Annotated in this window: 62 protein-coding genes and 1 pseudogene (2 of these 63 cut by a window edge); 24 read left to right on the forward strand and 39 right to left on the reverse strand. The window is 66.2% G+C overall.

Annotated elements, in window-relative coordinates; translation table 11 throughout:
- The 4 genes in view from sdhD to ABUE31_RS07550 are tightly spaced (at most 15 nt apart) and all read left to right on the forward strand, a layout consistent with a single transcriptional unit that may run on beyond the window.
- Positions 1 to 116, forward strand: the final stretch of a protein-coding gene (gene sdhD / locus ABUE31_RS07535; RefSeq protein ID WP_367722913.1) for a succinate dehydrogenase, hydrophobic membrane anchor protein. 268 nt of this gene lie to the left of the window's left edge; 116 of the gene's 384 nt are visible here — the last part of the coding sequence; its start codon lies off the left edge, out of view; it ends in the stop codon at positions 114 to 116.
- A gap of 1 nt (position 117) precedes the next feature.
- The gene (sdhA, locus tag ABUE31_RS07540) at positions 118 to 1,950 is read left to right on the forward strand and encodes a succinate dehydrogenase flavoprotein subunit (RefSeq protein WP_367722914.1); all 1,833 of its coding nucleotides are present in this window, start codon (positions 118 to 120) and stop codon (positions 1,948 to 1,950) included.
- A gap of 15 nt (positions 1,951 to 1,965) precedes the next feature.
- A complete protein-coding gene (locus ABUE31_RS07545; protein WP_367722915.1) occupies positions 1,966 to 2,745 on the forward strand; it encodes a succinate dehydrogenase iron-sulfur subunit in 780 nt (259 codons plus the stop codon).
- Positions 2,746 to 2,747: 2 nt separating this feature from the next.
- Positions 2,748 to 3,386, forward strand: a complete 639-nt coding sequence (locus ABUE31_RS07550; RefSeq protein ID WP_367722916.1) for a YceH family protein — start codon at positions 2,748 to 2,750, stop codon at positions 3,384 to 3,386.
- On the opposite strand, the gene ABUE31_RS07555 is transcribed toward ABUE31_RS07550, so the two are convergent.
- The 9 genes and pseudogenes from ABUE31_RS07555 to rimM (ABUE31_RS07595) form a co-directional block, all read right to left on the reverse strand.
- Positions 3,383 to 4,149 (reverse strand): IS5 family transposase gene (locus ABUE31_RS07555; protein ID WP_367722482.1). Its coding sequence is split into 2 segments (ribosomal slippage): positions 3,383 to 3,825 and positions 3,825 to 4,149, totalling 768 coding nucleotides; the frame shifts between segments, so codons are not numbered across the junction. The genes ABUE31_RS07550 and ABUE31_RS07555 overlap by 4 nt on opposite strands.
- Before the next feature lie 70 nt (positions 4,150 to 4,219).
- Positions 4,220 to 5,044: an amino acid ABC transporter permease gene (locus tag ABUE31_RS07560; RefSeq protein WP_367722917.1), complete on the reverse strand. Its 825-nt coding sequence runs from the start codon at positions 5,042 to 5,044 to the stop codon at positions 4,220 to 4,222.
- A 2-nt stretch (positions 5,045 to 5,046) separates the two neighbouring features.
- A complete protein-coding gene (locus ABUE31_RS07565) occupies positions 5,047 to 5,550 on the reverse strand; it encodes a GNAT family N-acetyltransferase (RefSeq protein WP_367722919.1) in 504 nt (167 codons plus the stop codon).
- A gap of 7 nt (positions 5,551 to 5,557) precedes the next feature.
- Positions 5,558 to 6,352, reverse strand: coding sequence for a transporter substrate-binding domain-containing protein (locus ABUE31_RS07570; RefSeq protein WP_367722920.1), 795 nt, complete (start codon positions 6,350 to 6,352; stop codon positions 5,558 to 5,560).
- A gap of 214 nt (positions 6,353 to 6,566) precedes the next feature.
- Entirely contained in the window at positions 6,567 to 7,088 is a 522-nt protein-coding gene (gene rplS, locus ABUE31_RS07575; RefSeq protein WP_367722921.1) for a 50S ribosomal protein L19, read from the reverse strand.
- Between the two features lie 180 nt (positions 7,089 to 7,268).
- Positions 7,269 to 7,643, reverse strand: coding sequence for a DUF4260 family protein (locus ABUE31_RS07580; protein WP_367722922.1), 375 nt, complete (start codon positions 7,641 to 7,643; stop codon positions 7,269 to 7,271).
- Complete coding sequence (gene trmD / locus ABUE31_RS07585; protein WP_367722923.1) at positions 7,640 to 8,347, reverse strand: tRNA (guanosine(37)-N1)-methyltransferase TrmD; 708 nt, start codon at positions 8,345 to 8,347, stop codon at positions 7,640 to 7,642. Before trmD ends, ABUE31_RS07580 begins: the two co-directional genes overlap by 4 nt.
- Complete coding sequence (rimM, locus tag ABUE31_RS07590) at positions 8,344 to 8,919, reverse strand: ribosome maturation factor RimM (RefSeq protein WP_367723582.1); 576 nt, start codon at positions 8,917 to 8,919, stop codon at positions 8,344 to 8,346. The genes trmD and rimM (ABUE31_RS07590) overlap by 4 nt, the downstream gene beginning before the upstream one ends.
- Positions 8,902 to 9,234: pseudogene (gene rimM, locus ABUE31_RS07595) on the reverse strand (ribosome maturation factor RimM); the annotation flags it as partial. The pseudogene rimM (ABUE31_RS07595) and the gene rimM (ABUE31_RS07590), both read right to left, overlap by 18 nt.
- A gap of 68 nt (positions 9,235 to 9,302) precedes the next feature.
- Here rimM (ABUE31_RS07595) and ABUE31_RS07600 point away from each other — a divergent pair.
- The 3 genes from ABUE31_RS07600 to ABUE31_RS07610 all read left to right on the forward strand — a co-directional run bounded on the left by ABUE31_RS07600 (position 9,303) and on the right by ABUE31_RS07610 (position 11,001).
- On the forward strand, positions 9,303 to 10,235 hold the full coding sequence (locus ABUE31_RS07600; RefSeq protein WP_367722924.1) for a tyrosine recombinase XerC: 933 nt from the start codon (positions 9,303 to 9,305) through the stop codon (positions 10,233 to 10,235).
- Positions 10,236 to 10,298: 63 nt separating this feature from the next.
- Positions 10,299 to 10,436, forward strand: a complete 138-nt coding sequence (locus tag ABUE31_RS07605) for a hypothetical protein (RefSeq protein WP_367722925.1) — start codon at positions 10,299 to 10,301, stop codon at positions 10,434 to 10,436.
- An 85-nt stretch (positions 10,437 to 10,521) separates the two neighbouring features.
- Complete coding sequence (locus ABUE31_RS07610) at positions 10,522 to 11,001, forward strand: class I SAM-dependent methyltransferase (protein ID WP_367722926.1); 480 nt, start codon at positions 10,522 to 10,524, stop codon at positions 10,999 to 11,001.
- 6 nt (positions 11,002 to 11,007) lie between these two features.
- Here ABUE31_RS07610 and ABUE31_RS07615 read toward each other — a convergent pair whose 3' ends face one another.
- The 4 genes from ABUE31_RS07615 to ABUE31_RS07630 all read right to left on the reverse strand — a co-directional run bounded on the left by ABUE31_RS07615 (position 11,008) and on the right by ABUE31_RS07630 (position 14,476).
- Positions 11,008 to 12,840 carry a mechanosensitive ion channel domain-containing protein gene (locus tag ABUE31_RS07615; protein ID WP_367722927.1) on the reverse strand — a complete coding sequence of 611 codons (1,833 nt, stop codon included), beginning with the start codon at positions 12,838 to 12,840 and terminating at the stop codon, positions 11,008 to 11,010.
- Between the two features lie 122 nt (positions 12,841 to 12,962).
- The gene (locus ABUE31_RS07620; RefSeq protein ID WP_367722928.1) at positions 12,963 to 13,223 is read right to left on the reverse strand and encodes a DUF2312 domain-containing protein; all 261 of its coding nucleotides are present in this window, start codon (positions 13,221 to 13,223) and stop codon (positions 12,963 to 12,965) included.
- Between the two features lie 128 nt (positions 13,224 to 13,351).
- Positions 13,352 to 13,660: a DUF1244 domain-containing protein gene (locus tag ABUE31_RS07625; RefSeq protein WP_367722929.1), complete on the reverse strand. Its 309-nt coding sequence runs from the start codon at positions 13,658 to 13,660 to the stop codon at positions 13,352 to 13,354.
- 18 nt (positions 13,661 to 13,678) lie between these two features.
- Positions 13,679 to 14,476: an N-formylglutamate amidohydrolase gene (locus ABUE31_RS07630; protein WP_367722930.1), complete on the reverse strand. Its 798-nt coding sequence runs from the start codon at positions 14,474 to 14,476 to the stop codon at positions 13,679 to 13,681.
- Positions 14,477 to 14,738: 262 nt separating this feature from the next.
- Here ABUE31_RS07630 and ABUE31_RS07635 point away from each other — a divergent pair, with 262 nt between their 5' ends.
- Together ABUE31_RS07635 and pyk are read left to right on the forward strand one after the other, a co-directional pair.
- Positions 14,739 to 15,227: a DUF1036 domain-containing protein gene (locus tag ABUE31_RS07635; protein ID WP_367722931.1), complete on the forward strand. Its 489-nt coding sequence runs from the start codon at positions 14,739 to 14,741 to the stop codon at positions 15,225 to 15,227.
- Positions 15,224 to 16,699 (forward strand): pyruvate kinase, encoded by a 1,476-nt coding sequence (gene pyk / locus ABUE31_RS07640; protein WP_367722932.1) that lies wholly within the window; start codon positions 15,224 to 15,226, stop codon positions 16,697 to 16,699. The genes ABUE31_RS07635 and pyk overlap by 4 nt, the downstream gene beginning before the upstream one ends.
- On the opposite strand, the gene ABUE31_RS07645 is transcribed toward pyk, so the two are convergent.
- The 6 genes from ABUE31_RS07645 to ABUE31_RS07670 all read right to left on the reverse strand — a co-directional run bounded on the left by ABUE31_RS07645 (position 16,674) and on the right by ABUE31_RS07670 (position 20,588).
- The gene (locus ABUE31_RS07645; protein WP_367722933.1) at positions 16,674 to 17,702 is read right to left on the reverse strand and encodes an alpha/beta fold hydrolase; all 1,029 of its coding nucleotides are present in this window, start codon (positions 17,700 to 17,702) and stop codon (positions 16,674 to 16,676) included. The genes pyk and ABUE31_RS07645 overlap by 26 nt on opposite strands.
- An 84-nt stretch (positions 17,703 to 17,786) precedes the next feature.
- A complete protein-coding gene (locus tag ABUE31_RS07650; RefSeq protein ID WP_367722934.1) occupies positions 17,787 to 18,392 on the reverse strand; it encodes a tetratricopeptide repeat protein in 606 nt (201 codons plus the stop codon).
- Positions 18,393 to 18,480: 88 nt separating this feature from the next.
- The gene (ykgO, locus tag ABUE31_RS07655; protein ID WP_367722935.1) at positions 18,481 to 18,606 is read right to left on the reverse strand and encodes a type B 50S ribosomal protein L36; all 126 of its coding nucleotides are present in this window, start codon (positions 18,604 to 18,606) and stop codon (positions 18,481 to 18,483) included.
- A 79-nt stretch (positions 18,607 to 18,685) separates the two neighbouring features.
- Entirely contained in the window at positions 18,686 to 19,801 is a 1,116-nt protein-coding gene (locus ABUE31_RS07660) for a 5-(carboxyamino)imidazole ribonucleotide synthase (protein WP_367722936.1), read from the reverse strand.
- Positions 19,798 to 20,295 carry a 5-(carboxyamino)imidazole ribonucleotide mutase gene (gene purE / locus ABUE31_RS07665; RefSeq protein WP_367722937.1) on the reverse strand — a complete coding sequence of 166 codons (498 nt, stop codon included), beginning with the start codon at positions 20,293 to 20,295 and terminating at the stop codon, positions 19,798 to 19,800. Before purE ends, ABUE31_RS07660 begins: the two co-directional genes overlap by 4 nt.
- Positions 20,296 to 20,384: 89 nt before the next feature.
- Positions 20,385 to 20,588, reverse strand: coding sequence for a YdcH family protein (locus ABUE31_RS07670; protein WP_367723584.1), 204 nt, complete (start codon positions 20,586 to 20,588; stop codon positions 20,385 to 20,387).
- Positions 20,589 to 20,827: 239 nt separating this feature from the next.
- Between ABUE31_RS07670 and ABUE31_RS07675 the strand changes: the two genes are divergently transcribed.
- Positions 20,828 to 21,007 carry a YdcH family protein gene (locus ABUE31_RS07675; protein ID WP_367722938.1) on the forward strand — a complete coding sequence of 60 codons (180 nt, stop codon included), beginning with the start codon at positions 20,828 to 20,830 and terminating at the stop codon, positions 21,005 to 21,007.
- 153 nt (positions 21,008 to 21,160) lie between these two features.
- On the opposite strand, the gene ABUE31_RS07680 is transcribed toward ABUE31_RS07675, so the two are convergent.
- From ABUE31_RS07680 to ABUE31_RS07695, 4 genes are all read right to left on the reverse strand, one after another.
- A complete protein-coding gene (locus ABUE31_RS07680; RefSeq protein WP_437344089.1) occupies positions 21,161 to 21,880 on the reverse strand; it encodes a pentapeptide repeat-containing protein in 720 nt (239 codons plus the stop codon).
- Positions 21,881 to 21,976: 96 nt separating this feature from the next.
- On the reverse strand, positions 21,977 to 22,240 hold the full coding sequence (locus ABUE31_RS07685; protein ID WP_367722939.1) for an ArsR/SmtB family transcription factor: 264 nt from the start codon (positions 22,238 to 22,240) through the stop codon (positions 21,977 to 21,979).
- Between the two features lie 65 nt (positions 22,241 to 22,305).
- On the reverse strand, positions 22,306 to 23,562 hold the full coding sequence (locus ABUE31_RS07690; RefSeq protein WP_367722940.1) for an MFS transporter: 1,257 nt from the start codon (positions 23,560 to 23,562) through the stop codon (positions 22,306 to 22,308).
- Between the two features lie 90 nt (positions 23,563 to 23,652).
- A complete protein-coding gene (locus tag ABUE31_RS07695; protein ID WP_367722941.1) occupies positions 23,653 to 23,847 on the reverse strand; it encodes a DUF1192 domain-containing protein in 195 nt (64 codons plus the stop codon).
- Positions 23,848 to 23,980: 133 nt separating this feature from the next.
- Here ABUE31_RS07695 and ABUE31_RS07700 point away from each other — a divergent pair, with 133 nt between their 5' ends.
- Positions 23,981 to 24,961, forward strand: a complete 981-nt coding sequence (locus ABUE31_RS07700) for an NAD(P)H-quinone oxidoreductase (RefSeq protein WP_367723587.1) — start codon at positions 23,981 to 23,983, stop codon at positions 24,959 to 24,961.
- Positions 24,962 to 24,981: 20 nt separating this feature from the next.
- On the opposite strand, the gene ABUE31_RS07705 is transcribed toward ABUE31_RS07700, so the two are convergent.
- The 5 genes from ABUE31_RS07705 to tsaD are packed head-to-tail and all read right to left on the reverse strand — an operon-like array spanning position 24,982 to position 28,505.
- Positions 24,982 to 25,635 carry a class I SAM-dependent methyltransferase gene (locus ABUE31_RS07705; protein ID WP_367723589.1) on the reverse strand — a complete coding sequence of 218 codons (654 nt, stop codon included), beginning with the start codon at positions 25,633 to 25,635 and terminating at the stop codon, positions 24,982 to 24,984.
- A gap of 18 nt (positions 25,636 to 25,653) precedes the next feature.
- Complete coding sequence (locus ABUE31_RS07710) at positions 25,654 to 26,079, reverse strand: EVE domain-containing protein (RefSeq protein ID WP_367722942.1); 426 nt, start codon at positions 26,077 to 26,079, stop codon at positions 25,654 to 25,656.
- A 30-nt stretch (positions 26,080 to 26,109) separates the two neighbouring features.
- A complete protein-coding gene (locus ABUE31_RS07715) occupies positions 26,110 to 26,415 on the reverse strand; it encodes a YciI-like protein (RefSeq protein ID WP_367722943.1) in 306 nt (101 codons plus the stop codon).
- 24 nt (positions 26,416 to 26,439) lie between these two features.
- Positions 26,440 to 27,420: an NAD(P)H-dependent glycerol-3-phosphate dehydrogenase gene (locus tag ABUE31_RS07720; protein ID WP_367722944.1), complete on the reverse strand. Its 981-nt coding sequence runs from the start codon at positions 27,418 to 27,420 to the stop codon at positions 26,440 to 26,442.
- Positions 27,417 to 28,505 carry a tRNA (adenosine(37)-N6)-threonylcarbamoyltransferase complex transferase subunit TsaD gene (gene tsaD / locus ABUE31_RS07725; RefSeq protein ID WP_367723590.1) on the reverse strand — a complete coding sequence of 363 codons (1,089 nt, stop codon included), beginning with the start codon at positions 28,503 to 28,505 and terminating at the stop codon, positions 27,417 to 27,419. The genes ABUE31_RS07720 and tsaD overlap by 4 nt, the downstream gene beginning before the upstream one ends.
- 96 nt (positions 28,506 to 28,601) lie before the next feature.
- Between tsaD and hemC the strand changes: the two genes are divergently transcribed.
- From hemC to ABUE31_RS07760, 7 genes are all read left to right on the forward strand, one after another.
- Positions 28,602 to 29,531 carry a hydroxymethylbilane synthase gene (gene hemC, locus ABUE31_RS07730; RefSeq protein ID WP_367722945.1) on the forward strand — a complete coding sequence of 310 codons (930 nt, stop codon included), beginning with the start codon at positions 28,602 to 28,604 and terminating at the stop codon, positions 29,529 to 29,531.
- Between the two features lie 5 nt (positions 29,532 to 29,536).
- Positions 29,537 to 30,265, forward strand: a complete 729-nt coding sequence (locus ABUE31_RS07735; RefSeq protein ID WP_367722946.1) for a uroporphyrinogen-III synthase — start codon at positions 29,537 to 29,539, stop codon at positions 30,263 to 30,265.
- Positions 30,266 to 30,354: 89 nt separating this feature from the next.
- Complete coding sequence (locus ABUE31_RS07740) at positions 30,355 to 31,725, forward strand: COG4223 family protein (protein ID WP_367722947.1); 1,371 nt, start codon at positions 30,355 to 30,357, stop codon at positions 31,723 to 31,725.
- A gap of 9 nt (positions 31,726 to 31,734) precedes the next feature.
- Entirely contained in the window at positions 31,735 to 33,303 is a 1,569-nt protein-coding gene (locus ABUE31_RS07745) for a heme biosynthesis protein HemY (protein WP_367722948.1), read from the forward strand.
- Positions 33,304 to 33,327: 24 nt separating this feature from the next.
- Positions 33,328 to 33,804: a tellurite resistance TerB family protein gene (locus tag ABUE31_RS07750; protein ID WP_367722949.1), complete on the forward strand. Its 477-nt coding sequence runs from the start codon at positions 33,328 to 33,330 to the stop codon at positions 33,802 to 33,804.
- Positions 33,804 to 34,541: a glutamine amidotransferase gene (locus ABUE31_RS07755; protein ID WP_367722950.1), complete on the forward strand. Its 738-nt coding sequence runs from the start codon at positions 33,804 to 33,806 to the stop codon at positions 34,539 to 34,541. Before ABUE31_RS07750 ends, ABUE31_RS07755 begins: the two co-directional genes overlap by 1 nt.
- Positions 34,542 to 35,234: a fumarylacetoacetate hydrolase family protein gene (locus ABUE31_RS07760; protein ID WP_367722951.1), complete on the forward strand. Its 693-nt coding sequence runs from the start codon at positions 34,542 to 34,544 to the stop codon at positions 35,232 to 35,234.
- Positions 35,235 to 35,345: 111 nt separating this feature from the next.
- On the opposite strand, the gene ABUE31_RS07765 is transcribed toward ABUE31_RS07760, so the two are convergent.
- The 6 genes from ABUE31_RS07765 to ABUE31_RS07790 form a co-directional block, all read right to left on the reverse strand.
- Positions 35,346 to 35,744 (reverse strand): F0F1 ATP synthase subunit epsilon, encoded by a 399-nt coding sequence (locus tag ABUE31_RS07765; protein WP_367722952.1) that lies wholly within the window; start codon positions 35,742 to 35,744, stop codon positions 35,346 to 35,348.
- Positions 35,745 to 35,848: 104 nt separating this feature from the next.
- Positions 35,849 to 37,321: a F0F1 ATP synthase subunit beta gene (atpD, locus tag ABUE31_RS07770; RefSeq protein ID WP_367722953.1), complete on the reverse strand. Its 1,473-nt coding sequence runs from the start codon at positions 37,319 to 37,321 to the stop codon at positions 35,849 to 35,851.
- Positions 37,322 to 37,378: 57 nt separating this feature from the next.
- Positions 37,379 to 38,263 (reverse strand): F0F1 ATP synthase subunit gamma, encoded by an 885-nt coding sequence (locus ABUE31_RS07775; RefSeq protein WP_367722954.1) that lies wholly within the window; start codon positions 38,261 to 38,263, stop codon positions 37,379 to 37,381.
- 15 nt (positions 38,264 to 38,278) lie between these two features.
- A complete protein-coding gene (gene atpA / locus ABUE31_RS07780) occupies positions 38,279 to 39,808 on the reverse strand; it encodes a F0F1 ATP synthase subunit alpha (protein ID WP_367722955.1) in 1,530 nt (509 codons plus the stop codon).
- Entirely contained in the window at positions 39,808 to 40,368 is a 561-nt protein-coding gene (locus tag ABUE31_RS07785; protein WP_367722956.1) for a F0F1 ATP synthase subunit delta, read from the reverse strand. Before ABUE31_RS07785 ends, atpA begins: the two co-directional genes overlap by 1 nt.
- 236 nt (positions 40,369 to 40,604) lie before the next feature.
- Complete coding sequence (locus ABUE31_RS07790; protein ID WP_367722957.1) at positions 40,605 to 41,000, reverse strand: AGROH133_08824 family phage infection protein; 396 nt, start codon at positions 40,998 to 41,000, stop codon at positions 40,605 to 40,607.
- A gap of 136 nt (positions 41,001 to 41,136) precedes the next feature.
- Here ABUE31_RS07790 and ABUE31_RS07795 point away from each other — a divergent pair, with 136 nt between their 5' ends.
- Positions 41,137 to 41,655, forward strand: a complete 519-nt coding sequence (locus ABUE31_RS07795; protein ID WP_367722958.1) for an SAM-dependent methyltransferase — start codon at positions 41,137 to 41,139, stop codon at positions 41,653 to 41,655.
- Positions 41,656 to 41,679: 24 nt separating this feature from the next.
- Here the strand turns inward: ABUE31_RS07795 and ABUE31_RS07800 are convergent, their stop codons facing one another.
- Positions 41,680 to 43,878 carry a primosomal protein N' gene (locus tag ABUE31_RS07800; RefSeq protein WP_367722959.1) on the reverse strand — a complete coding sequence of 733 codons (2,199 nt, stop codon included), beginning with the start codon at positions 43,876 to 43,878 and terminating at the stop codon, positions 41,680 to 41,682.
- Between the two features lie 105 nt (positions 43,879 to 43,983).
- On the opposite strand from ABUE31_RS07800, the gene fsa reads away from it, so the two are divergent.
- Positions 43,984 to 44,640: a fructose-6-phosphate aldolase gene (gene fsa, locus ABUE31_RS07805; RefSeq protein WP_367722960.1), complete on the forward strand. Its 657-nt coding sequence runs from the start codon at positions 43,984 to 43,986 to the stop codon at positions 44,638 to 44,640.
- Positions 44,641 to 44,646: 6 nt separating this feature from the next.
- Complete coding sequence (locus ABUE31_RS07810) at positions 44,647 to 45,453, forward strand: 2-keto-4-pentenoate hydratase (protein WP_367722961.1); 807 nt, start codon at positions 44,647 to 44,649, stop codon at positions 45,451 to 45,453.
- Positions 45,454 to 45,466: 13 nt separating this feature from the next.
- Here the strand turns inward: ABUE31_RS07810 and ABUE31_RS07815 are convergent, their stop codons facing one another.
- From ABUE31_RS07815 to leuS, 3 genes are read right to left on the reverse strand one after another with little or no spacing between them, the layout of a single operon-like run.
- Entirely contained in the window at positions 45,467 to 46,435 is a 969-nt protein-coding gene (locus tag ABUE31_RS07815) for a Bug family tripartite tricarboxylate transporter substrate binding protein (protein ID WP_367722962.1), read from the reverse strand.
- A gap of 18 nt (positions 46,436 to 46,453) precedes the next feature.
- A complete protein-coding gene (gene lptE / locus ABUE31_RS07820) occupies positions 46,454 to 47,002 on the reverse strand; it encodes an LPS assembly lipoprotein LptE (protein WP_367722963.1) in 549 nt (182 codons plus the stop codon).
- Positions 46,989 to 49,622, reverse strand: coding sequence for a leucine--tRNA ligase (gene leuS / locus ABUE31_RS07825; RefSeq protein WP_367722964.1), 2,634 nt, complete (start codon positions 49,620 to 49,622; stop codon positions 46,989 to 46,991). Before leuS ends, lptE begins: the two co-directional genes overlap by 14 nt.
- Before the next feature lie 145 nt (positions 49,623 to 49,767).
- Between leuS and ABUE31_RS07830 the strand changes: the two genes are divergently transcribed.
- The gene (locus tag ABUE31_RS07830) at positions 49,768 to 50,430 is read left to right on the forward strand and encodes a YggS family pyridoxal phosphate-dependent enzyme (RefSeq protein WP_367722965.1); all 663 of its coding nucleotides are present in this window, start codon (positions 49,768 to 49,770) and stop codon (positions 50,428 to 50,430) included.
- A gap of 53 nt (positions 50,431 to 50,483) precedes the next feature.
- On the opposite strand, the gene ABUE31_RS07835 is transcribed toward ABUE31_RS07830, so the two are convergent.
- Positions 50,484 to 50,756, reverse strand: coding sequence for an usg protein (locus ABUE31_RS07835; protein WP_367722966.1), 273 nt, complete (start codon positions 50,754 to 50,756; stop codon positions 50,484 to 50,486).
- A gap of 339 nt (positions 50,757 to 51,095) precedes the next feature.
- On the opposite strand from ABUE31_RS07835, the gene acs reads away from it, so the two are divergent.
- Both acs and ABUE31_RS07845 read left to right on the forward strand, forming a co-directional pair.
- Complete coding sequence (acs, locus tag ABUE31_RS07840) at positions 51,096 to 53,051, forward strand: acetate--CoA ligase (protein ID WP_367722967.1); 1,956 nt, start codon at positions 51,096 to 51,098, stop codon at positions 53,049 to 53,051.
- On the forward strand, positions 53,048 to 53,443 hold the 5' portion of the coding sequence (locus ABUE31_RS07845; RefSeq protein WP_367722968.1) for an MOSC domain-containing protein. It continues 363 nt past the right edge of the window; the window shows 396 of its 759 coding nt (coding positions 1-396); it begins with the start codon at positions 53,048 to 53,050; the stop codon falls past the right edge of the window. Before acs ends, ABUE31_RS07845 begins: the two co-directional genes overlap by 4 nt.

The raw sequence follows: 53,443 nt of genomic DNA on the forward strand, positions 1-53,443 counted from the left end.
ACTACGTTCACGGCGAAGGCCTGAAGCTGGCGCTGGTCATGCTCAATACCTTCTTCGCCATCGCCGTCGGCGCAGCCTGCGCCTGGGCACTTGTCAAACTGGCATTTGGGGGCTGAGGTGACGGAAGCAAAGAAGGCCGGCGGTTCGGCCTACACCTATGTCGACCACACGTTCGACGTCGTCGTCGTCGGCGCCGGCGGCGCGGGCCTGCGCGCCACGCTCGGCATGGCCGAACAGGGCCTCAAGACGGCTTGCATCACCAAGGTGTTCCCCACGCGTTCGCACACGGTTGCCGCGCAGGGCGGCATCGCCGCCTCGCTGCAGAACATGGGCCCCGACAGTTGGCAGTGGCACATGTACGATACCGTCAAGGGATCGGACTGGCTGGGCGACGTCGACGCCATGGAATACATGGTGCGCGAGGCGCCGGCCGCGGTCTACGAACTCGAGCACTACGGCGTTCCCTTCTCGCGCACCGAGCAAGGCAAGATCTACCAGCGGCCGTTCGGCGGCCACATGATGAACTTCGGCGACGGTCCGCCAGTCCAGCGCACCTGCGCGGCGGCCGACCGCACCGGCCACGCCATCCTGCACACCCTTTACGGCCAGTCGCTCAAGCACAACGCCCAGTTCTTCATCGAGTATTTCGCGCTCGACCTGATCATGGAACCGGACGGCCGCTGCACCGGCGTCGTCGCCTGGAATCTCGACGACGGCACCATCCACCGCTTCTCCGCCAAGATGGTGGTGCTGGCGACCGGCGGATACGGCCGCGCCTACTTCTCGGCGACATCGGCGCACACCTGCACCGGCGACGGCGGCGGCATGGTCGCCCGCGCCGGGCTGCCGCTCCAGGACATGGAGTTCGTGCAGTTCCACCCGACCGGCATCTACGGCGCCGGCTGCCTCATCACCGAGGGTGCCCGCGGCGAAGGCGGTTATCTCGTCAACTCGGAGGGCGAGCGCTTCATGGAGCGCTATGCGCCCTCGGCCAAGGACCTTGCCAGCCGCGACGTCGTCTCGCGCTGCATGACCATGGAGATCCGCGAGGGACGCGGCGTCGGCAAGAACAAGGACCACATCTTCCTGCACCTCGACCATCTCGATCCCGCGGTGCTGGCCGAGCGGCTGCCGGGCATCTCCGAATCGGCGAAGATCTTCGCCGGCGTCGACGTGACGCGCGAGCCGATCCCGGTGCTGCCGACGGTCCACTACAACATGGGCGGCATCCCGACCAACTATTGGGGCGAGGTGCTGAACCCGACTGCCGACGACCCCGATCGCGTGTTGCCAGGCCTGATGGCGGTCGGCGAAGCCGGCTGCGCGTCCGTGCACGGAGCCAACCGTCTCGGCTCCAACTCGCTGATCGACCTCGTCGTGTTCGGCCGCGCCGCCGCGATCCGCGCCGGCCAGGTCGTCGACCGCGAAGCGCCTGCGCCCGCGATCAACACGGCGGCGGTCGACAAGATCATGGATCGCTTCGACAGGCTGCGCCATGCCAATGGCGGTTCGCCCACGGCCACGCTGCGCGACAAGATGCAGCGCGCCATGCAGGAGGATGCCGCCGTCTTCCGCACGCAGGAATCGCTCGAGCAGGGCTGCAAGCGCATTTCCGAAATCTGGGGCGAACTCAAGGACCTGCGCGTCAGCGACCGCTCGATGATCTGGAATTCCGATCTTGTCGAGACGCTGGAACTGGAGAACCTGATGGCCAACGCCATCGCCACCGTCCACGGCGCCGAAGCCCGCAAGGAGAGCCGCGGCGCGCACGCACGCGAAGACTTCTCCAGCCGCGACGACGCCAACTGGCGCAAGCACACGCTGGCGCATGTGGCGCCCGACGGCAAGGTAACGCTCAGCTACCGGCCGGTGCACACCGAAACCATGCTGCCGGTCGCCGAAGGCGGCATCGATCCGGCCAAGATCGCGCCCAAGGCGCGGGTCTATTGAGAAGGATGGCTTCCGATGGTTGAACTCACCCTTCCCAGGAACTCGCAGGTCAGGCAGGGCAAGACCTGGCCGAAGCCCGAGGGCGCGACCAACCTGCGCGAGTACCGCATCTACCGCTGGAATCCCGACGACGGCGAGAACCCCAGCATCGACACCTATTTCGTCGACATGGACGACTGCGGTCCGATGGTTCTGGATGCACTGCTCTACATCAAGAACAAGATCGACCCGACGCTGACGCTGCGCCGCTCGTGCCGCGAGGGCATCTGCGGTTCCTGCGCGATGAACATCGACGGCTCGAACACGCTCGCCTGCACCAAGGGCTGCGACGAGATCAAGGGCGCGGTGAAGGTGTACCCGCTGCCGCACATGCCGGTCGTCAAGGACCTCGTGCCCGACCTGACGGTGCCCTATGCGCAGCTGGCGTCGATCAATCCCTATCTGACGACCGTTTCGCCCGAGCCGGCGAAGGAGTGGCTGCAAAGCCACGAGGACCGGCAGAAGCTCGACGGTCTCTACGAGTGCATCCTCTGCTTCTGCTGCCAGACCTCATGCCCCAGCTACTGGTGGAACGGCGAGCGCTACCTGGGTCCGGCCGTGCTGCTGCAGGCCTATCGCTGGCTGATCGACAGCCGCGACGAGGCGACCGGCGAGCGGCTGGACAACCTGGAAGACCCGTTCCGGCTCTACCGCTGCCACACCATCATGAACTGCGCGCAGACCTGCCCCAAGGGTCTCAACCCGGCAAAGGCGATCGCCGAGATCAAGAAGATGATGGTGGAGCGGCGGGTCTGACTGTGTCGGACGACCTCCCCATCCTCAACCCCGCCGAAGTGCGTGTTCTCGGTTCGCTCATCGAGAAGAAGGAACTGACGCCCGACGTCTATCCGATGACGGTCAACGGGCTGCAGTCGGCGACCAACCAGAAGACATCGCGCGAACCCGTGATGACCCTGGAACAGGGAGACGTTCACCGGGCGCTGAGGCTGCTGATGGACAAGGGGCTGGTTCGCCAGGTCTTCGCATCGCGCGTCGAGCGCTACGAGCATCAGCTCGCGCAGGCGTTCTCGCTGACGCAGCCGCAGATCGCGTTGCTCGGGCTGATGCTCCTGCGCGGCCCCCAGACGGCGCATGAACTGATGGCGCGCACCGAGCGCATGGCGCGCTTCCAGTCGATCGAGCAGCTGCGCGGCGACCTCGACCTGCTGATCGGCCGCCGGCCGCCCCTGGTGCAGTTGATCGAGCGCGGCCCCGGCCAGCGCGAGGAACGCTACGCGCATCTCCTGTCCGGGGAAGTGCAGATTTCCCCCCAATCCCCTTCCGGTTCCGCACCGGCCGCCGCTGCGCCGCGATCCGACCTCGAGGAGCGCGTGGAGACGCTGGAGCGCCAGGTCGCCGAGCTCTCGGAGAAGCTGAAACTCCTGATCGGCGACTAGGGCGTGGACTCAACTGAACGCATCCAGAGTCTAGCCGAAGCGAGTGCGACAGCGGCGAGGAAGTTCGTGGCGTGCTTTTCGAAGCGAGTGGCGATGCGCCGGAACTGCTTGATCTTGCAGAAGAAGCGCTCGACCAGGTTGCGGCGTCTGTAGAGTTCGTGATCGACGGAGCGTTGGGCCTTGACGCGGCTCTGGGTCGGGATATGGGCCTCACCGCCTGCCCTGCGGACGAGATCGATGATGGCGCGGCTGTCGTAGCCACGGTCGGCGACGAGCGCCCGAGCTGGCGGCAATCCCGCCAGAAGATCTGGCACGGCGGTCTTGTCTGACGCCTGCCCAGGCGTGATCAACAACCGGACCGGCAGTCCGTCTTGATCGACGACGGCATGGATCTTGGTGCTCAGTCCGCCACGAGAACGGCCGATGGCGTGATCCGGACCCCCTTTTTTCCACCGGCTGCGTGCTGGTGGGCCCGCACGATCGACGAGTCGATCAGGTGAAGAGACTGCGGCGACTGGGCCGCCAGGGCCTCGAACAGGCCGAGCCATACCCCCTTCTTGGCCCAACGATTGAAGCGGTTGTAGACCGTCGTGTATGGCCCATACCGTTCCGGCAGATCACGCCACGGCGATCCTGTCCTCAGCACATAGAAGATGCCGTTGACCACCCGACGGTCGTCAACCCGACGCTTACCCTTGCCAGCCGCAGGAAGTAGCGGCTCGACAATCCGCCACTCCGCCTCGTTCAGATCGTATCGCGCCATTTCAAGGCCTCCTTCCGGAACCCTTGAATCAACACCGCGACCAATCAGCAAGGCCTATTGAGTACGCGCCCTAGTCCTGCGGCACGCCTTGCGCGCGCAGCCGCCGCTCCAGCGCGCGCAGCGAGATCGACAGGCCGACCGTCAGGATCAGGTAGATGTAGGCGACGATCGAATAGGTCTCGAAGAAGCGGAACGAACCTGCCGCATAGACCTTGCCCATCTGGGTGATGTCGGCGACGCCGAGCACCGACACCAGTGAACTGTCCTTCACCATGGCGACGAAGTCGTTGGAGTAGGGCGGCAGGATGGTGCGGAACGCCTGCGGCCAGACAACATGGCGAAAGCGCCGATAGCGTGACAGGCCAAGCGCCTTGGCGGCTTCGATCTGTCCGGCGTCGACAGCCTGGATGCCGGCGCGGAAGATCTCGGCGATGAAGGACGAATAAGCGATCGTCAACGCGATGATCGCCCGCCACAGCAACGAGACGTCTCGCACCTGGAGTTCGCCGACAAGGCCAGCCTTGGTCAGCGGGGCCATCACGAAGTTCCAGCCGGCCACGAAGGCCGGGACTCCGGCGAAGGCGATCCAGAACAGCAGCACCAGGATCGGAATGCCGCGAATGATCTCGACGTAGAAGCGCGCGCTCTGGCTCAGCAAGCGCGACGGCGACAATGCCATGAGCGCGACCGCGAGACCGAGCGCCGACGCCATCGCGAAGGCGACGATCGTGACGAAGATCGTGATCCCTACACCCTTGAGGACGATATTGAAGACCTGCGAGTAGATCTCGCTGGTCGCGATCACGATCGCGACCACCACCGCGATCGCCACCGCCGCCACCAGCCACCAGGGCAGTTCTTTCCTGCCCGGACGCCCGGGCGCGACATTCGCCATGATCAGCGGCCGGGCAGCGCGGACGCCCGGCGCTCGAAAATCTGTTCCTGCACCTCGCCGCTCCACTGGTCGGCCTCGGCCTCGCCGACGAGCACGAAGCCGTGCCGTTCGTAGAGGCTTCGCGCAGCGTCGAGCCCAGCGAACGTGGTTAGCCAGACGGATTCGTATCCGCGCTCGTCGCAAAAGCTGACGGCGCGGCCGAGCAGGTCAGCCCCCAACCCCCTGCCCTGCATGTCCTCGTTGACGATGAACCAGCGCAGATGCGCGCCGCGCGGCCCGCCGCCGCTCGCATCGACGATCACCGAACCGACGGCGCCTTCGTCGCCATAGGCCGCCAGAAACAGGTCGCTGCTTGCGTTGTGGCGCGCGAGAAACTCGGCAAGTTCCATGCCCACTTTCGTCTCGAACGGCATCCCGAACTTCCAGTAGCGCGCGTAGTAGCGCGCATGGAGCCCGACAATGTCGGCAAGAGCTCCGGGCCGGTATCCGCCGATCTCGATCGACATCGCAGGATCACGGCTTGTAGTCGACGAACCACTTCTGGGTGAGCCCGTCGAGCGTGCCGTCGGCCTTCAGCGCGGCGATACCCGCATTGATGGGGGCAACGAGGTCCGAACCCTTCGGAAAGATGAACCCGAACTCCTCGGCCTGCAGCGGTTCGCCGATCATCTTGAGCGCGCCGCCGGAGCCATCAGAAATGAACCGGCCGGCCGCACTGTCGGTCAGCACCAGGTCGACGTCGCCCGACTTGAGCGCCTCGACGGTGGCGGCAAAAGTCTCCATCAGCTTGATGCGGGGGTTCTGCTCGTTGCCGTCGAGCACGTTGTAGACGGCGACGTAGAAGGGCGACGTCCCCGCCTGCGCCCCGACCAGCAGCTTGTCGTCCGACGCGAAGCTCTTGGGGTCGTCGAAGCGGCTCTCGTCGCCGCGCACCAGCATGAATATCTCGGACTTCATGTAGGGGTCGGAGAAGTCGACCTTCTCCTTGCGGTCGTCCTTGATGGTGATGCCGGTCATGCCGATGTCGTACTGCTTGTCCGAAACGGCCTGGATCATGGCGTCCCATGAGGTGTTCTGGTACTCGACCTTGAAGTTGAGGCGCTTGGCGAGTTCGGCCATCGCGTCATATTCCCAGCCAATGGCCTCGCCGGTCTTCTGATCGACGAACTGGAGCGGGAAGTAGGCGTTCTCGGTGACGACAACCACCGACTTGCCGCCCAGGTCGGGCAGCGTCTCGGCGGTGGCGGCGCCGGCCGCAAGAACGAGACCGGCCGCCAGGCCGGCCAACAGTGTCGTGATCTTCTTCATAATCCGCTCCTCAGACGATGCCGAAGCGGCCCCTCGGCCGCGCATGGAGCAGACTGTAGCGTTCTGGATCGGCCTTGCAAGCGGCGCCATTTCCTTTGCCCGGGCAAAAGCGGAACGGCGTTTCCGGACGGTTGCGCGTTGCCCGCCGGCCGGGATCCGCGCAAAACAAAAAGGCGGCCGAAGCCGCCTTTCCGGTAGAACCCGTGTGCCCCGCTTATTCGGCGGAGGCGGCCTTCTCGGCTGCTGCCTTTTCGGCGGCATCCTGCGCGGCCTTCTCGACGGCCAGAGCCTCTGCCGCCGCGACCTTCTCGGCCTCCAGCTTCGCCCTTTCGGCGAGCATCGCCTCGCGCTCGGCGTCGTTCAGCTTGCGAGCGCGCACGCCGGTGTTCTCGGAGATACGGGCCGACTTGCCGCGACGATCGCGCAGGTAATAGAGCTTGGCGCGGCGCACCTTGCCGCGGCGCACGATCTCGACGCCCTCGACCAGCGGCGAGTAGACGGGGAACACGCGCTCCACGCCTTCGCCGTAAGAAATCTTGCGAACGGTGAAGTTCTCGTTGAGGCCGGCGCCCGAGCGGGCGATCACGACGCCCTCATAGGCCTGCACGCGGGTGCGCGAGCCTTCGGTCACGCGAACCTGGACGCGAACGGTATCGCCCGGCTGGAATTCGGGAAGGGTGCGCTTGGCCTCGATCTTGGCGGCCTGCTCGGCGTCGAGCTGACGAATGATGTCCATCGGAATGATCCTTTAGTTCTTGCGAACCGTCAGAGCGCCCATCTTGCCGGCAGTCAATACCGCCTTGGAAAGCGCCCCTTCATTTGCGAAGGAGACAGGAGCGAGTTCACGCGTTCTTGGTTGAATTCCCGGCCAACGGCCGCTTCATGCGGGCGCACTTACACCACAACAGCGCGTGAATCAACCGGCTGGCCCCGGGCCCGGCGCTCGACCGATACGGCCGATATGCGTGTCCTGGAAGCCGGTCTCGTGCTTCAGCCCGTAGCCAAGCGCCCGGTCGATGGCGATGTGGGCTGCGAGAATGATGGCGGCGTGCACCATGAACGGCAGGCCAAGGGCAAGACCGGCGAGCCAGAGGCCGACAGGCGCCAGCCAGGCGTGCACGGCATTGTAGCACCATGCGCCGACCCTCGGTCCGCCCAGATAGCCAGCCATGGAGAGGTCGGGCGCCAGGATCAGCGCCGCAAACAGCCACCAGTTGCCGCCTGCAACGTGGTATGCGACGAGAGCCGCAAGCGCCAGCGCAGCATTTTCTAGGCGCAGAAGCCGGCTCATCCTGTCGTCGTCGTCGCCTCTTTGGCGGCCAGCAGGTCCGGCCGCCGTTCGGCCGTCAGCATCTCGGCCTGTTCGCGCCGCCACCTGGCGATCCTCGCATGATTGCCCGATGTCAGCACGTCGGGGATTTGCAGCCCCTCGAAGACCTGCGGCCGCGTGTATTGCGGATGTTCGAGCAGGCCGCTCTCGAAACTTTCCTCGTCGCCCGACGCCGCATTGCCCATCACCCCCGGCAGCAGCCTCACCACGGCGTCGAGCAGAACGAGCGCCGCGGGTTCGCCGCCCGACAGGATGAAATCGCCGACCGAGACCTCCTCGAGACCGCGCGCCTCGATCACGCGCTGGTCTACGCCTTCGAACCGACCGCACAGGATGACGGCGCCGGGACCGGCCGCCAGTTCTCGCACCCTGGCCTGCGTGAGGGGCCTGCCGCGCGGGCTCATCAGCAGACGCGGACGCGGGTCGCCCTGCGGTGACGCATGGTCGATCGCCCTGGCCAGCACGTCCGCCCGCATCACCATGCCGGCGCCGCCGCCGGCCGGGCTGTCGTCCACCGTGCGGTGGCGGTCGGCCGCGAAATCACGGATCTGGACCGGCTCCAGCGACCAGGCGCCGGCTTCCAGCGCGCGGCCGGCGAGCGACAGGCCGAGCGCGCCCGGAAACATCTCGGGATAGAGGGTGAGGACGGTCGCGCGAAAGCTCATCGGTTGCCCCCGGCGTCCCTGGGCCCTCTCGGCCGCGCACGGGCGTTGAAATCCCCGGGTCGGTCCGGCCTGCCGTCCTCGTCGGCATCCTCGGCAAGCCCCGCCGCAAGGGTGTCCACGCGCACGAAGCCGCCCGCGACATCGACATCGGTGACCGCAGCCCGGGAAAACGGAATGAGCTGGCTCTTGCGGCCGCGGAACGTGATTTCCAGGAGGTCGCCGCCGCCATAGTTCTGCACGGCCGTAACGCGCCCGACCGCCGCACCGGTCTCGTCGTGCACTTCGAGGCCCACCAGATCCGCATGGTAGAACTCGTCCTCTTCCTCCAGGGGAAGCACCGAGCGGTCGACGAAGAGGTCGGTGCCGGTCAGCTTCTCGGCGCTCGTCCGGTCGCCGATCCCTTCAAAACGCACGACCACGACCTCTCCGGCCGGGCGGATGCCGGTGATTTTGAACGCCCGTCCGTCTCGGGCGTAGAGCAGACCATAGTCGGCCAGGGCAAGCGGATCGCCGGTGAAGGTCTTCACGCGAACTTCGCCCTTGATGNCCGCCGCACCGGTCTCGTCGCGCACTTCGAGGCCCATCAGATCCGCATGGTAGAACTCGTCCTCTTCCTCCAGGGGAAGCACCGAGCGGTCGACGAAGAGGTCGGTGCCGGTCAGCTTCTCGGCGCTCGTCCGGTCGCCGATCCCTTCGAAACGCACGACCACGACCTCGCCGGCCGGGCGGATGCCGGTGATTTTGAACGCCCGTCCGTCTCGGGCGTAGAGCAGACCATAGTCGGCCAGGGCAAGCGGATCGCCGGTGAAGGTCTTCACGCGAACTTCGCCCTTGATGCCCTGCGCGGCACCTATGACGGCCATCTGGACGGGATTGATCGGCTTCATCTCTGCTTCACGGATTGCTAACTTGGGGGAGCCAATACTGCCATATTCCAATCGGGCCGCCGCTGCCAATGCAGGATTTCCTCGTTTCGGCCAAACCGGATCTCCATAGGGAGCGCCAAGGCTGGCTGAAGGCGCTGGCCGAAGAACGCCGCCTGTCGCCAGAGACCGCCGAGGCCTACGAACGCGATACGCGCCAGTTCCTCCAGTTCCTGACCGGACACAATGCAAGCCCTCCCGGCATTTCCGACATTGCCGCGCTTCGCCCGGCTGACCTGCGCGCGTTCCTCGCCCACCGGCGCTCGCAGGGCGTCGGGGCGCGCACGCTCGGCCGCGGGCTTGCCGGGGTTCGCTCGCTGCTGCGCTTCCTCGAAAGGCGTGGCCTCGCCAACGCCGCCGGCGCAACCGCGCTGCGGGCGCCGCGCCAGCCGAAGTCGCTGCCCAAGCCGCTGACCGCCGCCGATGCGCGTCGCGTCGTGTCCGCCGCCGAACAGTTGTCCGAAGAGCCATGGATCGCAGCGCGCGACGCCGCCGTGCTCACGCTGCTTTACGGCTGCGGCCTGCGCATATCCGAAGCGCTCGCGATCGAGGCCGGAGACCTGCCCGGCGCCGGGGTCCTGCGCATCGCCGGCAAGGGCGGCAAGACCCGACTGGCGCCGGTGCTTCCGCTCGCCCAGCGTGCCGTCGCCGAATACAGGAAGCTCTGCCCCTACCATCTCGCTCCCGATCGGCCGCTGTTCAGGGGCGCGCGCGGCGGGCCGCTGAACCCGGCGATCGTGCAGCGCGCGATGCGCGGCCTGCGTTCGGCCCTCAACCTGCCCGACACGGCGACGCCGCATGCGCTTCGCCACTCCTTCGCCACGCATCTGCTCGGTCGTGGCGGAGACCTGCGCACGATCCAGGAACTGCTCGGCCACGCCAGCCTTTCGACGACCCAGATCTACACCGGCGTCGATACCCAGCGGCTGCTCGATATCTACGACGCGGCGCATCCGCGCGCGTAGATCGCAACAATTTCCGTGGGCGCGTTAACCGTCTGAGGAGATTTGCCGGACAATGATGCCGTCATGACCAAAGCCCGCGTGATCGCCATTGCCGACCGTGCAACGCCAACTGCGCTGCAGTTGATCGCGGCGACGCACATTGCGCTTCTGGTGGCCTTCCTTTCGGCGCTCGCAAACGTTTCGCGCCTCGTTCAGCCCTGATCGTCCGGAACAAGGCAACCGGGATTGCGGCTTGCCGTCGGCGCCGCTATCAGGGGCTGTCCGCCGTCATTCCCTAAGGGCTTCCATGAGCCGCCTTGAAAGCTTCATCCGCCGCCTCACGGCGCAGCGCGAGATTCTGGACCTCATCTGCCGCGACATGCAGCTGGGCGACGGCCCGGTCATCGAACTCGGCCTCGGCAACGGCCGCACCTACGACCATCTGCGCGACAGGCTGCCCGACCGGCGCATCATCGCTTTCGACCGCGTCAACGCGGCCAATCTCAGGTCGCTTCCGCCGGAAGGCGATCTCATCCTGGGCGAAATAAGCGAGACCGCCCGCGCCTTCGCCGGCATCGGCGCGGCGCTTGTCCACGCCGACATCGGCAGCGGCTATGACGACCTCGACGAACTGAACCTGCGCTGGCTGCCGCAGGTCACCGTCGACATGCTCGCCCCCGGCGGCATCGCGGCGAGCGGCGTCCCGCTCGACCACCCCGACCTCTCCCCGCTGCCCCTGCCGGAAGGCATCCGGCCCGGACGCTACTTCCTCTACCGCAGGAATTGAGCCGGCTCACGCGGCCGCCACTGGGTCCCCGGTCAGCGGCTTGGGTACGACGCGGATGCCGTTCTCGCGAAACGCCTGGTGCACGGCCTTCAAGACGAAGCGGCGTATCATCGACTGCTTGCCGGGCTTCGCGACGAACTTGCCGCGCACAACGAGCGTGCCGTCCTCGACATTGGCGATGCCCTGGCTCTTGAAGGTCTCCATCACGTCCGGCGCCAGTTCCGGATTCTCCAGAAGCTCCTGGCCGATCTTCTTGAAGAGTTTGCGGACCAGTTCGATGTCGGTGTCGAAGGCCAGCCGGAAGGCCAGCTTTTCGATCGCGTAGTCGCGGCTGAAGTTCTGGATCTTGCTGATCTGCCCGTATGGCACCGTCGCCACGGGGCCGCGCGGGTTGCGCAGCGTTACCGAGCGCACCGAAATCTTCTCGACTGTGCCCTTGGCCCCCGACGTTTCGATGTACTCGCCGAGGCGGAAGGCATCGTCCATGAGGAAGAAGAGCCCCGAAACGATATCCTTGACGAGTGTCTGCGATCCGAAGCCGATCGCCAGCCCGAAGACGCTGAGGCCGGTGATGAGGGGCCACACATTGACGCCCACCGACACCAGGATCGACAGGAACGCCAGGGCGATGATGGTCGCCTTGCCGACGCCGCTGATCAGCGGCACCAGCGTGCCGAGACGGGAACGCGGCGTCGCCATCTCCGTCTGCGCCCGCTTGTCGCCCTGTTGCACGCGTCCCATCACGGTCGACAGCACACTCCACAGGAAGGAGGCGGCGATGGCGATCAGCGCGATGTGCAGGGCTTCGGAAGTCAGGCTGCGGAGCTTGATGCCGAAGCCGGTGGCCAAAGGCGAGGCCCAGATGGCGCCGAGCATGGTGATCATGACGATCAGCACCGCGAAGCGCGCCGTCTGGCGCAGCGCCACCCCGATGATCGACACGCGCTGGGCTTCCATGGCCCTGTTGGCGCTGCTGGCGATCAGCGCGTCGAGGTGCGGCGTCAGGAACACGATCACGATGGTCAGGAGCACCGTCGCGCCCGGGAGCGGAACGCCCAGGGTCAGCGCGACCTCCGCGCTGACGAGGGTCGCCAGCAGGAAGCCGACCACCATGGCAGGCCAGATGCGGGCGAGCCGGCCTTGCCACCTGCTGCGCGGCTTCGACCCCGCCACGGTTCCCGCCAGGGTGCGGCGATGGCGCCAGACGGTCCAGATGAACAGGGCGAAGGCCGTAAACGTGATCAGGACACTGCCGAGTGCGTCACGCAGCCCCGGCCCGGCGCCCCACAGCCTGAGCGTGGCCATGAACGCAAGGCCGAACATGCTCCAGCCTATGGCGATCGAGAGGTCGCGCGCCAGGCTCGCCAGCCGACCCACCTTGAGGGGCTTGGAATGCGTCAGCAGCGCCCGCACGGCAAAGATGGCGACCAGCGACAAGACGGTGACGACGACCCAGGTGCGCAGCGTGCGCACGGCCAACCCTTCGGCCGGCAGGAGCCTCTGCGCGACCACGCCTGCGACAATGGCGATGAAGGCTGCCGCGAGCGTCGCGAACAGCCGCCGCCACACGCCGGCGCCCGCACGCGCGAACCGGCGCCGGCAAAACAGGAACACGCCGGCAGCCACAAGCGTGACCACGAGTATCTGCAGGATGAGCGCCGTCGCGCTCGTACCGCCGGCGGCAAAGGCGGAAAACAGCGCGGCCGTCTCCTGACCGACACCCCCGAACGCCGTCATCCGCGCTTCGAAACCGCTGACGAACTGTTCTACGACCTGTTCGAAACCCGAAAGTATCGAAGTGACGTCGGACGAAACCGACGTTGATGCGCCTTCAGCCATGATTCCCCTCGATTCGCCCGCCAGCCGACCCCGGGGCCGTGGGCTTTAGCGAGCGGATACTACAGGGAGGTTTTGGCCGGAGCCATATCCGGCAGGCGGGTTCGCGCCGAAAAGTTGGTCCGTCAGACCATCCCGAGCGCGGCCTTGTAGAGATCGAGGATCGCTTCCGCCTCCTGCCTTTCGGCCTGATCCTGCTTGCGAAGCCGGATGATCGCGCGTACCGCCTTGGTGTCGAAGCCCGTGCCCTTCATCTCGGCGTAGACGTCCTTGATGTCGTCGGCGATGGTCTTCTTTTCTTCCTCAAGGCGCTCGACGCGCTCGATGAAGGCGCGCAGCTGGCCGGCGGCAACGGTCTGGCTGGTCTCGGTGATTTCGTCGGCCATCTTGCTCTCCTGGCTATCTCTGTCCGCCCGTATGGAATCGGGCCGCGGCAAGGCGTGCGGTTCGATGCCTGAAGCAGATCGGAGGGTCAAGTGGCGAGACGTTTCCCGTCGGGAACCGTGCGGCGCGCTCAATGGTCCTTGGGACGGTTGATCTCGAAGGCCGCCTTCTTCGCATCCGAGGCTTCCGTCTGGTACTTCTGCTGCCACTCCGCATAGGGCATGCCGTAGACGATCGCCCTGGACTCGTCCTTGGAGAGCGGCACGCCGCCCGCCTCGGCCGCCTCGCGATACCAGTTGGACAGACAGTTGCGGCAGAAACCGGCAAGGTTCATCAGGTCGATGTTCTGGACGTCGGTCCGCGCGCGCAGATGCTCGACGAGGCGGCGGAAGGCGGCGGCCTCGAAATCGCGCCGCTGCATTTCGCTGAGATCGGTCATCACACTATCTCCTGCGTTTCACGGCGGGCCCGTTCGCGAGCCGTGCTTTCGGACCTCGTGTATATCGGTCCGCCGGTTGATCGCGTCAACGATCGGCGCGATGCGCCTGGCCCATTCGTCCGCGCCGGCCTCGTCGGCGATCAGGTCCTGCCTGATCTCGAGCAGCGCGTGGGCATAGCCGCTGACGACGGCGTGACGATACATCGTGTCGCCGCGCAGCGCGCCGTCATAGGGCTCGTTGTCGCCGACGACGAGGCCGCCGTCGAGCGCCAGCATGTCGATCAGCGGCCGCGCCGCGCGATCGTCGAGGTCCCACAACACGCCGGCATGCCACGGCCGGACCATGCCCTGCATGACCGGGGTGAAGGAATGCACGGAGAGGATGAACGGCGATTTTCCCGATTCCGCCGCGACCGAGGCGATCATCGAACCGACCGCGTCGTGGTAGGGCCGATAGAACAGGTCAAGCCTGCGCTCCCGCTCGGCCGCTGCCATCGGATAGTTGGCCGGCACGACCGTGCCGTCATAGAGCTGGCGGATCAGCGTCGGATCGTCCTCGCCGCGATTCGGATCGATCAGGAGCCGGGAGAAGCAGGCCATCACCGCAGGCGCGCCGGTGAGCGCGGCGAGCGTCCGCGTGACAGCCTCGACGCCGATGTCGTAGGCGATGTGCCTGTCGAACTCCGCGGCCGGCAGGCCGAGGTCGCCATATTCCGCCGGCAGGTCGCGCCGTGCGTGATCGGCCACCAGCACGAGGCCCATGCGGCGGTCGCCCTCGACAACCTCGAACGGAGCAAAGAGGGCAGTGCGTTTCATCGGCGGGGTCATTCCGGAAAAGATGGCTCCGCGCGAACCGAAAGCGGAGGCCGCACAATGCCGTTGTTTGGTCACGCTTTTCAAGGAATTCTGCGGCAGGCGCCGGACTGCAGTCGAGCCGGCAGCCTAAATCGATTGGATATCGGTTGGATAGCGATTGGTTATCGGTTTGATTCGTGCGGCCGCGCGCGTTGACATGCGCCGCGACTTTTCCGAAAAGGGGCGCCAGACAATGCTTCTGCGTTCGAAGAGGGGTTTGAGGATGGCTCGTGCCGCTGGGCGACGCTACGGCCTTGCGTCGCCCGTGTCGCTGGCCTTTTTGGCCGCGGTCTGCCTGACCGCTTTCGGCGTGCGAGAGGCGCAGGCGGATTTCCGGGTCTGCAACGCGACACAAAACCTGGTCGGCGTCGGCATCGGCTACCGGGCAAAGGCTGGTTGGGTGACCGAGGGGTGGTGGCACATCGAGGGCTCGACCTGCAAGACGCTCATCGAAGGCCCTTTGTCATCCAGGTTTTACTATCTTTATGCAGAAGACGCCGAGCGCGGCGGACGCTGGGACGGCCCGATCAACATGTGCGTGGCCGAAAAGGAGTTCAAGATCGCCGGCGTCAACGACTGCTTCGCGCGCGGCTACCAGCGCGCGGGGTTCCAGGAATACGACACGGGCGAGCAGGCGAGCTGGATGGTTCAGCTGACCGACGAACCCGCAGATGACGGCGAGGCGGCCGTGACAGGACAGACCAATCCATGAGACGCAGCCGCAAGGTAAAAATTCTGGCGACGATCGGCCCGGCCTCGTCCAGCGAAGACATGCTGAGAAAGCTGTTCGAAGCCGGCGCTGACGTGTTCCGGATCAACATGAGCCATACCGACCACGAGTTGATGCGCACGCTCGTCGCGCGCATCCGCTCGGTCGAGCATGCCGTCGGCCGGCCGATCGGCATCCTGGCCGACCTGCAGGGTCCCAAGCTGCGTGTCGGCAAGTTCGCCAATGGCAAGGAAACGCTCGAGGTCGGCCAGACCTTCACGCTCGACGACAATCCCGATCCGGGCAACGCGTCGCGCGTCTATCTTCCGCATCCCGAGATCCTGCGCTCTGTTGAGCCGGGCCATCGGCTGCTCATCGACGACGGCAAGCTCGCGCTGCAGGCGGTCTCCTGCGACGGCAGGTCGATCACCTGTACCGTGGTTGCCGGGACTTCGATTTCCGATCGCAAGGGCGTCAGCCTGCCGGACACCGACCTGCCGGTCGGAGCGCTGACGGACAAGGACCGTGCGGATCTCGACGCGGTCCTCGAGACCGGCGTCGACTGGGTGGCGCTGTCCTTCATCCAGCGCCCGGACGATCTCTCCGAGGCGCGCAAGATCGCCCGCGGGCGGGCGCTTCTGATGTCCAAGATCGAGAAACCCCAGGCCGTCGCCAGGCTGGCTGAGATCATCGAGCTGTCGGACGCGCTGATGGTCGCGCGCGGCGATCTTGGCGTCGAGATGCCGCTCGAGGCGGTGCCCGGAATCCAGAAGCAGATCACACGCGCCGCGCGCCGCGCCGGCAAGCCGGTCGTGGTCGCGACGCAGATGCTGGAATCGATGATCACGGCGCCTGTCCCGACGCGAGCCGAGGTGTCGGACGTGTCGATCGCCGTCTTCGAGGGCGCTGACGCCATCATGCTGTCCGCCGAATCGGCGTCCGGCGCGTACCCCATCGAATCCGTTGCCACGATGGACAAGATCGCCACCAAGGTCGAGACCGATCCGCTCTATCACAGTATCATCAACGCACAGCGGTCCGAGCCGGAAGCCACCGGTGCCGACGCCATATCGCTTGCCGCGCGCCAGATCGCCGAGACCCTGAAGCTGTCGGCGATCGTGACCTACACGGCGTCCGGCACCACCGGATTGCGGGCTGCGCGCGAGCGTCCTCAGGTGCCGATCATCGCCCTGTCTCCCATCCTCAACACGGCGCGGCGCCTGTCGCTGCTGTGGGGGACACACTGCGTCGTCTCGCCCGATGCGACCGACCTCGACGACATGGTCGCACGCGCCTGCCGCATTGCGCATGAGGAGAACTTCGGCGAAACGGGCGACCGGATCATCATCACGGCAGGCGTCCCGTTGCGAACCCCCGGCTCGACCAACATGCTGCGCATCGCCTATATCGGCGTCGACGAGAACTCGGTCGATCCCGAGCGCGGCCGCATCACACCCCAAAAGGCTCCCCGATAGCGGCGGTCGGCTGGCAGCGCCGGCCGAACGCATCGTCGGCGATCCTGGATTCCACCGTTCGCGCGATCGCCTGCAGGTCGACCGACCGGCCGGACAGCTTGTCGATCGCGGCGACGACCAGTTCCGGCGCGACCCAGTCGGGCTTGTGCCCGAGGTTCCTGATCCAGACGAGTTCGGTGCCGGCGATGTCGCGCGCCAGGCCGAGCGAGTGCACTTCTTCATAGACGACCGTGTCCGCGTCGCCCGAGACGACGATCGCGGGCGCCACGATTTCCCGGTAACGGGGAGCGTTGGCAACGGTGAAACGGTAGAGCCCCTCGACGTCTTCCGCATTGGCGCGAAACGCCCCCGGGCGCAGCACGAGCGGAATCCGGGCGCGTTGCAGATAGTCGGGCGGCATCCGGTTCGGCGCGAAGACACAGGCGCTCGCCGCCTTGACGCGCAGCATTCCGGCCAGGCTGGCGATGGTTTCGGAAAACAGCCAGCCAACCACCGGGACCGAGGTGAGATGGTAGTACCAGGAGGTCCTGCCGCCCGGCCAGGGATGGGTGGCGGCCGACAGGAAGACCAGGCCCCGGGTTCTTTCGGGATAGGCGAGCGCGAACGCGGCGGCGACCGAGCATCCGAAGGAATGGCCGACGACGATGGCCGGCCCGATCCCCAGCCGATCCATCAAGGCCGCGATCAGCTCTGCCTGCCGCGCCTGGGACGCGTGCCCGCCATTCCGCCCGGACCAGCCATGGCCCGGCCGGTCGAAGAAGAGCATTTCGGTCCGGCCCTGGAGCAGCGGCCTCAGCGGCGCCATCTGGTCGTTGAGGTTGGCGCTGGCGCCATGGATGAAGACCGTCGCCGGCGGCCCAGACGCCCCCGGCGCCGGAACATGGACGTAGTGCACCTTTACACCCGCAATGTCCGTGAACGCGCCGACAGGCGGATGACGCCTGCCGATCAGTAACGCGTAGGCGCGCGTCATTGTCGCCAGGACGAGAAGAAGCGCGATCACGGCGGCAGATCCGGTCAGGAGGAACATGGGCACGGGAGGGGCGCGCAATCCCTGTTGGCCCGGCCGCGCGGCCGGCGGGAGGTTTCAGATGCCTTCGCCGGCGAGGTCTTCCGACAGGGTGGAAACCTCGCTCTGCGCGCTCCGCATCATCGGATAGATGTCCAGCACCCGCTGCCAGGCCTGCAGCGCGAGTTCGTCGCGTCCGCTGCTCTTCATGATCTGGCCCATGCCCGACAGGGCGCCGAAATGGCGCGGCTCAAGCTGCAGCGTATGGTGTATGTCGGCCATCGACTTGGCATAGTTGTTCATCAGGAAATGAACGGTGGCGCGCCGGTTCCAGCCCTCGGCGTAGCCAGGGTCCATGGTGACGATCTGATCCAGGAAATCGAGTGCGACGTCGTATTTCTTGCTTTCCATCGCCGTCTTCGACCAACCCATCATGAGATCGATCGACGCGCTGCCGGAGTGGTTCCACTCGTCCCAGATGCGGGCGGCGATGCGCTCGGCGGCCTTCTCGTTGCGCTCGCGCTTGAGTTCGGCAAACAGCGTATCGAGGCGGCTTTGTGGCTGGGGCGAAGTGGCGGCGGCGGCCTGTCCTTTCGGCGCGGTCGCAACCGGCTCGGCGGCAACCGCCGGCGACAGCAGCGCGGCTGTCAGGGCGACGGCGCAGAAGGCAGAACGAATCCGCATGGGCGAGAATCTATTCCCGCCCATGCAAAGGTCAAACTGAATTTTGCGTGCACTGAGCGACAGGCCGACTGTGCGGCCCGTCGGGCGATCAGCCCTGGCGCGCCTTGAAGCGCGGAGCGGTCTTGTTGATCAGGTACACGCGGCCCTTGCGGCGAACCAGCTGGTTGTCGCGGTGGCGGGCCTTCAGGGCCTTGAGGGAGTTCTTGATCTTCATGGTCTGGCCTGTCGAATGGGCCCCATCCGGGCCGAACATAAAAGGCGCGCCCAAAAGCGCGCCCGAATTGGTGACAGGCTCATAGACGAGGAATGTCGTTCCTGTCAACCGCGCGCCCCGTCAGTCGCGTGAAGTGCCCCATCTTGCGACCCTTCCGCACGTCTGCCTTGCCGTAGAGGTGGAGCAACAGATCCGGCTCGCCAAGCAGGTGCGGCGCGCGGCCGACTTCGTCGCCCACGAGGTTTTCCATCACGCAGTCCGAATGCCGCCGCGTGTCGCCGAGCGGCAGGCCGCAGATCGCGCGGATGTGCTGTTCGAACTGCGAGATCGCGCATGCCGCTTCCGTCCAGTGCCCCGAATTGTGAACCCTTGGCGCGATCTCGTTGACGAGAAGCCGGCCATCCCCGGCCACGAAGAACTCGACTCCGATCACCCCGACATAGTCGAGCGCCTGGACGATGGCGCGGGCGCTGCTGACGGCAAGGTCCGAGGTTTCCCGCGATATGGCGGCAGGGACCGTCGAACGATGCAGTATCCCGTCTCGGTGGACGTTCTGCGCCGGATCGTAGGCGGCGACCGATCCGTCCCCGGCCCGTGCCGCGATGACCGATATTTCGCAGCTGAACGAAACCAGCGCCTCGAGGATGAGCGGCACGCCCCCCATTGCCGCCCAGGCGCCATCGACGTCGCCATGGAAATCGCGAAACACGCGCTGTCCCTTGCCGTCGTAGCCAAGACGGCGGGTCTTCAGGACGCCGCTGCCCCCGAATTCGGACAGCGCGGACGCCAGGTCGGCATCGTTGTCGACCGGGAGGAAGGCGGCCGTGGGAATGCCGATGCCGTTGAGGAAACGCTTCTCGGCGAGCCGGTCCTGGCTCACCTCCAGGGCGCGCGGCGGCGGGAACACCGGCACGTCGCGCGTCAGTCCGACCGCCGCGGCGACCGGGACGTTCTCGAATTCATAGGTGACGACGTCGCAGAGCCTGGCGAGTTCGGCCAGCGCGGCCGGGTCGTCATAGGTGCCCGCAAGCTGCCGGCTGGCGAGCTGGGCCGCCGGGCAGTCGACGGAGGGCTCGAGCACGACGGTGCGGTAGCCGAGCCTCGCAGCGGCCATCGCCAGCATTCGGCCGAGCTGGCCGCCGCCAATGATGCCGATCGTCGAGCCCGGCGGCAGCGGATGGGCGGTCGCCGTCATTGCGGATCGGACGGTTCGGAGGCGACCTTGGCGGTCTGCGCCGCACGAAAACCGTCGAGCCGCTTGGCGAGGCCGGCGTCGGTAAGCGCGAGGACGGCCGCCGCAAGCAGCGCGGCGTTGACCGCGCCCGCACGCCCGATCGCGAGCGTGCCGACTGGAATTCCGGCCGGCATCTGGACAATGGAAAGCAGGGAATCCTGGCCGGAAAGGGCCTTCGATTCGACCGGAACGCCGAACACCGGCAGCGGGGTCAGCGCCGCGGCCATGCCCGGCAGGTGTGCCGCGCCGCCGGCGCCCGCGATGATGATCTTGTAGCCGGCGGCCTTGGCCCCCTTGGCGAACTGGTACAGCCGATCAGGCGTGCGGTGCGCCGAGACGATCTTCCTGTCGTGGGTGACGCCAAGCGCGGCAAGCGTCTCGGCGGCATGACGCATGGTCGCCCAGTCCGACTGGCTGCCCATGATGATCGCGACGTCGGCCCGTTTGCTGTTCACCGGAAGTCACTCCCCGCGGAAAGGTCGCGCAATAGTCGAAATCATGCCGCATCGCAAGGATCGTGGGGCGAGGCTGGGTCGGGACCGAATCAGGCGATGATGTCGGGGATGATCTTGTCTTCCAGCGCCTGCATGCGGTCCTTGATGGCCAGCTTCTTCTTTTTCATGCGCTGGATTTGCAGCGGATCGCAGCCGATGGCTGCCATCGCGTTGATCGCCGCATCGAAATCGGTGTGATCCTGCTTCAGCTTGGCGAATTCCAGTCGAATTTCAGTCTGGTCCTGGTCCGACATGGCCACCGTCTGCAGGGTTTGGTCGCCGGCAATGCGCCGTCTGTGCGGGTCCGGGTCCGGAGGCCGCCAGCGGCGCATGCCATATCACATTTTTGCGCTCACGGGAATGCTACCAAGACGCGTTCGACACCGGCGCGGTAAGGTGGCAAAATGTCATCGTGCCGTCATGGACGGAACCGGCGGCGGGGTCCGTTTGTTGCGGTTTGCATTCGAGGAATCCATGAAAGGGAGAACCAATCATGTCTCTTGCCAACCACCTTGATGAGCTGCAGCGGAAGCATGGCGACATCGAGCGCGAGCTGGACGAGGCCATGCTTCATCCATCCGTCGACGACCTCGAAATCGCGGCTCTCAAGCGGCGCAAGCTGGCAATCAAGGACGAGATTGAAAAATTGAGGACGCAGCCAACCAAGCACTGACGCCAAGCCGCACTTTGCGGAACACTCCCCGGCGACGCCAGGCGTCGCCGGCCAGGCGGCCTGGTTCCGCAACGTTCACCTGCCCGTCTCGGGCATCTCCCCATTGTTCCCGGCCGGAACGCCTCGCAGCGGAGAGTTCGGTCCGGCGCGACCTCAGTCGAAACTGCAGGGCCAGGCCGACGGCGCAGAGAGACCCGACGGCAGCTTCGTTTCCCCGTCGCCACAGGACATGTCTACCTGCCACTGCTGCAGGCCGGTCGCAGCGGACAGATCGAGCCCTTCGATGCGCGTCAGGAAGAAGAAGGACCCGGCAAAGTCGATCGGCCCGCTGAACTTCGCCTTGCTGAGGTCGGCGCGCGCGAGATTGGCCAGCGCAAACTTGGTGCCGGTAATGTCCGCGCCCGAAAAGTCTGCCCTGCCAAGCTCGGCCTTGGTGAAATCGACGTCGACCAAGACCGCATTCGTGAAATTCGAACGCTGGACCTCGGCGCTGGCAAACGTCGCCCCGCGCGCGTCCACGCTGCTGAAATTGGTCCGGTAGGCCTCGATCCGGTCGAATCGCGCGCCCCTCGCCTTGGAGTTGGCTAGCGAGGCGCGCACCAGCGTCGACTTCTCGAAATTGGCAGCGAGCAGGTTCGTGTCGCGCAGGTCGGTCGACGTAAAATCGGTGTCGACCAGGGTGGCGCCATTGAGATCGGAATCGCTGAGGATGATCAGCTTCTTGTCGCAGCCCGTCCAGTCAACTCCCGGGGCGGCCGAAGCCGAACAACTCGGGCCTGCGGATGCGGGCCCGAGAGATGCGCCAAGGAAGGCAGCCACGACGGCGGCACTGGCCTGAAGAACCATACTCGAACGCACTGGCGTCATGACCATCAGTCCTTCCTGCTTGTCCCTGCGGCACCTTACCAACTCGGCAAGGGGTCGTCATCTTGCCCGGCAAAGCGTCTGCCGAGATTGGATCCCGCCCGCTCATGCTTCCCAGAACTGGTCGAGCCAGACATTGAGCCTGACGAAGCCCGTCGCGGACACGGCATAGATTCGCCTGGTACCTTGCGCCTGCACGTCGACCAGACCGGCATCCAGCAGCATCCTCAGATGCTGCGAGACCGCCGGACGCGACACCGGCAGACCGGAGGCGAGTTCGCCGACCGTCTTCGGCCCCCGGCGCAACTCCTCGAGGAGGTGGCGGCGGTTGGGATCGGCGATCGCCAGAAAGGCATCGGCGAAGGTCATCGCCCTTTGTGCGGCATAATCGGGATGATCTCAACTCCCCTGTGCAGGCAGCGCTTGGCGCCATCCTATCCCGCAGTCTCCTCCTGCGGCGTGCGCGGGTCGAGTCGCGCGGCCTCCGGGGTGACGCCCCTTTCGGACGGCATGGTCTTGAAGGCCTCGCGTTCTTCCAGCGGCACGGGCGCGCGCCGGCGGATGCGCAGCATCGTGTAGCCGACGAGCAGGAAATGGGCGAGCGCGGTGGCGAGGAAGAGGCTTTCCGGTCGCATCGAATCCATCAGGACCGAACCAATCACCGGACCGATCATCGTGCCGAAGCCGTAGAGCAGGAGCAGGCCGCCGGATACCTTGGCGAACTCCTCGGGTTTCGCATGGTCGTTGGCATGCGCCACCGCCAGCGAATAGAGCGTGTAGGCGAAGGCGCCGTAGGCGGCGGTCAAGGCGATCACGAAGGCGCCCGAGCGCGGCGCGGCGAAGAAGATAACGACGCCGACCACCGCGCAGGCAAGGGCCGCCGCCGCCAGCACGTAGCGGCGATCGGTCCTGTCGGAAAGCCGGCCGACCGGCATCTGGAGGGCCGCGCCGGCAATGACGACGAGGCTCATCATCAGAGCGATTTCCGCGGTCGAGATACCTATGCGCGCTCCGTAGACGGCGCCGAGCGTGCCCCAGGCTCCGTTCGCGACGCCGATCAGCAGGCAGGCCGCCCAGGCGACCGGCGAGTTGGCGTAAAGCCCGCGAATATCGAGCGAAACATCCTGCAGCGGCGTCGGATGGGCGGCCGTCGACACCGCCGTCGGGAGCAGCGACAGGCAGAAGAGGATACCGGTGACCATGAACAGCGATGCCGAGCCGACATCGCTTGCCGCGACCATCATCTGCCCGACCATGATGGAGGCATAGGTGACCATCATGTAGAGGCCGAACACCGTCCCGCGGTTCTCGTTGCTGGCGCGCTCGTTGAGCCAGCTTTCGATCACCATGAACGCCCCGGCCATCACGAATCCCGTGCACGCCCGCAGGACGATCCAGATGAACGGATCGATCATCAGCCCTGTCAGCAAGGCGATGATCGCCGCCGACGCCGCAAAGGCGCCAAAGGCGCGAACATGGCCGGCGCGGCGCACGATGCGGGGAGCGAAGATGCAGCCGGCGACGAATCCGCCGGCCCATGCGGTCCCCATCAAGCCCAGAGACGCCGTCGAAAACCCTTCGAGTTGGCCGCGCAGCGGCAACAAAAGTCCATGCAGGCCGGACGCCGCGAGGAGAAAGGCCGTGCCGCGCAGCAGGGAGAAGATCGGTTTGTAGGCGGCGAAGTTCAGCATGCTGCTAGGGGCTCTTCGAATCGGTGGCGCGAACGGCGGCAGAAATCGACACCATACGGGCGCGATTGCGGCGTGCCGACGACAATTCCGTCACGAACGGCGAAAGAGCGCCTCGGCGGCGGTCTTGGTCGTACCCTTGGCTCGCAGTTCACCCTCCAGCCGTTCGATCTCCGCCCGCAGCAGCGCGATTCGTTCACCGAGTTCATCGACCGAAAGGAGCGACAAATCCTGCCCGATCTCATGCGCCTTCGGCTTTTTCAGCGGCTCATCGTCGAAAAGCGCCATGGTTCCCTCCGCTTTGCATGGTCGGTCCGCAGAGAATACATAGTCGGCAACGAAGCACCAACCGATACGCACGCGCGTGACCGCAGGAAAGAAGGAGAGTTCCATGGCAAGGACGACGAGCATTCCGTCGACGATGACGGTCGTCGCGATTTCCAAGCCCGGCGGCCCCCGCGTGCTGAAACCGGAACAGCGCGACGTGCCTAGGCCGGGCGAGGGCGAGATTCTCATCCGGGTGCGCGCCGCGGGCGTGAACAGGCCCGACGTGCAGCAGCGCAAGGGGCTCTATCCGCCACCTCCAGGCGCTTCCGACCTGCCCGGCCTGGAGGTGGCTGGCGAGGTCGCGGCGATCGGCGCCGGCGTCAAACGCTGGAACGGCGGCGACCAGGTCTGCGCGCTGACGGCCGGCGGCGGCTATGCCGAATATGTCGTCGTCCATGAAAGCCATGCGCTGCCGATGCCTGCCGGCTTCACCTTCACCGAGGCGGCCGCGCTCCCGGAGAATTATTTCACCGTGTGGCACAACGTCTTCGAGCGCGGCGGGCTGAAGGCCGGTGAGACACTCCTCGTCCACGGCGGTTCCTCCGGCATCGGCACCACCGCGATCCAGCTTGCCTCGGCCTTCGGCGCGCGCGTCATCGCGACCGCCGGCTCGCCGGACAAATGCGCGGCATGCCTGAAGCTCGGCGCCGATCGTGCGGTGAACTACAAGGAAGAGGATTTCGTCGCGGCCGTGAAGGACGCGACCGCCGGCGACGGAGCCAACGTCATCCTCGACATGGTGGGCGGCGACTATGTCGTGCGGAACTATCGGGCAGCGGCCGTCGAGGGCCGCATCGTGCAGATCGCGACGCAGATGGGCGCGGTGGCCAGCACCGACTTCGCCAAACTGATGGTCAAGCGGCTTACCCACACCGGTTCGACGCTCAGGCCGCGCAGCGTCGCCGTCAAGGGCGAGATTGCCGCCGCTCTCGAGGCCAACGTCTGGCCTCTGCTGGCGACCCGCCGGGTGGCCCCCGTGCTCGACATGATCTATCCGCTGACGGAAGCGTGGCGGGCGCATGAACGCATGGAGGAAGGCGACCACATCGGCAAGATCATGCTGGATGTCGGATAGGCCGGCCCGGCGGCGCAGCCTCAGCCGAACTGCCACACCGTCGTGCGCTTGATCTCGGTATCCTCAAGCGCGCGCGTGACCGGCACCTGATATTCGGCGAGCCGTGTCAGATTTGCACGCGGCAGGTAGGAACGGCCGGGATCCCCCACCAGGACAGTCATGCCTGCGTCGGACAACTGAGCGAACCAGGGAGCGAGCCGTTCCGCAAACGCCCGGTCGTAGAAGACGTCGCCGGCCAGCAGGACGTCGGCGTCAAGGTTTTCGCCGATACGGTCATCGCTGTTGAAAGCGATCGCGACGCCGTTCACCGCAGCGTTCAGGCTGACGGCGGCTTCACAGAATGGATCGATGTCGCATGCCGTGACCCCAGCCGCCCCGGCTTTCGCCGCTGCGATGGCGACGAGACCTGAACCCGTCGCGAAATCGACCACCCGCTTGCCGCGGACTATTTGCGGGTTATCGAGCACATGGCGCGCCAGCCCCTGTCCGCCGGCCCATGCAAACGCCCAGAAGGGCGGCGGCAGGCCGATCTCGGCGAGTTCTTCCTCCGTGCGATGCCAGAGGTCGTGCGCCTCGTCTGCGAGATGCAGGCTGATTTCCGGCACATGCGGCGGCGCGATCAACGCGGTGTTGGCGAGGATGAAGTCCTTGAACCGGCTGGCTGATCGCGGCATGTCGGCCGCCAACGGCATTCAGCCGGCCGTCTCGAGCCCACCCATGCGGCAGACTTCCTTCCATTCGGCCGGCGTCACCGGCTGTACCGACAGCCTGCCGAGGCGAACAAGCGCCATGTCGGCAAGCTTGGCGTTGGCTTTGATCTGCGCAAGCGTCGGCGGGTTCGGCATGTCCTTCACGGCGCGGACGTCGACGCACTCCCAGCGCGGATCGTCCGTCGTCGTGTCGGGATGGGCGAGAGCGCAGACCTCGGCGATGCCGACGATGTTCAGCCCCTCGTTGGAATGGTAGAAGAAGCCGAGGTCGCCGACCTTCATCGCCTTCATGTTGTTGCGCGCCGCATAATTGCGCACGCCGTCCCACTGCGTGCCGGCCTTTCCCTTCTTCTTCAGATCGTCGAACGAGAACTTGAAGGGTTCCGACTTGAACAACCAATAGTTCATGGCGCGCTCCTGCAATTGCGATGGCGACAGCTAGGGGTTCGACGGATTGGCCGGATTGTTGAAGACCCAGGTCCAGGCCCGGATGCTGACGCTCTCGAACAGTCCAGCCTTGGCATAGGGATCGTCGGCACCGATCTTCGCCGCCTCCAACTTGTCCGCCGCCTCGATCACCGCAAGCGTCCCCGTCGACTTGCCTTCGTCGTCGAGAAACGGCCCGGCGAACTTCAGCTTCCCGGCATCGTTCAGTTTTCTCAGAAACTCGAGATGGGCCGGACGATTATCGAGCCGCACCTGGAGATGGTCCGGCTTGTCCTTGCAGACCAGGGCAAACAGCATGGCGAAAACTCCTTCCTCGAAAACTTAGCCGGCTTCGGCGCGCAACGGCCGCGTCATCAACGCCGAAACCGCCTCGTTGATGGTTATGCTTCCAGCGAGGATCGCCGCAACCGCCGAGATTATGGGCGCTTCGATCCCGCGCCGGCCGGCAATCGTCGCCGCGATGCCCGCCGTCGCCACGCCTTCGGCGAGCGGCCGACCGGCGAGGCTTTCGCCGCGCCCCAGCGCCAGCCCGTAGGCAAAGTTTCGCGACTGCGCGGAAGAGCAGGTGAGCAGCAGGTCGCCGAGGCCGGACAGCCCCATCACCGTCTCGGGTTCCGCGCCGAAGGCCTGCGCGATGCGCCTGAGTTCCACGAAACCGCGCGTCACCATCGCCGCCTGGGCGCTCGCCCCGAGGCCGGCGCCCGTCACCGCGCCGGCGGCAATGGCGAAGACGTTCTTCAGCGCTCCGCCAATCTCGACCCCGACAAGATCGCCGGTGGAGTAGCACCTGAAGCGCTCCGTCGAGAAGGCTTGCGCGAGGCGAACGGCCATTGGCTCCTCGCGCGCAGCGATCACGACAGCCGTGGGCAGCCCGTTAGCGAGATCTGCCGCGAAGCTCGGCCCCGAAAGCGCGGCGACCGGATTGTTCGGCAGGAACTCTGCCGCGACTTGCGACAGGAGCAGTCCGGAGTCGTGCTCGATCCCCTTGGCGCAGAGCACCATCGGCACGTCTGCCGGTACCGAGCCGGCGACCTTGGCAAGCGCGCCGCGCAGGGACTGGGCCGGTATCACCGCGAGCACGCAGCCGGCCCCGTCCAGGGTGGCGGCCCAGTCCGTCGACGCCTCGATCCCGGCGTCGACTTCGATCCCGGGCAGGTAGGCCGGGTTTTCGCGGCGCCTGATCGCCTCGACCGTCGCCTCGTCCCTTGCCCAGAGCGCGACCGCGTTGCCGGCCCGGCGCATCTGCATGGCGAGCGCCGTGCCCCAGGCGCCTCCCCCGAGAACGGCGACGCGCATGCTCATGCCTTGGCTCCGCGGCGACCCGAGCCGACCACCGGCGCCGACACCTCGTCGAGCGGCCAGCGCGACCGCGGCACGAACGCAAAGGCGTCGCCGCCGGCAAGCCCGGCGCGGAGACGTTCGATGCCCGCCCACGCGATCATCGCCGCATTGTCCGTGCAGAGTTCATGCGGCGGGGCTATGAAACGAAAGCCGTGTTCCCGACACTGCGCCTCAAGCGAGGCCCGGATCTCCCGGTTGGCGGCGACACCACCGGCGATGACGAGGACGGGTGTTCCGATATCGGGGAATGTCTCGCGGAACCGCTGCAGGCACCGCCCGACTCGGTCCGCCAGCGCATCAGACACCGCCGCCTGGAACGACGCGCAGATGTCCGCCACGTCCCTGTCCGACAACGGCGCGGCGGCGCTCGCCGCCTGCCTGACCGCCGTCTTCAAGCCGGCAAAGGAAAAGTCCGGCTGGGCCGAGCCTTTCATCGGGCGCGGGAACGCAAACCGCGTCGGGTCTCCGCCTTTTGCCGTCTTCTCGACATTCGGTCCGCCGGGATAGGGCAGGCCGAGCATCTTGGCCGTCTTGTCGAACGCCTCGCCGAGAGCATCGTCGATGGTCGTCGCCCAGCGCTGATAGTCGCCGACGCCGCGCACCAGCACGATCTGCGTATGACCGCCCGAGACCAAGAGCAGCAGATAGGGAAATCGCAGCCCGTCGGTCAGCCGCGCGGTGAGTGCATGCCCCTCGAGATGGTTGATCGCGAGCAGCGGCTTGCCAGCGGCGCTGGCGACCGCCTTCGCCGTCATCAGCCCGACGATCAGCCCGCCGACAAGGCCGGGACCCGCGGTCGCCGCGACCGCATCGACTGCGGCAAGGTCGACGCCGGCATCGGCCAGCGCGGCCTCGACGATCCCGTCCAGCGCCTCGACATGCGCGCGCGCCGCGATCTCCGGCACGACGCCGCCGAAGGCCGCATGATCCTCGATCTGGCTGAGCACCACGTTCGACAGGATCTCGGGCGCATCGCCTTCGCGCAGGACCACCACGCTCGCGGCGGTCTCGTCGCAACTCGTCTCGATGCCGAGAACGCGGATCATCTTGTCGCGTCGTTCGATCATTGCCGCCCTGGCAGGTCCTGGGATAGGAGTTTGCGGGCAAAACCCGGTTCGGCCGGGCGTATCACGGACGGCACCATGCAAACAACCGTGCTGAGGATAGGAACGCGCGCCAGCCCGCTGGCCATGGCACAGGCACACGAGGCCCGCGCCAGGCTAATGGCCGCGCACGACCTGTCCGAAGACGCATTCGCGATCGAGGCGATTTCGACCAGCGGAGACCGCATCCAGGACCGGCCGCTCTCCGAAGCCGGCGGCAAGGGCCTGTTCACCAAGGAACTGGAAGAGGCGCTGCTCGACGGCCGAATCGACTTCGCCGTGCATTCCTCGAAGGACATGCCGACCGCCCTGCCCTCGGGCCTGGCGCTGACCGCTTTCCTGCCGCGCGAGGATCCTCGCGACGCATTCGTCGGCGAGGCCGCGAGCACGATCGCCGACCTGCCGCATGGCGCGACGGTCGGCTCGTCGTCGTTGCGGCGCCAGGCGCTGCTGCTCAGGATGCGGCCCGATCTCAACGTCATCATGTTTCGCGGAAACGTCCAGACGCGGTTGCGCAAGCTGCGCGATGGTGTCGCGGACGGAACGATCCTTGCGCTCGCGGGACTGAAGCGTCTCGGTTCCCAGGATGTCGCGACGGAAATCCTCCCGCTCGATCTCTTTCCCCCCGCGCCGGGACAGGGAGCCATCTGCATCGAAAGCCGGATCGGCGACAGCCGGCTGGACGAGATGCTCTCAGCGATCAACGATGCGCCGACCGCGCAGGCGCTGGCTTGCGAACGCGCCTTCCTCGCCGCCCTCGACGGATCCTGCCGCATGCCTATCGCCGGTCGCGCGACAATCGACGGCGGACATCTGGCTTTTGACGGCACGATCCTCTCGCCCGACGGCCGGCAGTCGCACGAGATTTCCGCAAGCGGCCCCGTCGCGGAGGCCGCCGCGATCGGCAGTGCATCCGGCGAGAAGCTTCGCCGCGACGCCGGGACCGGCTTCTTCGACGGATGGAACTAGGCCGGATGGCCGGCGCCCGCAGGCGTGTTCTCATAACGCGGCCGCAACCGGCCGCATCGCATACCGCTCAGCGACTGGCGAAACTCGGCTTCGAGCCGATCACGTTGCCGCTGCAGGAGATGCTGCCTGTGCCAGTCGCGCCCCTTGCGATCCCTGTCGAGGGAGCGGCGGTCGCGGTTACCAGCGCCAACGCTGTCCGACACGCCTCGCGCGATATTCTGGACCGGCTGTGCGGCCTGCCCAGCTTCGGGGTCGGCGCCGCCACAGCCGCCTGCATGCGGGAAGCGGGCTTCACCCGCGTGCTGGAAGGCGGCGGCGACGCCGAGATGCTGGCGGACAGGATCATCGCCAGCCGCCCGCCCGGGCCGATCGTCTATCTGTGCGGCAGGATCAGGCGCCCCGCATTCGAGAACAGGCTGAGCAGCGCCGGCTTCACAGTCGCGGCCTTTGAAACCTACGACACGGCGCCCGTCGTTCGCAGCCGCGAACAGATTCTGGACGCGGTCGGCGGCGGGCCGATCGATCAAGTCCTGATCTATTCCGCCTTCGCCGCCGCCGAGATGGTCAGGCTCATGGCCCGGCCGGAACTGCGTGATTCGTTCGAACATGCCGAACTTCTCTGTATTTCCGCCCGGACTGCCGGCGTGCTGGCTGGCGGCGGGCATCGCGGAACCCGAGTTGCAAGCGAACCGACCGAGGCTGCACTGCTCTCCCTGCTCGAAGGCGCGCCTTAACCCTGCCCCTTTTATCAGAGCACCGCTATGATAGTGATCTGCATCACCCTTCACGCTCCCGGCAACTCGAGACACCAGCGGAGGCCGTAATGGTCAAAACACCCAGGACGCGGCATTCGAACACCGAGCGCGAACCGGTGACCATCGAGCTTGGGCCCAACGAGGTTTCGCGGGTGACTGGTGAAGCCGAAGCTGTCGGGGACAACGGGACGGCGGAAGACAACGCGGCGGCCGATGGTAGCACATCCACGCCATCGAACGGCGAGCCCGACACCGCAACCGCCGAATCAACGTTCCCGGAAGCGCCCGCAGGACTGTCCACAGATCCGGGCGACGCTGTCAAAACGGACAAGTCCGAGAGTGACCGCGCCCAGGCATCGGCCGCTCCGCCCCCTTCCGCGACGCGCCAGGGGCGCGGCTCGGCGCTTGGCGCGGGCCTTGCGGGTGGCCTGGTCGCGCTGGCGGCCGCGGGCGCGCTGCAGTACGCCGGCTTGCTGGGAGCACCCGAAGGTTCCCAGGCGCCCGTCGTTCCCGAGGCGGTCCAGAACGAGATCGCCAGCCTGAAGTCCGACCTTGATTCGCTGAAGGCGACTGCCCCCGCACCCAGCGGCGAACTGGCAGCGCAGGTCGAGGGTCTCTCCACGGCGCTGGAGCAGATGAAGGCCGATTACGCGACGCTCCAGAAATCAGTTGCGTCGGCGGGCGATGGCCAGACCGTCGATCTTGCGCCGCTGAACACGAAGATCTCCGAAATCGAAGGACGGATCGCCGCGATCGGATCGGGGCCCGAAGCCGCGACCCCGGACGATATCGCCGCCATCAACGAGCGGATCGCCGGCGTCGAAGCCCTGGCCAAGGCGGTGACCGATGCCGGCTCGGCCGCTGACGGGCGCATCGGCGCGCTCGAGCAGAGCCTGGCCGCGCTCGGTGCCAAGGTCGAGGCGCAGGCGGGCCAGCCGAAGATCGCCCTGGCGATTGCGGCGTCAGCGCTGAAATCCGCGATCGAACGCGGCTCGCCCTTCGAACCCGAGGTCGAGACCTTCGCGGCCATCGCCGCGGATGCGCCGGGGCTGGCCGAGTTGCGGGCACACGCCAAGAGCGGCATCGCGACCCGTGCGGAAATCATCGCCGAGACGGATGCCGCCGCCAAGGCGATGATCGCCGCAGCCAGCCCGCCGCCGGGCGACGACGGCTTCTTCGAAAGGCTGCTGTCGAGCGCCGAATCGATGGTCACGGTCCGGCCGATCGGCGACATCGAAGGGCCCGGCGTACCGGAAACGGTTGCCCGCATGGAGGTTGCGGTGAAGAGCGGCGATCTCGCCAGGGCGATCAGCGAGTACGATACGCTGCCGGAACGCTCGAAGGCAGCCGGAGCGGCCTATGCCGACAGGATCAAGGCCCGTCTGGCCGCAGAGCAGCTGGCAGACCAGGCCATCTCAGCCGCAATGCAGGCGTCGTAGGGAAGCGTCATGATCCGTATCCTGGTCTTCCTCGCCGTCGTCTTCGCGCTCGGGCTGGGCTTCGCCTGGCTGGCCGACCGTCCCGGCGACATGGTCGTTACCTTTGGCGGATACCAGTACCAGGTCAGCCTGATGGTGGCCGCGGTCGCGGTTACGGCGGTGGTGGCAGCAGTGATGATCGCCTGGTGGCTCGTCAAGTCGATCTGGAACAGCCCCTACACGATTGCACGCTATTTCCGCGTCAGGCAGCGCGACCGGGGCTACCAGGCGCTTTCCAGCGGCATGATCGCGGCCGGCGCCGGCGACGCCGCGCTTGCCCGCAAGATGAACAAGCAGGCCGCGAAGCTGATCCGCTCGGAGACGGAGCCGCTGATCCATCTGCTCGACGCCCAGGCCTCGCTGCTCGAGGGCGACCATGACGCGGCGCGCGAAAAGTTCGAGCGCATGCTTGACGATCCCGAAATGCGCCTGCTCGGCCTGCGTGGGCTTTATCTGGAGGCGGAGCGGCTCGGCGATCGCCAGGCCGCGCGCCACTATGCCGGTCGCGCGGCAGGCATTGCGCCTCAACTCGGCTGGGCCATCGACTCGACGCTCGAGGAGAAGACAGCGGCCGGCGATTGGGATTCTGCGCTGAAGCTGGTCGATGCGCAGACGGCCACCCGCCAGGTCGACAAGGAAGCGGCCAGCCGCCGGCGCGCCGTCCTGCTGACCGCAAAGGCCGAGGACCTGATCGACACCGACCTCGCTGCCGCCAAGGCCGCCGCCCTCGAGGCAAACAGGCTGTTGCCGGCCTTCCCGCCTGCGGCCGTCATCGCCGCCAAGGCTCTGTTCAGGCAGAATGACATCCGCAAGGGCGCCAAGATACTCGAGGCCGCGTGGAAGGCCGAACCACATCCGGCCGTCGCGGACCAATATATCCATGCCCGGCCCGGCGACGCGGTGCTCGACCGCCTGGCCCGTGCGCAGAAGCTGCAGTCGCTGCGCCAGAACAACGTTGAATCGTCACTCGCGGTGGCCCGCGCGGCACTCGACGCGCACGAGTTCAAGGTCGCGCGCGAGGCCGTCGAGGCTGCCATCCGCATGCAGCCGCGCGAAGGCGCCTATCTTCTGCTCGCCGATATCGAGGAAGCGGAAACCGGCGACCAGGGGCGCGTACGCCAGTATCTGGCCATGGCAGTGCGCGCGCCGCGCGATCCGGCCTGGGTCGCCGATGGCTTCGTGTCGGACCGATGGGCGCCGGTGTCGCCGGTCACCGGCAGGCTCGACGCCTTTGAATGGCGCGCGCCGGTGGAGCGTCTCGGCCAGTTGATCGAACAGGATGCTCCGGAACACCCCTCGCTGGCCCTGCCCAAGGGAGGCGAGACCGTGCCGGCAGACGACACGGTCCCGGCCGAGATCGACGCGGTCGTGGTCGAGGCGGAACCGGTTGCCGTCGCCGGAGGCGACCAGGCCGTTCCGGAGAGCGACGAAAGCCCGGCGCCCGAACGGGAACAGGAGGCCGAGCCGGCGAGAATGCCCGACGATCCGGGCGTCGATCCCGTACAAGAGCAACCGGAACGCCGCTTCCGGCTTTTCTGAACGCCAACAGCCATTGGGACCAGGATGTTCGACCGTATCATCGCCTTTCTGAAGGACCTGCCATCCGCTTCCGACAACCGGGGACCATCTTCCGCTGACGATCCCCGCATCGCCGCGGCGGCCCTCATGTTCCATGTCATGGACGCCGACGGTGTGCGGCAGGACACCGAGTGGGAGCGCATGAAGCACATCCTAGCCGAAGCCTATGGTCTTGCCGGCGAGGACCTCGACCGGCTCGTGGTGGCCGGCGGTAAGGCGGATGAGGAAGCTGTCGACCTCTACGCTTTCACCAGCGTGCTGAAGCGGCATCTCGACGAGAGGGCGCGGATCGAGTTCGTCGGCCTGATGTGGGAGATCGTCTTCGCCGACGGCGAACTGCACGAACTCGAGGACAACACGCTGTGGCGCATCGCCGAACTGATCGGCGTGGACAATCGCGACCGCATCCTGCAGCGCCAGAAGGTTCAGGCGCAGGCAACCGGTAGTTCGACGGAGGACTGATGCCGCGACGGGAGCGACCGAGGGAACGGATCCTCGTCGTGCTGCATCAGGAACGGTCGAGCGCGGGGCGCGTCGGCCACCAACTCATCGAATCCGGATTCGACCTCGATATCCGCCGTCCGCCGCTCGGCGATCCGCTTCCCGAGACCCTGGACCACCATGCCGGCGTTGTCGTTTTCGGCGGGCCGATGAGCGCCAACGACCATGACGAATTCGTCCGCCGCGAGACCGAGTGGCTCAAGGTGCCGCTTCTGGAGAAGCGACCGTTTCTCGGCATCTGTTTGGGCGCGCAGATGCTGGTCAATCATCTCGGCGGCAAGGTCGAGGGCCACGGCGACGGATTGGTGGAGATCGGCTGGTATCCGATCAAGCCGACCGACGATGGCAAGGCGCTCATGCAATGGCCGGAAATGGTCTACCAGTTTCACCGGGAGGGCTTTTCCCTGCCTGCCGGCGCGACGCTGCTCGCCACATCCGATACCTACCCCAACCAGGCGTTCCGCTACGGCGAGCATGCCTGGGGCATCCAGTTTCACGCGGAACTGACGCAGATGATGATGCACCGATGGGTGGTGCACGGGGCGCATCGTTTCGAACTCCCCGGAGCGCAGCCGGGCCGGGACCACCTCGGCGGCCGCCTGATCTGGGACATGCATCTAAAACGCTGGCTTCACGAATTCCTGGCGACAATCTTCGGCGCCCCGGCGAACGCGGCGCCACCGAGCACGGAGCGATAGATGAACGCACAATCCTATGCCTTCGATCCGGCGCCGATCCCGGCTCTCCCCGTCTCTGGATCGACACTGTTGTTCCCCATCCATCGAGTCTATTGCGTGGGGAGGAATTATGCGGCCCACGCCGTGGAGATGGGCGGCGACCCCGACCGCGAGCCGCCGTTCTTCTTCCAGAAGAACCCTGACGATCTCTACGTCGGAGACAGCTTTCCATACCCGTCCGCAAGCCAGGACGTCCATCATGAGATCGAACTCATCGTCGCGCTGAAGGACGGCGGCGTGGACATTCCGCAGGGCCGGGCTCTCGATTGCGTCTTCGGCTATGGCGTTGCGCTCGACATGACGCGGCGCGACCTTCAGGCGCGGGCCAAGGAAATGGCGAGGCCCTGGGAAGTGGGCAAGGCTTTCGAGAAGTCCGGCCCCTGCTCGGCTCTGCGCGCGGCGTCGGAGATCGGTCATCCGACCGCCGGCGCGATCTGGCTCGACGTGAACGGCGAGCGAAGGCAGACGGGCGATCTCGACCAGTTGGTCTGGAAGGTGCCGGAGATGATCAGCCACCTGTCCGGGTTGTTCCGGCTGGCCGCCGGCGACATCATCATGACGGGAACGCCTGCCGGCGTCGGGCCGGTCGAGCGCGGCGACGCGATGCGCGGCCACATCGACGGCGTCGGCGACATCGCCTTTCGCGTGATCTGATCGCGCGGCCGACTGCTTCCGGCGCCTCATCGAGCCGGCTGCCGCTCGCGCCAATGCGCAAACAAAAAAGCGAGGCCGAAGCCTCGCTCTTTGTCCGGTCCGGCGGATGGACTAGATCGCCGCCTCGAGCGTCGTCAGGTGGCTGAGATACTGCTCCGCGCGCGCGCGCGTCTGCTCGTCCTTGGCATCGGCGACGTCCTCACGGGCGTCCTGGATGCGCTTGGCCAGATCTTCGCGGTCGATCGATTCGACGGCGACCGCCGATTCGGCGAGCAGCGTGCAACCCTCGGGCAGGATGTCAGCGAAGCCGCCGAACACGCAGTAGCGCTCGGTTTCGCCGGCGCTCTTGTTCACGGTAACGACGCCCGGCTTGATGGTGGTCATGACCGGCGCGTGGTTGGCAAGCACGGTCATCTCGCCTTCCGCACCCGGAATGACGACCGACTCGACCTTCTCGGAGACGAGAAGACGTTCGGGGGAAACGAGTTCGAACTGGAAAGCTTCAGCCATCGAATCTAGTGAGCAGGGAACGGTGAGCAGAGAACAGTGAGTGGCTTTGACGCCGATCTCACGAATTCACCACAGACCATTCACTACTCCCTACTCCCTCATCCTTACGCCGCTTCCGCAGCGAGCTTCTGTGCCTTTGCGACCGCCATGTCGATGCCGCCGACCATGTAGAAGGCCGCTTCCGGCAGGTGGTCGTACTCGCCGTCGACGAGACCCTTGAAGCTCTTGATCGTGTCTTCGAGGGGCACGAGCTGGCCCGGCGAACCGGTGAACACCTCGGCAACGAAGAACGGCTGCGACAGGAAGCGCTCGATCTTGCGGGCGCGTGCAACCGTGACCTTGTCCTCTTCCGACAGTTCGTCCATGCCCAGGATCGCGATGATGTCCTGCAGCGACTTGTAGCGCTGGAGGATTTCCTGAACGCGGCGGGCGACCGAATAGTGCTCTTCGCCGACGATCATCGGATCGAGCATGCGCGAGGTCGAGTCGAGCGGGTCAACGGCAGGGTAGATGCCCTTTTCCGAGATGGCGCGGTTGAGCACGGTCGTCGCATCAAGGTGCGCGAACGACGTGGCCGGCGCCGGATCGGTCAGGTCGTCGGCCGGAACGTAGATGGCCTGCACCGAGGTGATCGAGCCCTTGGTCGTGGTGGTGATGCGTTCCTGCATCGCGCCCATGTCGGTTGCGAGCGTCGGCTGATAGCCCACGGCCGACGGGATGCGGCCGAGCAGAGCCGACACTTCCGAACCCGCCTGGGTGAAGCGGAAGATGTTGTCGACGAAGAACAGCACATCCTGGCCCTGGTCGCGGAAATGCTCGGCGATTGTGAGGCCGGACAGCGCGACGCGGGCGCGCGCGCCCGGCGGCTCGTTCATCTGGCCGAAAACCAGGGCGCACTTGGAACCTTCGGTCGAGCCGTTGTTCTCGTGCGGGTCCTTGTTCACGCCCGACTCGATCATCTCGTGATAGAGGTCGTTGCCTTCGCGGGTGCGCTCGCCGACGCCGGCGAACACCGAGTAGCCGCCGTGCGCCTTCGCGACGTTGTTGATGAGTTCCTGGATCAGAACCGTCTTGCCGACGCCGGCGCCGCCGAACAGACCGATCTTGCCGCCGCGTGCGTAAGGGGCGAGCAGGTCGACGACCTTGATGCCGGTGACGAGGATCTGCGCTTCCGTCGACTGGTCGACATAGGGAGGCGCGTCCTGGTGGATCGCACGGCGCGAAGCGGTCTTGACCGGACCGGCCTCGTCGACGGGCTCGCCGATGACGTTCATGATGCGACCGAGGGTCTCGTCGCCGACCGGCACCGTGATCGGGCCGCCCGTATCGGTAACCGGCTGGCCGCGAACGAGGCCTTCGGAGATGTCCATGGCGATGCAGCGCACGGTGTTCTCGCCGAGGTGCTGGGCGACCTCGAGGATCAGCTTGTTGTCGCCGTTCATCGTCTCCAGCGCGTTCAGGATCTTCGGCAGTTCGCCGTCGAAATGAACGTCGACAACCGCGCCGATGACCTGTGCGACGTGGCCAGTCTGGGCAGCGGCCCCGTCGGCCTTCTTGGTGGAAGCTGCTTTCGCCATCTTTCGTGCCTCTCGTCTTATCCTGTTGCAGGCGCCTGCGGAGTTACCGCCCGGGGCCTAGAGCGCTTCCGCGCCCGAAATGATTTCGATCAGTTCCTTGGTGATCTGCGCCTGCCGCTGACGGTTGTAGGTGATCGTCAGCTTGCCGATCATGTCGCCGGCGTTGCGCGTCGCATTGTCCATCGCGCTCATCTTGGCGCCCATCTCGCCGGCGGCGTTTTCGAGCAGGGCCCGGAAGACCTGGACCGAGATGTTGCGCGGGATGAGGTCGGAGAGGATTTCGCCCGGCTCCGGCTCGTATTCGTAGACTGCCGCGCCACCCGATTCGGCCTCGCTGGACGCCACCGAAGCGGCCGCAGGGATGATCTGCTGCGCCGTCGGCACCTGGCTGATAACCGACTTGAACTCGGAGTAGAACAGCGTGCAGACGTCGAACTGCCCATCGTTGAAGAGTTCGATGATCTTCTTGCCGATGGCGTCGGCGTGCGTGAAGTTCAGGGACTTCACCTCGCGCAGGTCAACGCGGTCGATGATCAGCGAGGCGAAGTCGCGACGAAGGATATCGAAGCCCTTCTTGCCGACGCAGATGATCTTGACGGTCTTGCCCTCGCCCTGGAGACGACGGACGTGATCGCGCGCGAAACGCGCGATCTGGCTGTTGAAGCCGCCGCAAAGCCCACGCTCTGCGGTGCAGACGAGCAGCAGATGCGTGTCGTCCTTGCCGGTGCCGGTCATCAGGGCCGGCGCATCGCCACCGCCGCCGACCGCCTGGGCGATGTTGGCGAGCACGGCGCCCATGCGCTGCGAATAGGGACGCGCAGCCTCGGCAGCCTCCTGCGCGCGACGCAGCTTCGCCGCCGCGACCATCTGCATGGCCTTGGTGATCTTCTGCGTCGCCTTGACCGAGGCGATCCGGTTGCGGAGGTCTTTTAGCGAAGCCATGCCTTAACCGTCAGCTCAGGCGAAGTTCTTGGCGAAGGCGTCGATATGCTCCTTGAGCTTGGCGCGGGTATCGTCGCTGATCTGCTTCTCGGTGCGGATCGTCTCGAGTACGTCCTTGCCGTCCGAGCGCATGTGGGCGAGCAGGCCCTGCTCGAACTTGCCGACCTGCGGAATGGTCAGCTTGTCGAGGTAGCCGTTCACGCCGGCAAAGATCACGACAACCTGCTCTTCCGTCTTGAGCGGCGAGAACTGCGGCTGCTTGAGCAGCTCGGTCAGGCGCGCGCCCCGGTTGAGCAGGCGCTGCGTGGCGGCGTCGAGGTCAGAGCCGAACTGCGCGAAGGCGGCCATCTCGCGATACTGCGCGAGCTCGCCCTTGATCGAGCCGGCAACCTGCTTCATCGCCTTGATCTGCGCCGAAGAACCGACGCGGGACACCGACAGGCCGACGTTCACGGCCGGACGGATACCCTGGAAGAACAGGTTGGTCTCGAGGAAGATCTGGCCGTCGGTGATCGAGATCACGTTGGTCGGGATGTAGGCCGACACGTCGTTGGCCTGGGTCTCGATGACCGGCAGCGCGGTGAGCGAACCCTTGCCGTTCTCGTCGTTGAGCTTCGCAGCGCGCTCGAGAAGGCGGGAGTGCAGGTAGAACACGTCGCCCGGATAGGCTTCGCGACCCGGCGGGCGGCGCAGCAAGAGCGACATCTGGCGGTAGGCGACGGCCTGCTTCGACAGGTCGTCATAGGCGATCACGGCGTGCATGCCGTTGTCGCGGAAATATTCGCCCATGGCGCAGCCGGCGAAGGGCGCCAGGAACTGCATCGGCGCAGCATCCGAGGCGGTCGCGGCGATGACGATCGAGTATTCGAGCGCGCCGCGCTCCTCCAGGACCTTCACGAACTGGGCGACGGTCGAGCGCTTCTGGCCGACGGCGACGTAGACGCAGTAGAGCTTGGCGCCCTCGTCGTTGCCGTCGTTGAGCGGCTTCTGGTTGAGGAAGGTATCGAGGATGATCGCGGTCTTGCCGGTCTGGCGGTCGCCGATGACCAGCTCGCGCTGGCCGCGGCCGATCGGGATCAGCGCGTCGATGGCCTTGAGGCCGGTCGACATCGGCTCGTGCACCGACTTGCGCGGAATGATGCCGGGCGCCTTGACGTCGACGCGGCGACGCTCGTCGGCCTTGATCGGGCCCTTGCCGTCGATCGGGTTGCCGAGTGCGTCGACGACGCGGCCGAGCAGGCCCTTGCCGACAGGCACATCGACGATCGCGCCGGTGCGCTTGACGATGTCGCCTTCCTTGATGTCGCGGTCGGCACCGAAGATGACGACGCCGACATTGTCCTCTTCGAGGTTCAGCGCCATGCCGCGGATGCCGCCGGGGAACTCGACCATTTCACCGGCCTGGACATTGTCGAGACCATAGACGCGGGCGATGCCGTCGCCGACCGAGAGAACCTGACCGACCTCGGAAACCTCGGCCTCCTTGCCGAAGTTCTTGATCTGGTCCTTAAGGATTGCGGAGATTTCCGCGGCGCGGATGTCCATCAGCCGACCTCTTTCAGTGCAAGCTTGAGCGAATTGAGTTTAGTCCGGAGCGACGTGTCGATCTGGCGCGAGCCGATCTTCACCACGAGGCCGCCGAGCAGCGACGGATCGACCGTCGCGGCGATTGTCACGTCCTTGCCGGTAACGCCCTTGAGCGCCACCTTGAGTTCGTCCTGCTGTGCAGCCGACAGCGGATGCGCCGTGGCCACCTCCGCCGAAACCTCGCCGCGCGCGTCCGCCGCGATGGCGTGGAATGCGCGGATCATCGACGGTACCGCGAATAGGCGGCGGTTCTGCGCGACGACACGGAGGAAGTTGCCGACGAGGCCTGTGATGCCCGCCTTGTCGGCGATCGCGGCCACGGCCTTGAACTGCTCTTCGGCGGAGAAAACCGGGCTGCGGATCATGCGAGCCAGATCCTCGCTTTCGGAAAGCAGCGCCTCGAAGCGTCCGAGATCAGCCTCGACCTTGTCTACGGAACTGCACTGGACCGCGAGCTCGTAGAGGGAGCCTGCGTAACGTTCGGCGATACCGGAGACTGGCGAGCTTGACTGTGCCACGGATCGTCTTTTCTCTTTCTGGTCCGGCCGCAAAGTGCACGTGGCTAGCTGTCGAGCTGGCTAAGTACTTGGCCTTATTGGATTTTCCTCGACATGAGCATACGCGCTCCGCATCCCCCCTGTCGAAAGTCGAATGCCGTCTAGCACAGGCTTTCGGCGACCGCAACACGTTGCCGGGCGGCCTTTCCGGCACTTTTGTCGCACCGCCCGGACACGCCGGGCGACGCGCGCGTCAATCAGGCGACCATGCCCAGGGCAAAGGCGAGCGCGAGCGCCGCCAGCACTGTGTCGACGACCAGCCAGAGCCAGTTCGAAAGGCCGGTGCCGCGATCCGACATCATCGACACGATACGGCCGAAGGCTGTGAACAGCCAGGAGAAGCCGAGCGCCATGTAGAGCAGCGGCTGGGCGAGCAGCAGCGCCGACAGGCCGAGTCCGAGATAGAAGCCCGCCATGTTGGCGCGGGCGGCGGCATAGGCCTCCGGACGCTCGGGGTTTGCCGGCAGCCTGAACAGCCGGAACGAGAGGCCGGGCGCAAAGAGAAGAACCGCGCCAAAGAACACGGTGACGGCCGCGCTGACCCAGGCGAGCCATTCGCCCTGCGTGGTCGGCCAGGGAAATGCGAACTCCATGATGCCTCCTCTGGCCGATGTCGCTTCGACCGGCACATCCGAATCGTGGAACTGGTTCTAATCGAGAGTCTTCCAGCAGTCATACTAGCGGCGCGCGTGCATTGCGCCAAACGGCGTCTGAAGCAGGGATGGAAAAATGGCGACCAGGGTGCCGGCGCGGATCGGATGGGCGCTCGAGCGGCTCGCCCTGTCCGGCAACGAGACCGTCCTGGAAATCGGCTGCGGGCGCGGGATCGCCGCCTCCGTCGTCGGCGCGGCGTTGCGGCGGGGAACGATCACGGCAATCGACCGCTCGAAAGTCGCGATCGATGCCGCGGCGGCGACCAACGCCGAGCTTGCCGCGAGCGACAGGGCAACGTTCCATCAGGCGTCGATCGAGACCTTCGCTCCGGGCGCGGCGCGCTTCGACGTCATTTTCGCGATCAATGTGAACGTCTTCTGGCTGAACGCCGGGCCGGCGCTCGATTCAGCCAGGAGGCTGCTGACGGACGGCGGCAGACTTTGGTTGTTCTACGAACCGCCGTCGGCGGGACAGGGCGAGCGGATCAGGGAGGCGCTCACGGCGCAGTTCGCGGAAAACGGCTTCACGAGCCAGTTCTTCGGAACGACGCTCGGCAAGGTCGCGCAGATCGGCGTCACCGCGAGGCCGGCATGACGACATGCCCGGCCATCGTCGCCTCTACAGGAAGCTTTGCGGGTCGATGTCGACTGAAACGCGCACCGAGCCGCGCACCTTCGGGCCGGCGGCCAGCAGGGCGCGGATGAAGCCCTGCATGTCGGAACGGCGTTCGCCATGGACGAGCAGGCGGAACCTGTGGCGGCCTGCAAGCAGGGCGATCGGCGCCTCGGCCGGTCCGAGAACCTGGATATCGGCCGCAGCGGGCGCGGCGCGGCGAAGCGCCCACGCGTGGCCCTCCGCCTCGGCCCGGGTCGCTGCGCTGACGATGATGCCCGCCAGGCGGCCGAAGGGCGGCAATCCCGCCCTTTCCCGCTCGGCGATCTCGCGCTGGTAGAAGGCCTCGGCGTCGCCGGAAACGATCGCGCGCATGACCGGATGGTCCGGCTGATAGGTCTGCAGCAGTCCGAGGCTCTTCTTTCCGGTCCGGCCGGCACGGCCGGTGACCTGGCTCAGCAGCTGGAACGTGCGTTCGGCAGCCCTGGGATCACCGTTCGCCAGACCGAGGTCTGCGTCGACGATGCCGACAAGGGTCATGTTCGGGAAATTGTGTCCCTTGGCGACGAGCTGGGTGCCGATCACGATGTCCGCCTCGCCGTTGGCGATGGCTTCCAGCTCGAGCCGCAGGCGCTTCACCCCGCCCAAGAGGTCCGACGAAAGCACGATGGTCCTCGCATCGGGAAAATGGCCGACGACCTCTTCAGCGACGCGCTCGACGCCCGGGCCACAGGCGACCAGATGGTCGAAGGTCCCGCATTCGGGGCATGCGTCCGGCCGCTTTTCATGATGGCCGCAATGGTGACAGACGAGCTGCCCGCGAAAGCGGTGCTCGACAAGCCAGCTCGAGCAGTCCGGGCACTGGAAACGGTGGCCGCAGACGCGGCAGAGCGTCAGCGGCGCGTATCCCCGCCTGTTGAGGAAAAGCAGTGACTGCTCCTGGCGCGCCAGAGTGTTGCGCATTTCCGTCAGCAGCGCCGGCGACAGAAAACCGCCGCGCGCAGGCGGCGCCCGGCGAAGGTCGATGGTCCTGAGGTCGGGCAGCGACGCTTCGGCGAATCGGGCCGAAAGCACGGCCCTGGCATAGCGGCCCTGGTCGGCATTGACGCGGCTTTCGATGGAGGGCGTCGCCGAGGCGAGAACGACCGGAAAGCCGCCGATGTGGCCGCGCACCACCGCCATGTCGCGGGCATTGTAGGGGACGCGGTCTTCCTGCTTGTAGGCGGGGTCGTGCTCCTCGTCGACGACGATCAGGCCGAGTTCCTGGAAGGGCAGGAACAGTGCGGAGCGCGCCCCGGCGACAACCCGGACGCTCCCCTCGGCGACCTGCCGCCACACCCGCTCGCGCATGCGCGGCGGCAGGTCGGAGTGCCATTCGGCCGGTTTTGCGCCGAACCGATCCTGGAAGCGTTCGAGGAACGCATGGGTAAGCGCGATTTCCGGCAGCAGGATCAGCGCCTGCCGGTTCCTGTCGAGCGCGGCGGCTACCGCTTCGAAATAGACCTCCGTCTTGCCGGAGCCGGTGACGCCGTCGATCAGCGTCACGCCCGGGCCGCCGTTGTCCACGGCGGCGCGAAGCGCATCGGCGACCGCCTGCTGGTCCGCCGAAAGCTCGGAGCGAGCGTACCCCGTGTCGGGCACGGCGACCACCGGCCGCGGCGGGATCATCACCGTCTCGAAGACACCCTGGTCACGCAGTCCGTCGACGACCGTCGAGGACACGCCCGCTGCATGCGCGAGACCCGAACGCGTCCAGGCTAGGCCGTCATCGGCGGTTTCCAGGACGCGCGCGCGCGCGCTGGTCATGCGGTCGGGAACGGCATCGGTACGCCGCAGCCCTTCCGTCCACGGCTCCGGATCGAACGCCGCCGGGGCGCGCAGAAGCATGCGGGCGACCATCCCGGGCGCGGACAGCGTGTAGGATGCGATCCAGTCGACGAAGCGGCGGGTTTCCTGGTCGATCGGCGGGCAGTCGAAGACTTCCGAGATCGGCTTCAGCTTCTTCGGATCGACGGGGTCGGTGGCGCTGTCCCAGACGATGCCGGCCACCTCGCGCGGCCCGAGCGGCACGCGCACGATCGAGCCCGGCGCGACATCCATCCCATCGGGCACCTGATAGGTATAAGGCCTCTCGGCCGGCATCGGAACGAGCACCGGCGCCGAGCGTACGGGGGCCGGTCGGCCGGGGCGCGAATCGTCTGTCATGGCGCGTGACCTTGCAGCGACTTTCGGCTAGAGCAAAGTCCAGCACGGCCAGATGCCCGAAACATCGCGCGCGCAGACCGCCACACGTACGACCAGGAGACCGCCATGAAGTTTTTCGTCGACACCGCAGACGTCAAGGAAATCCGTGAACTCAACGACCTTGGCCTGCTCGACGGCGTCACCACCAACCCGTCGCTGATCCTCAAGTCGGGCGGCAGCATCGCCAAGGTGACCAAGGAAATCTGCTCGATCGTCGAGGGACCGGTTTCGGCCGAGGTCGTGGCGACCGAATACAAGGACATGATGCGCGAGGCCAAGGCGCTCGCCAAGATCGCGCCGAACGTCTGCATCAAGGTGCCGCTGACCTTGGACGGCCTGAAGGCCTGCCGCACCATCCGCACCGAGATGGACCGCATGGTCAACGTGACCCTCTGCTTCTCGGCCAACCAGGCGTTGCTTGCAGCCAAGGCCGGCGCATCCTTCATATCGCCCTTCGTCGGCCGCATCGACGATACCGGCGCCGACGGCATGGAACTGATCTCCGAGATCCGTCAGATCTACGACAACTACGACTACCCGACCGAGATCCTGACCGCCTCGGTGCGCACGGTGAACCACGTCAAGCAGGCCGCGCTCATCGGCGCCGATGTCATTACCGCACCACCGGCGACGCTGCGCGCCCTTGTCAGCCACCCGCTGACGGACAAGGGGCTCGCCGCCTTCCTCGCCGACTGGGCCAAGACAGGCCAGAAGATCGGCTGATCCGCAATGGACGCCGCCGCGATCGCCGCCACAGTTCTGCAGGCGATCGACGGCGGACGCCAGATCAGGCCGTTCACCGACAACGATCCCGGCTTCACCGAGGCCGACGCCTATGCCGTGACGGCCAGCCTGCGCGGCCTGCGGGTCGCGCGCGGCGAAAAGTCGGTCGGCCGCAAGATCGGCTTCACGAACCGCACCATCTGGGCGGAATACGGCGTATTCCGGCCGATCTGGGGCGACATCTACGACACGACGACCTTCGCCGTTCCGCCGGGTGGACGCGTTGCGGTGTCGATGCTGCCGGAACCGCGCATCGAACCCGAGATCGTGCTCGGACTGGCCCGCGACGTCACGCCGGCCATGGACCTCGGCGACATCGCCGCATCGATCGGCTGGATGGCGCACGGCTTCGAGTTCGTGCAGTCGATTTTCCCGGGATGGCGCTTCACGGTCGCCGACTGCGTGGCCGACGGCGGCCTGCACGGGCGGCTGTTCATCGGGCCGAAGCGAAAGCTCTCGGACGACGAGCGCCGCACGCTGGCGGCCCGGCTGTCGCGCCTGACGATCCGGCTGTTTCGCAACGGCGAGCCCGCCGGCAGCGGTTCGGGGGCGAACGTTCTGGACGGGCCGGTCCAGGCATTGGCGCATCTCGCGTCGGTGCTCGCCGACGATCCCCTCAATCCGCCGCTGCGCGCCGGCGAAATCGTAACCACGGGGACTTTGACGCGCGCCTTCCCGGTGACGCCGGGCGAACGCTGGTCTACCGAACTCGACGGCATCGACCTTCCCGGGCTTTCGGTGGAGATCGCCTGAGCCGCATCGACGGCTATTCCAGCTGGATATTGGCGGCCGCCGCCGCGCGGCGCATAAGATCGAGATTCTGCTCGATCTGCGCCTTGAAGGCTTCTGGTGGGCTGGCGGTGACAATGGCTTGCTGGGCAACGAGCCTCTCGCGTATGGCCGGCAGCGCCAATGCCTGACCGAGCGCGTCGCCCAGCTTGCGGATGATCGGTTCCGGCGTACCCTTCGGCGCGACAAGGCCAAAGAAGGCCATCCAGTTCATATCTTCCAGTCCGGCCTCGGCGAAGGTAGGCACCTCAGGCAAGGCTGGCACGCGCGATGCGCCGGAAACAGCGAGCGGACGCAGTCGTCCATCGAGCACGAACGGCAACGAGGTCGGCAGATTGTCGAATAGTATCTCGACCTGGCCGCCGACGACTTCGGTCAACGCGGGGCCGGCGCCCCTGTAGGGAACGTGGACGATGTCCGACCCGGTTGCCAGCCTGAACTGCTCGCCAAGCAGATGGCTGACCGAACCGTTTCCGGCCGATGCATAGGACAACATCCCGGGATTGGCACGGCACAGCTCGACCAGGGCGGCAATGTCGGCCGCCGGAACCGACTTGTTGACCGACATGATGTTCGGGACATCGGCAATGCCGCCAATCGGCACCACATCCTCATGAACGTCGAAAGTCAGGTTCTTGTAGGTTGCCGGATTTATCGCGAGCGTCGAGGCGGTGCCGATGCCGATCGTGTAGCCATCGGGCGGCGCGTCTGCGATCGCCGCCGTGCCGATCGATCCGCCGGCGCCGGCGCGATTCTCGACGACCACCGTCTGGCCAAGCACCTGACGCAGTCCTTCCGAAACGATGCGTCCTATCGCATCGGTCGATCCGCCCGGCGCGAAGGGCACGATCATGGTGATGGACCTGGATGGGTAGGTGTCCTGGGCGATGGCCGGCAAAGCGAACGGCAGCAGGCAGAAAGCCAGGGCTGCCGCGATCCGTTTCATCGCAATCGCCGATCGGCTCTACTTCGAGAGTTCCTGCGCCAGCGTCAGGTTCAACAGTTCGGCCAGTTCACGGGCGGCCCGGTCCTCTGCGTTGAGACGGGCGCGATAGGCCGCGAATTCCTGGCGCGGCACGTCATACTGCGCCGAGATCATGCGACGGCCGGAGGCGACCACCTCGCCGCTCGACGCAGCCGCGAGCGAGTAGTTTGCCGTCATCGTCACCGTGCCGGCGGTCGGTTCATTGTCGTCGCCGACCTGCACGACCGCCGCCGACTGGTGGACGGCGGTCACGACGAGCGTCAGCGAATAAGCCGGCGACGCCGGCTGTCCGGCGCCGCGGCCGAACAGGAAGATCAGATGATTGCGAACCTGCTGCGCATAGCGCTGCTTGACCGGCTTGATCGCGATCGCCGAGAGATCCGCGGTCACCGCCGCCTGCGGCGAGCCGGACGACGGGTTGGAATAGAGCGGCTGGACCGTGCAGGCCGAGGCGAAGGGCAGCGCGGCCACCAGGAAGATCGCGGCTCGGCGACGGGCCACCGACAGGAACCGATCAAACGACGACATTGACGATCCTCTGCGGCACGACGATCACCTTGCGCGGCTTCTTCCCCTCGAGAGCCTTGCGCACGACTTCGAGTTCAAGCGCAGCCTTCTCGACCGCACCTTGATCCGCGTCGCGGGCGATTGTCAAATCCCCGCGCTTCTTGCCGTTGATCTGTACCGGCATGACGATCTCGTTGTCTACCGTGAGCGCCGGATCGAACGCCGGCCAGAGCCGGTCGGCGGCGAGACCGGAGCCGCCGAGCGCCGCGAAGCACTCCTCCGCCAGATGCGGCATCATCGGCGCGATCAGCACCACCAGCATGTCGAGCGCCTCGCGCGCCGCGGCGGCAACCTCGGCGGACGCCTTGCCGGCGGCGATGTCGGCGACCGGACCCTGCAGGGCGTTGGCGAGCGCATAGATGCGCGCCACGGCCTTGTTGAAGCCGAGCCGCTCGATCTCCTCGCCGACGGCCTTCACCGCCCTGTGCGCCGCTCTCGAAATCTCCGCCGCCTCGCCTTCGCGCGCCGCCTTGGGGGCAACGCCGGCCAGCGACGGCGCTGCCTCCGACACGAGGCGCCAGAGCCTCTGAACGAAGCGGTGCGCGCCCTCGACGCCGGCCTCCGTCCAGATGACGTCGCGCTCCGGCGGCGAATCGCTGAGCATGAACCAGCGGGCGGTATCGGCGCCGTAGCTGCCGATGATGTCGTCAGGATCGACGACGTTCTTCTTCGACTTCGACATCTTTTCGATCGGCCCGATCTCGATCGGCGTCCCGCCGTCGAGCAGGAACGCTTTGCGCGTGCCGTCGAAGTCCTCGACCTTGACCTCGGCCGGGGTCACCCAGCCGTCCGGGCCCTTGTAAGTCTCGTGAACGACCATTCCCTGCGTGAACAGGCCCTGGAAGGGCTCGTCGACGGAGTTCAGGTGGCCGGTCGCCTTCATGGCCCGGGCGAAGAAGCGCGAATAGAGCAGATGCAGGATCGCATGCTCGATGCCGCCGATATACTGGTTGACGGGCAGCCAGCCGCTTGGCCCGTCGACCGCCGAGAGCGTCGTCGGCGCTTGCTCGTTCCAGGGATCTGTGAACCGGGCGAAATACCAGGACGAGTCCACGAAAGTGTCCATCGTGTCGGTGTCGCGTCGCGCGTCCTTGCCGCATTGCGGGCAGGCGACGTGCTTCCAGGTCGGGTGATGGTCGAGCGGATTGCCCGGCCGGTCGAAGCTGACATCGACAGGCAGTTCGATCGGCAGCGCCGCTTCCGGCACCGGCACGGAGCCGCAGGCGTCGCAGTGAACGACGGGTATCGGGCAGCCCCAGTAGCGCTGGCGCGAGATCAGCCAGTCGCGCAGGCGGAACTGCACCTTGCGCTCGGCCTGCGGCCGGCCGCCGATGGAGATGCCCGACAGCCGGTTGGCTACCTCGTCGAAGGCCTGTTTCGGCTTCATGCCGTCGAGGAAGCGCGAGTTGATCATCACGCCGTCGTCGACGAAGGCTTCCTCGAGGATCCTGAAGGTGGCGGCGTCGGCGCCCTCGGGCATGACGACCGGCACCACGGGCAGGCCGTACTTGTTTGCGAAGTCGAGGTCGCGCTGGTCGCCCGACGGGCAACCGAAGATCGCGCCGGTGCCGTAGTCCATCAGGACGAAGTTGGCGACATAGACGGGCAGCGTCCAGGACGGGTCGAAGGGATGGACGACACGGATGCCGGTGTCCATGCCATTCTTCTCGGCGGTCTCAAGATCGGCGGCCGCCGTCCCGCGATGGCCGATTTCCTCGATGAACGCAGCCAGCTTCGGATTGCCTTCCGCAGCCTTCCTGGCCAGCGGGTGATCCGCGGCGATCGCCATGAAGGAGGCGCCGAAGATCGTGTCGGGCCGCGTAGTGAACACGTCGAGCGCGACTTCGCCGCCAGGCGCGGTCGCGGGATCGATCTGCCAGCGCAGCAGCAGGCCTTCCGACCGGCCGATCCAGTTCGCCTGCATCAGCTTGACCTTGTCCGGCCATTGGTCGAGCGTGTCGATGCTGTCGAGCAGCTCCTGCGCCATCGCCGTTATCTTGAAGAACCACTGGGTCAGATCGCGCTGCTCTACCAGGGCTCCGGAACGCCAGCCGCGCCCGTCGATGACCTGCTCGTTGGCGAGCACCGTCATGTCTTCGGGGTCCCAGTTGACCTTGGCCGACTTGCGCTCGACGAGGCCCGCCTTCCAGAAGTCCAGGAACATCTTCTGCTGGTGCTTGTAGTAGCTGGGGTCGCAGGTCGCGATCTCGCGCGCCCAGTCGAGCGAAAGGCCCATCACCTTGAGCTGGGCCTTCATCGCCTCGATGTTCTGGTAGGTCCAGGCGCGCGGGTTGACGCCGCGGTCTCGCGCCGCGTTCTCGGCGGGCAGACCGAAGGCGTCCCAGCCCATCGGGTGCAACACGTTGTAGCCGAGCGCGCGGCGGTGGCGCGCCACGACGTCGCCCATCGTGTAGTTGCGAACGTGGCCCATGTGGATGCGCCCGGACGGATAGGGGAACATCTCGAGCACGTAATACTTCGGGCGCGGATCCTCGTTCTTCGTCTCGAAGAGCTTTGCCGCATCCCAGGCCTTCTGCCATTTGGGTTCGGCCGCACGCGGATTGTATCGTTCGGTTGCCATGACGGGTATTTCACTTAAACAGGAGCGGCGACCCGCAAGGCGCACCCGGCGGATCGGGACATTGGGGCGGACCTTCACCATGGTTTGCGGGAAGCGTCAACTGTATGGCAGGCGGCATATGCCCCGGAATGGAGCGGATTGAGGCATGGACGGCACGGTCGAACGGCTGGAAATCGTCAAGGAGAGGATCGCCGCGGCCGAGCGCGATGCCGGCCGACCGACGGGTTCGGCAGTCCTTGTCGCCGTGACCAAGACCTTTGCGGCCGGCGAGGTCGGACCCGTCATCGAGGCGGGCCATCGCATCTTCGGCGAGAACCGCGTGCAGGAAGCGCAAGGCAAATGGCCTGCGCTCAAGGAAGAGTTTGCCGGCATTGAACTGCACCTGATCGGTCCGCTGCAGTCCAACAAGGCGAAGGAGGCGGTCGGGCTGTTCGATGTCATCGAGACGGTGGACCGCGAGAAGATCGCCGCCGAACTGGCGAAGGAGATCGCCAGGCAAGGCAGGAGGCCCAGGCTCTACGTCCAGGTGAACACCGGCTCCGAGCCGCAGAAGGCCGGTATCGAACCGCGCGACGCTGTCGCATTCGTAAAGCGCTGCCGCGAGACGCACGGCCTGTCGATCGAGGGCCTGATGTGCATCCCCCCCGCGAACGAGAATCCCGGGCCGCACTTCGCGCTCCTGGCGAAGCTCGCGAGGGAGGCCGGCCTGGGCAAGCTGTCGATGGGAATGTCCGGCGACTACGAGACGGCGGTCGCGTTCGGCGCAACGAGCGTCCGCATCGGCAGCGCGATCTTCGGCACGCGCTGACGGTCGGCCGGCGCGTCAGCGCGGGCCGGACCGACAGGGAACGCTCCGACGCGTCAGTGGAGCGCGAGTTCTCCGGTGACGTTGCGCCACTCCGTCGCAGAGATCAGCTTCTTGTGCGTGTAGCGGACCGAATGGAGCGGTCCCTCGAGCTTGGCTCTCCAGAATTCGACGAAACGGATCAGCGCCGGAAACCGAGGGGCAAGGTCATAGTCCTGCCAGATGTAGCTCTGCAGAAGATGCGGGTGGTCGGGCATGTGATAGAGAATGTGGGCGGTGGTCAGCCCGTAGCCCTTGAGCATCAATTCCATCTCTGCGTGATCGCGCATCCCTGGTCCCCTGTCGCCTGAAGATTCGTGTCCCTCGCGCCATCGAGTGTCATGCAAGTTTCCTCGACCGTCTACCAAAAAGTCTGGTCAACAGGCAAAAACCGTCACGATTCCAGATAGTTGGCAGCAGGAGCCCAAGAGTGCTGATATGGGTCCCGAGAATGGCCCACCGAGCGGACCAGGGCGATGAGGCGCCTGCCCGCAACGGCCGAACGTCTAATGTTGCGACCCCGCGGGAATTGATAATAGGCGGAGAATTGTTATTAGGTGCCGCCGCTCGCGGAGTTCTCACCGCGACGCCCGCCATCGCGGCGGATGATTCCGGGGAGGGAGACGAAAATGTCCGACGTTCACGTCCACAAGGTTCAGGCTGCGTGGAAGAAGCGCGCGTTGATCGACAACGACACCTATCTGAAGTGGTACGGCGAAAGCGTCTCCAACCCGGACAAGTTCTGGGCCAAGCACGGCAAACGGATCGACTGGTTCAAGCCGTACACCAAGGTGAAGAACACCTCCTTCAAGGGCAAGGTCTCGATCAAGTGGTTCGAGGACGGCGTCACGAACGTCTCGCACAACTGCATCGATCGCCATCTCAAGAAGCGCGGCGACCAGGTCGCAATCATCTGGGAGGGCGACAACCCCTACCATGACAAGAAGGTCACCTATCGGGAGCTTCACGACCAAGTCTGCCGCCTCTCCAACGTGATGAAGAAGCACGGCGTCAAGAAGGGCGACCGCGTCACCATCTACATGCCGATGATCCCCGAGGCCGCCTACGCGATGCTCGCATGCACGCGCATCGGCGCCATCCATTCGGTGGTGTTCGGCGGCTTCTCGCCGGATTCGCTGGCCGGCCGCATCGTCGACTGCGAATCGACCTTCGTGATCACCGCGGACGAGGGACTGCGCGGCGGCAGGCCGATCCCGCTCAAGGACAACACCGACAAGGCGGTCGAGATCGCCGCCGGACAGAAGGTGAAGGTCAAGAACGTTCTGGTGGTGCGCCGCACCGGCGGCAAGGTCAGCTGGGCCGAGGGCCGCGACCTCTGGTACCACGACGAGATCGAGAGCGTGCCGGCGCAGTGCCCGCCAGAGAAGATGAAGGCGGAAGACCCGCTGTTCATCCTCTACACCTCTGGCTCGACCGGCAGGCCGAAGGGCGTGCTGCACACGACGGGCGGCTACCTCGTCTACGCGTCGATGACGCACCAGTACGTGTTCGACTACCACGACGGGGACGTCTACTGGTGCACGGCCGATGTCGGCTGGGTGACCGGCCACAGCTACATCGTCTACGGGCCGCTCGCCAATGGCGCGACCACGCTGATGTTCGAGGGCGTGCCCAACTACCCCAGCATGTCGCGCTTCTGGGAAGTGATCGACAAGCACAAGGTCAACATCTTCTATACCGCCCCGACGGCGCTGCGCGCGCTTATGGGCGCGGGCGACGCGCATGTGAAGAAGACCTCGCGCAAGTCGCTGAAGCTGCTCGGCACCGTCGGCGAGCCGATCAACCCCGAGGCGTGGGAGTGGTATTTCAACGTTGTCGGCGAAGGCAAGGTGCCGATCGTCGACACATGGTGGCAGACCGAGACGGGCGGCATCCTGATCACTCCGCTGCCCGGCGCGACCAGGCTCAAGGCGGGCTCGGCAACGCGCCCCTTCTTCGGCGTCCAGCCGCAACTGGTCGACGGCGACGGCAAGGTCATCGAGGGCGCCGCCGACGGCAATCTCTGCATCATCGATTCCTGGCCGGGGCAGATGCGCACCGTCTATGGCGACCATGAGCGCTTCGTGCAGACCTATTTCTCGACCTACAAGGGCAAATACTTCACCGGCGACGGCTGCCGCCGCGACGAGGACGGCTACTACTGGATCACGGGCCGCGTCGACGACGTGCTGAACGTCTCGGGCCACCGCATGGGCACGGCCGAAGTGGAATCCGCGCTGGTCAGCCACCCCAAGGTCTCGGAGGCAGCGGTCGTCGGCTATCCGCACGACATCAAGGGACAAGGCATCTACTGCTACGTCACTCTGATGGCGGGCGAGAAGGCTTCAGACGAACTGCGGGCCGAACTCGTGCAGCATGTGCGCAAGGAGATCGGCGCCATCGCCACGCCCGACAAGCTGCAGTTCGCGCCCGGCCTGCCGAAGACGCGTTCGGGCAAGATCATGCGGCGCATCCTGAGAAAGATCGCCGAGGACGAGTTCGGCGCGCTCGGCGACACCTCCACGCTTGCCGATCCGACCGTCGTCGACGACCTGATCGCCAACCGTCAGAACAGGAAGGCTTGAGCGGCCCCGACGATCGCGAGGAAGGCCCTGGGCTCGTCTCGGGGCTCTGGCGCTATCCGGCGAGTTCTCTCGCCGGCCAAAGCGTTGACGAGATGGCGGTCGACGCCGCCGGCGCGGAAGGCGACCGCCTGTTCGGTCTGGTCGATGCATCGACGGGCGAGATCGCCAGCCCCGACGCCGACCGCAAGTGGCACGGCGCGCCGCTGATCGCCGCGCGGATCGGCGAAGGCGGAGGTCTGGAGGTTATGGTGCCCGGGGGCAACTGGCTTCCGGCGCCCGGCGAAGCGGCCGACCGCGCCGCCAGCGCCTTTCTTGGGTTCGCAGTATCCATCCGGCCGTACCGGCAGGACCGCGCGCGCGAAGGGATCGTCGCCGCGCCCCGCTACATCAAG

Origin of the sequence: Mesorhizobium marinum (assembly GCF_040813675.1) — a bacterium.
GTDB lineage: Bacteria > Pseudomonadota > Alphaproteobacteria > Rhizobiales > Rhizobiaceae > Mesorhizobium_K > Mesorhizobium_K marinum.

Bases quoted from the DNA above. Each gene is read 5' to 3' on its own strand.
- ABUE31_RS07570 (WP_367722920.1), bottom strand. From the start codon at position 6,352: ATGAAGAAGATCACGACACTGTTGGCCGGCCTGGCGGCCGGTCTCGTT.
- ABUE31_RS07685 (WP_367722939.1), bottom strand. From the start codon at position 22,240: ATGACCTTCGCCGATGCCTTTCTGGCGATCGCCGATCCCAACCGCCGC.
- leuS (WP_367722964.1), bottom strand. From the start codon at position 49,622: ATGGCAACCGAACGATACAATCCGCGTGCGGCCGAACCCAAATGGCAG.
- ABUE31_RS07755 (WP_367722950.1), top strand. From the start codon at position 33,804: ATGCCGCGACGGGAGCGACCGAGGGAACGGATCCTCGTCGTGCTGCAT.
- ABUE31_RS07610 (WP_367722926.1), top strand. From the start codon at position 10,522: ATGAGCCGCCTTGAAAGCTTCATCCGCCGCCTCACGGCGCAGCGCGAG.
- lptE (WP_367722963.1), bottom strand. From the start codon at position 47,002: ATGTCGTCGTTTGATCGGTTCCTGTCGGTGGCCCGTCGCCGAGCCGCG.
- ABUE31_RS07760 (WP_367722951.1), top strand. From the start codon at position 34,542: ATGAACGCACAATCCTATGCCTTCGATCCGGCGCCGATCCCGGCTCTC.
- atpA (WP_367722955.1), bottom strand. From the start codon at position 39,808: ATGGACATCCGCGCCGCGGAAATCTCCGCAATCCTTAAGGACCAGATC.
- ABUE31_RS07835 (WP_367722966.1), bottom strand. From the start codon at position 50,756: ATGCGCGATCACGCAGAGATGGAATTGATGCTCAAGGGCTACGGGCTG.
- atpD (WP_367722953.1), bottom strand. From the start codon at position 37,321: ATGGCGAAAGCAGCTTCCACCAAGAAGGCCGACGGGGCCGCTGCCCAG.
- ABUE31_RS07615 (WP_367722927.1), bottom strand. From the start codon at position 12,840: ATGGCTGAAGGCGCATCAACGTCGGTTTCGTCCGACGTCACTTCGATA.
- ABUE31_RS07750 (WP_367722949.1), top strand. From the start codon at position 33,328: ATGTTCGACCGTATCATCGCCTTTCTGAAGGACCTGCCATCCGCTTCC.
- ABUE31_RS07815 (WP_367722962.1), bottom strand. From the start codon at position 46,435: ATGAAACGGATCGCGGCAGCCCTGGCTTTCTGCCTGCTGCCGTTCGCT.
- ABUE31_RS07715 (WP_367722943.1), bottom strand. From the start codon at position 26,415: ATGCTGTTTGCCCTGGTCTGCAAGGACAAGCCGGACCATCTCCAGGTG.
- ABUE31_RS07695 (WP_367722941.1), bottom strand. From the start codon at position 23,847: ATGGCGCTTTTCGACGATGAGCCGCTGAAAAAGCCGAAGGCGCATGAG.
- ABUE31_RS07620 (WP_367722928.1), bottom strand. From the start codon at position 13,223: ATGGCCGACGAAATCACCGAGACCAGCCAGACCGTTGCCGCCGGCCAG.
- acs (WP_367722967.1), top strand. From the start codon at position 51,096: ATGTCCGACGTTCACGTCCACAAGGTTCAGGCTGCGTGGAAGAAGCGC.
- ABUE31_RS07735 (WP_367722946.1), top strand. From the start codon at position 29,537: ATGGCCGGCGCCCGCAGGCGTGTTCTCATAACGCGGCCGCAACCGGCC.
- ABUE31_RS07705 (WP_367723589.1), bottom strand. From the start codon at position 25,635: ATGCCGCGATCAGCCAGCCGGTTCAAGGACTTCATCCTCGCCAACACC.
- ABUE31_RS07670 (WP_367723584.1), bottom strand. From the start codon at position 20,588: ATGTCGGACCAGGACCAGACTGAAATTCGACTGGAATTCGCCAAGCTG.
- ABUE31_RS07710 (WP_367722942.1), bottom strand. From the start codon at position 26,079: ATGAACTATTGGTTGTTCAAGTCGGAACCCTTCAAGTTCTCGTTCGAC.
- ABUE31_RS07830 (WP_367722965.1), top strand. From the start codon at position 49,768: ATGGACGGCACGGTCGAACGGCTGGAAATCGTCAAGGAGAGGATCGCC.
- ABUE31_RS07565 (WP_367722919.1), bottom strand. From the start codon at position 5,550: ATGTCGATCGAGATCGGCGGATACCGGCCCGGAGCTCTTGCCGACATT.
- ABUE31_RS07545 (WP_367722915.1), top strand. From the start codon at position 1,966: ATGGTTGAACTCACCCTTCCCAGGAACTCGCAGGTCAGGCAGGGCAAG.
- ABUE31_RS07775 (WP_367722954.1), bottom strand. From the start codon at position 38,263: ATGGCTTCGCTAAAAGACCTCCGCAACCGGATCGCCTCGGTCAAGGCG.
- ABUE31_RS07660 (WP_367722936.1), bottom strand. From the start codon at position 19,801: ATGACGGCGACCGCCCATCCGCTGCCGCCGGGCTCGACGATCGGCATC.
- fsa (WP_367722960.1), top strand. From the start codon at position 43,984: ATGAAGTTTTTCGTCGACACCGCAGACGTCAAGGAAATCCGTGAACTC.
- ABUE31_RS07680 (WP_437344089.1), bottom strand. From the start codon at position 21,880: ATGGTCATGACGCCAGTGCGTTCGAGTATGGTTCTTCAGGCCAGTGCC.
- ABUE31_RS07745 (WP_367722948.1), top strand. From the start codon at position 31,735: ATGATCCGTATCCTGGTCTTCCTCGCCGTCGTCTTCGCGCTCGGGCTG.
- ABUE31_RS07800 (WP_367722959.1), bottom strand. From the start codon at position 43,878: ATGACAGACGATTCGCGCCCCGGCCGACCGGCCCCCGTACGCTCGGCG.
- ABUE31_RS07790 (WP_367722957.1), bottom strand. From the start codon at position 41,000: ATGGAGTTCGCATTTCCCTGGCCGACCACGCAGGGCGAATGGCTCGCC.
- tsaD (WP_367723590.1), bottom strand. From the start codon at position 28,505: ATGATCCGCGTTCTCGGCATCGAGACGAGTTGCGACGAGACCGCCGCG.
- ABUE31_RS07675 (WP_367722938.1), top strand. From the start codon at position 20,828: ATGTCTCTTGCCAACCACCTTGATGAGCTGCAGCGGAAGCATGGCGAC.
- ABUE31_RS07580 (WP_367722922.1), bottom strand. From the start codon at position 7,643: ATGAGCCGGCTTCTGCGCCTAGAAAATGCTGCGCTGGCGCTTGCGGCT.
- ABUE31_RS07795 (WP_367722958.1), top strand. From the start codon at position 41,137: ATGGCGACCAGGGTGCCGGCGCGGATCGGATGGGCGCTCGAGCGGCTC.
- hemC (WP_367722945.1), top strand. From the start codon at position 28,602: ATGCAAACAACCGTGCTGAGGATAGGAACGCGCGCCAGCCCGCTGGCC.
- trmD (WP_367722923.1), bottom strand. From the start codon at position 8,347: ATGAGCTTTCGCGCGACCGTCCTCACCCTCTATCCCGAGATGTTTCCG.
- ABUE31_RS07625 (WP_367722929.1), bottom strand. From the start codon at position 13,660: ATGACCGATCTCAGCGAAATGCAGCGGCGCGATTTCGAGGCCGCCGCC.
- ABUE31_RS07810 (WP_367722961.1), top strand. From the start codon at position 44,647: ATGGACGCCGCCGCGATCGCCGCCACAGTTCTGCAGGCGATCGACGGC.
- pyk (WP_367722932.1), top strand. From the start codon at position 15,224: ATGAGACGCAGCCGCAAGGTAAAAATTCTGGCGACGATCGGCCCGGCC.
- ABUE31_RS07560 (WP_367722917.1), bottom strand. From the start codon at position 5,044: ATGGCGAATGTCGCGCCCGGGCGTCCGGGCAGGAAAGAACTGCCCTGG.
- rplS (WP_367722921.1), bottom strand. From the start codon at position 7,088: ATGGACATCATTCGTCAGCTCGACGCCGAGCAGGCCGCCAAGATCGAG.
- ABUE31_RS07690 (WP_367722940.1), bottom strand. From the start codon at position 23,562: ATGCTGAACTTCGCCGCCTACAAACCGATCTTCTCCCTGCTGCGCGGC.
- ABUE31_RS07605 (WP_367722925.1), top strand. From the start codon at position 10,299: ATGACCAAAGCCCGCGTGATCGCCATTGCCGACCGTGCAACGCCAACT.
- ykgO (WP_367722935.1), bottom strand. From the start codon at position 18,606: ATGAAGATCAAGAACTCCCTCAAGGCCCTGAAGGCCCGCCACCGCGAC.
- ABUE31_RS07765 (WP_367722952.1), bottom strand. From the start codon at position 35,744: ATGGCTGAAGCTTTCCAGTTCGAACTCGTTTCCCCCGAACGTCTTCTC.
- ABUE31_RS07650 (WP_367722934.1), bottom strand. From the start codon at position 18,392: ATGCGGATTCGTTCTGCCTTCTGCGCCGTCGCCCTGACAGCCGCGCTG.
- ABUE31_RS07720 (WP_367722944.1), bottom strand. From the start codon at position 27,420: ATGAGCATGCGCGTCGCCGTTCTCGGGGGAGGCGCCTGGGGCACGGCG.
- ABUE31_RS07700 (WP_367723587.1), top strand. From the start codon at position 23,981: ATGACGGTCGTCGCGATTTCCAAGCCCGGCGGCCCCCGCGTGCTGAAA.
- ABUE31_RS07600 (WP_367722924.1), top strand. From the start codon at position 9,303: ATGCAGGATTTCCTCGTTTCGGCCAAACCGGATCTCCATAGGGAGCGC.
- ABUE31_RS07635 (WP_367722931.1), top strand. From the start codon at position 14,739: ATGGCTCGTGCCGCTGGGCGACGCTACGGCCTTGCGTCGCCCGTGTCG.
- ABUE31_RS07630 (WP_367722930.1), bottom strand. From the start codon at position 14,476: ATGAAACGCACTGCCCTCTTTGCTCCGTTCGAGGTTGTCGAGGGCGAC.
- ABUE31_RS07740 (WP_367722947.1), top strand. From the start codon at position 30,355: ATGGTCAAAACACCCAGGACGCGGCATTCGAACACCGAGCGCGAACCG.